Origin of the sequence: [Bacillus] caldolyticus (assembly GCF_003595605.1) — a bacterium.
GTDB lineage: Bacteria > Bacillota > Bacilli > Bacillales > Anoxybacillaceae > Geobacillus > Geobacillus thermoleovorans.
This window is the reverse complement of sequence record NZ_CP025074.1, coordinates 2,336,200-2,393,870: the sequence shown is the minus strand read 5'-3', so window position 1 is coordinate 2,393,870 and position 57,671 is coordinate 2,336,200. Positions and strand designations below refer to the sequence as shown.

53 protein-coding genes and 1 pseudogene (2 of these 54 only partly in view) are annotated in these 57,671 nt (G+C 51.2%); 7 read left to right on the top strand and 47 right to left on the bottom strand.

Annotation, left to right across the window (positions count from 1 at the left end):
* The 30 genes and pseudogenes from pseG to CWI35_RS12195 all read right to left on the bottom strand — a co-directional run.
* Nucleotides 1-485, bottom strand: the 5' portion of a protein-coding gene (gene pseG, locus CWI35_RS12345; protein WP_119878014.1) for a UDP-2,4-diacetamido-2,4,6-trideoxy-beta-L-altropyranose hydrolase. Its footprint begins 565 nt before the window's first position; only the first 485 of its 1,050 coding nucleotides appear in the window; the start codon lies at nt 483-485; its stop codon lies beyond the left edge, outside the window.
* 353 nt (nt 486-838) lie between these two features.
* Nucleotides 839-1,564: a cytidylyltransferase domain-containing protein gene (locus tag CWI35_RS12340; RefSeq protein WP_119877823.1), complete on the bottom strand. Its 726-nt coding sequence runs from the start codon at nt 1,562-1,564 to the stop codon at nt 839-841.
* A gap of 12 nt (nt 1,565-1,576) precedes the next feature.
* Nucleotides 1,577-2,524, bottom strand: a complete 948-nt coding sequence (locus CWI35_RS12335) for an ATP-grasp domain-containing protein (protein WP_205536318.1) — start codon at nt 2,522-2,524, stop codon at nt 1,577-1,579.
* A gap of 56 nt (nt 2,525-2,580) precedes the next feature.
* Nucleotides 2,581-3,252 carry an HAD family hydrolase gene (locus CWI35_RS12330; RefSeq protein ID WP_162924026.1) on the bottom strand — a complete coding sequence of 224 codons (672 nt, stop codon included), beginning with the start codon at nt 3,250-3,252 and terminating at the stop codon, nt 2,581-2,583.
* Nucleotides 3,253-3,349: 97 nt separating this feature from the next.
* A pseudogene (locus CWI35_RS12325) lies at nt 3,350-4,668 on the bottom strand (sugar phosphate nucleotidyltransferase).
* Nucleotides 4,668-5,843: a glycosyltransferase family 4 protein gene (locus tag CWI35_RS12320; protein WP_100664418.1), complete on the bottom strand. Its 1,176-nt coding sequence runs from the start codon at nt 5,841-5,843 to the stop codon at nt 4,668-4,670. Before CWI35_RS12320 ends, CWI35_RS12325 begins: the two are co-directional and overlap by 1 nt.
* 325 nt (nt 5,844-6,168) lie before the next feature.
* Entirely contained in the window at nt 6,169-7,284 is a 1,116-nt protein-coding gene (locus tag CWI35_RS12315) for a glycosyltransferase family 4 protein (RefSeq protein ID WP_119877821.1), read from the bottom strand.
* Nucleotides 7,285-7,289: 5 nt separating this feature from the next.
* On the bottom strand, nt 7,290-7,859 hold the full coding sequence (locus CWI35_RS12310; RefSeq protein ID WP_119877820.1) for a hypothetical protein: 570 nt from the start codon (nt 7,857-7,859) through the stop codon (nt 7,290-7,292).
* 110 nt (nt 7,860-7,969) lie between these two features.
* Nucleotides 7,970-11,131: an FkbM family methyltransferase gene (locus CWI35_RS12305; protein ID WP_162924025.1), complete on the bottom strand. Its 3,162-nt coding sequence runs from the start codon at nt 11,129-11,131 to the stop codon at nt 7,970-7,972.
* A gap of 8 nt (nt 11,132-11,139) precedes the next feature.
* Nucleotides 11,140-12,144 carry a UDP-N-acetylglucosamine 4,6-dehydratase family protein gene (locus CWI35_RS12300; protein ID WP_119877818.1) on the bottom strand — a complete coding sequence of 335 codons (1,005 nt, stop codon included), beginning with the start codon at nt 12,142-12,144 and terminating at the stop codon, nt 11,140-11,142.
* A gap of 28 nt (nt 12,145-12,172) precedes the next feature.
* Complete coding sequence (locus CWI35_RS12295) at nt 12,173-12,757, bottom strand: hypothetical protein (protein ID WP_119877817.1); 585 nt, start codon at nt 12,755-12,757, stop codon at nt 12,173-12,175.
* A gap of 173 nt (nt 12,758-12,930) precedes the next feature.
* Nucleotides 12,931-13,914, bottom strand: a complete 984-nt coding sequence (hag, locus tag CWI35_RS12290; protein WP_119877816.1) for a flagellin Hag — start codon at nt 13,912-13,914, stop codon at nt 12,931-12,933.
* Between the two features lie 187 nt (nt 13,915-14,101).
* Nucleotides 14,102-14,341: a carbon storage regulator CsrA gene (gene csrA / locus CWI35_RS12285; RefSeq protein ID WP_119877815.1), complete on the bottom strand. Its 240-nt coding sequence runs from the start codon at nt 14,339-14,341 to the stop codon at nt 14,102-14,104.
* A gap of 13 nt (nt 14,342-14,354) precedes the next feature.
* A complete protein-coding gene (gene fliW / locus CWI35_RS12280; protein WP_119877814.1) occupies nt 14,355-14,789 on the bottom strand; it encodes a flagellar assembly protein FliW in 435 nt (144 codons plus the stop codon).
* 22 nt (nt 14,790-14,811) lie between these two features.
* A complete protein-coding gene (locus CWI35_RS12275) occupies nt 14,812-15,366 on the bottom strand; it encodes a DUF6470 family protein (RefSeq protein WP_119877813.1) in 555 nt (184 codons plus the stop codon).
* A 34-nt stretch (nt 15,367-15,400) separates the two neighbouring features.
* Nucleotides 15,401-16,294 (bottom strand): flagellar hook-associated protein FlgL, encoded by an 894-nt coding sequence (flgL, locus tag CWI35_RS12270; protein WP_119877812.1) that lies wholly within the window; start codon nt 16,292-16,294, stop codon nt 15,401-15,403.
* 10 nt (nt 16,295-16,304) lie between these two features.
* Nucleotides 16,305-17,900 carry a flagellar hook-associated protein FlgK gene (gene flgK, locus CWI35_RS12265; protein WP_119877811.1) on the bottom strand — a complete coding sequence of 532 codons (1,596 nt, stop codon included), beginning with the start codon at nt 17,898-17,900 and terminating at the stop codon, nt 16,305-16,307.
* Between the two features lie 11 nt (nt 17,901-17,911).
* A complete protein-coding gene (locus tag CWI35_RS12260; RefSeq protein WP_014196773.1) occupies nt 17,912-18,379 on the bottom strand; it encodes a flagellar protein FlgN in 468 nt (155 codons plus the stop codon).
* A 15-nt stretch (nt 18,380-18,394) separates the two neighbouring features.
* On the bottom strand, nt 18,395-18,661 hold the full coding sequence (gene flgM, locus CWI35_RS12255) for a flagellar biosynthesis anti-sigma factor FlgM (protein WP_011232609.1): 267 nt from the start codon (nt 18,659-18,661) through the stop codon (nt 18,395-18,397).
* 72 nt (nt 18,662-18,733) lie between these two features.
* Nucleotides 18,734-19,144 carry a TIGR03826 family flagellar region protein gene (locus tag CWI35_RS12250; RefSeq protein ID WP_014196774.1) on the bottom strand — a complete coding sequence of 137 codons (411 nt, stop codon included), beginning with the start codon at nt 19,142-19,144 and terminating at the stop codon, nt 18,734-18,736.
* A 238-nt stretch (nt 19,145-19,382) separates the two neighbouring features.
* A complete protein-coding gene (locus tag CWI35_RS12245; RefSeq protein ID WP_011232611.1) occupies nt 19,383-19,820 on the bottom strand; it encodes a YaaR family protein in 438 nt (145 codons plus the stop codon).
* An 83-nt stretch (nt 19,821-19,903) separates the two neighbouring features.
* Nucleotides 19,904-20,731 carry a flagellin N-terminal helical domain-containing protein gene (locus CWI35_RS12240; protein ID WP_014196776.1) on the bottom strand — a complete coding sequence of 276 codons (828 nt, stop codon included), beginning with the start codon at nt 20,729-20,731 and terminating at the stop codon, nt 19,904-19,906.
* Between the two features lie 18 nt (nt 20,732-20,749).
* Nucleotides 20,750-21,175 (bottom strand): flagellar export chaperone FliS, encoded by a 426-nt coding sequence (gene fliS / locus CWI35_RS12235; protein ID WP_014196777.1) that lies wholly within the window; start codon nt 21,173-21,175, stop codon nt 20,750-20,752.
* A gap of 45 nt (nt 21,176-21,220) precedes the next feature.
* The gene (locus CWI35_RS12230) at nt 21,221-21,517 is read right to left on the bottom strand and encodes an EscU/YscU/HrcU family type III secretion system export apparatus switch protein (RefSeq protein ID WP_014196778.1); all 297 of its coding nucleotides are present in this window, start codon (nt 21,515-21,517) and stop codon (nt 21,221-21,223) included.
* Nucleotides 21,514-23,658: a hypothetical protein gene (locus tag CWI35_RS12225; RefSeq protein ID WP_014196779.1), complete on the bottom strand. Its 2,145-nt coding sequence runs from the start codon at nt 23,656-23,658 to the stop codon at nt 21,514-21,516. Before CWI35_RS12225 ends, CWI35_RS12230 begins: the two co-directional genes overlap by 4 nt.
* A 71-nt stretch (nt 23,659-23,729) precedes the next feature.
* Nucleotides 23,730-24,422: a ComF family protein gene (locus tag CWI35_RS12220; RefSeq protein WP_014196780.1), complete on the bottom strand. Its 693-nt coding sequence runs from the start codon at nt 24,420-24,422 to the stop codon at nt 23,730-23,732.
* Nucleotides 24,419-25,810 (bottom strand): ATP-dependent helicase ComFA, encoded by a 1,392-nt coding sequence (locus tag CWI35_RS12215; RefSeq protein ID WP_119877810.1) that lies wholly within the window; start codon nt 25,808-25,810, stop codon nt 24,419-24,421. The genes CWI35_RS12220 and CWI35_RS12215 overlap by 4 nt, the downstream gene beginning before the upstream one ends.
* A gap of 859 nt (nt 25,811-26,669) precedes the next feature.
* On the bottom strand, nt 26,670-27,515 hold the full coding sequence (locus CWI35_RS12205; RefSeq protein ID WP_011232619.1) for a DegV family protein: 846 nt from the start codon (nt 27,513-27,515) through the stop codon (nt 26,670-26,672).
* 255 nt (nt 27,516-27,770) lie between these two features.
* Nucleotides 27,771-28,445, bottom strand: coding sequence for a response regulator (locus CWI35_RS12200; RefSeq protein WP_020278885.1), 675 nt, complete (start codon nt 28,443-28,445; stop codon nt 27,771-27,773).
* A complete protein-coding gene (locus tag CWI35_RS12195) occupies nt 28,442-29,623 on the bottom strand; it encodes a sensor histidine kinase (protein ID WP_023633632.1) in 1,182 nt (393 codons plus the stop codon). The genes CWI35_RS12200 and CWI35_RS12195 overlap by 4 nt, the downstream gene beginning before the upstream one ends.
* A 219-nt stretch (nt 29,624-29,842) precedes the next feature.
* Between CWI35_RS12195 and CWI35_RS12190 the strand changes: the two genes are divergently transcribed.
* From CWI35_RS12190 to CWI35_RS12170, 5 genes are all read left to right on the top strand, one after another.
* Nucleotides 29,843-30,484 (top strand): YigZ family protein, encoded by a 642-nt coding sequence (locus CWI35_RS12190; protein WP_014196788.1) that lies wholly within the window; start codon nt 29,843-29,845, stop codon nt 30,482-30,484.
* Nucleotides 30,485-30,516: 32 nt separating this feature from the next.
* Nucleotides 30,517-31,524 carry an LCP family protein gene (locus CWI35_RS12185; protein WP_023633631.1) on the top strand — a complete coding sequence of 336 codons (1,008 nt, stop codon included), beginning with the start codon at nt 30,517-30,519 and terminating at the stop codon, nt 31,522-31,524.
* 241 nt (nt 31,525-31,765) lie between these two features.
* Nucleotides 31,766-34,213, top strand: coding sequence for an SH3 domain-containing protein (locus CWI35_RS12180; protein ID WP_119877809.1), 2,448 nt, complete (start codon nt 31,766-31,768; stop codon nt 34,211-34,213).
* A 217-nt stretch (nt 34,214-34,430) separates the two neighbouring features.
* Nucleotides 34,431-35,108: an SH3 domain-containing protein gene (locus CWI35_RS12175; protein ID WP_014196792.1), complete on the top strand. Its 678-nt coding sequence runs from the start codon at nt 34,431-34,433 to the stop codon at nt 35,106-35,108.
* Nucleotides 35,109-35,111: 3 nt separating this feature from the next.
* On the top strand, nt 35,112-36,446 hold the full coding sequence (locus CWI35_RS12170; RefSeq protein ID WP_042379194.1) for a SpoIID/LytB domain-containing protein: 1,335 nt from the start codon (nt 35,112-35,114) through the stop codon (nt 36,444-36,446).
* A gap of 144 nt (nt 36,447-36,590) precedes the next feature.
* Here CWI35_RS12170 and CWI35_RS12165 read toward each other — a convergent pair whose 3' ends face one another.
* From CWI35_RS12165 to CWI35_RS12105, 13 genes are all read right to left on the bottom strand, one after another.
* The gene (locus CWI35_RS12165; protein WP_119877808.1) at nt 36,591-37,847 is read right to left on the bottom strand and encodes a glycosyltransferase family 4 protein; all 1,257 of its coding nucleotides are present in this window, start codon (nt 37,845-37,847) and stop codon (nt 36,591-36,593) included.
* Complete coding sequence (locus CWI35_RS12160; protein WP_119877807.1) at nt 37,844-38,110, bottom strand: hypothetical protein; 267 nt, start codon at nt 38,108-38,110, stop codon at nt 37,844-37,846. The genes CWI35_RS12165 and CWI35_RS12160 overlap by 4 nt, the downstream gene beginning before the upstream one ends.
* A complete protein-coding gene (locus tag CWI35_RS12155) occupies nt 38,107-39,189 on the bottom strand; it encodes a glycosyltransferase (RefSeq protein WP_014196795.1) in 1,083 nt (360 codons plus the stop codon). Before CWI35_RS12155 ends, CWI35_RS12160 begins: the two co-directional genes overlap by 4 nt.
* Nucleotides 39,186-40,301: a glycosyltransferase gene (locus CWI35_RS12150; RefSeq protein WP_119877806.1), complete on the bottom strand. Its 1,116-nt coding sequence runs from the start codon at nt 40,299-40,301 to the stop codon at nt 39,186-39,188. Before CWI35_RS12150 ends, CWI35_RS12155 begins: the two co-directional genes overlap by 4 nt.
* Entirely contained in the window at nt 40,302-41,690 is a 1,389-nt protein-coding gene (locus CWI35_RS12145) for an O-antigen polymerase (protein WP_119877805.1), read from the bottom strand.
* 12 nt (nt 41,691-41,702) lie between these two features.
* Nucleotides 41,703-42,761: a non-hydrolyzing UDP-N-acetylglucosamine 2-epimerase gene (gene wecB, locus CWI35_RS12140; protein ID WP_011232632.1), complete on the bottom strand. Its 1,059-nt coding sequence runs from the start codon at nt 42,759-42,761 to the stop codon at nt 41,703-41,705.
* Between the two features lie 32 nt (nt 42,762-42,793).
* Entirely contained in the window at nt 42,794-44,242 is a 1,449-nt protein-coding gene (locus tag CWI35_RS12135; protein WP_044744258.1) for a lipopolysaccharide biosynthesis protein, read from the bottom strand.
* Nucleotide 44,243: 1 nt separating this feature from the next.
* Entirely contained in the window at nt 44,244-44,975 is a 732-nt protein-coding gene (locus CWI35_RS12130; RefSeq protein ID WP_119877804.1) for an N-acetyltransferase, read from the bottom strand.
* A gap of 17 nt (nt 44,976-44,992) precedes the next feature.
* On the bottom strand, nt 44,993-46,306 hold the full coding sequence (locus tag CWI35_RS12125) for a nucleotide sugar dehydrogenase (RefSeq protein ID WP_020278880.1): 1,314 nt from the start codon (nt 46,304-46,306) through the stop codon (nt 44,993-44,995).
* Between the two features lie 15 nt (nt 46,307-46,321).
* Nucleotides 46,322-47,335, bottom strand: coding sequence for a Gfo/Idh/MocA family protein (locus CWI35_RS12120; RefSeq protein ID WP_011232636.1), 1,014 nt, complete (start codon nt 47,333-47,335; stop codon nt 46,322-46,324).
* On the bottom strand, nt 47,332-48,069 hold the full coding sequence (locus CWI35_RS12115) for a GumC domain-containing protein (protein WP_031206184.1): 738 nt from the start codon (nt 48,067-48,069) through the stop codon (nt 47,332-47,334). The genes CWI35_RS12120 and CWI35_RS12115 overlap by 4 nt, the downstream gene beginning before the upstream one ends.
* Nucleotides 48,070-48,187: 118 nt before the next feature.
* A complete protein-coding gene (locus CWI35_RS12110; RefSeq protein ID WP_011232638.1) occupies nt 48,188-49,306 on the bottom strand; it encodes a DegT/DnrJ/EryC1/StrS family aminotransferase in 1,119 nt (372 codons plus the stop codon).
* 235 nt (nt 49,307-49,541) lie between these two features.
* Nucleotides 49,542-50,624 carry a glycosyltransferase family 4 protein gene (locus CWI35_RS12105; RefSeq protein ID WP_020278877.1) on the bottom strand — a complete coding sequence of 361 codons (1,083 nt, stop codon included), beginning with the start codon at nt 50,622-50,624 and terminating at the stop codon, nt 49,542-49,544.
* A gap of 267 nt (nt 50,625-50,891) precedes the next feature.
* Between CWI35_RS12105 and secA2 the strand changes: the two genes are divergently transcribed.
* Both secA2 and CWI35_RS12095 read left to right on the top strand, forming a co-directional pair.
* Nucleotides 50,892-53,285: an accessory Sec system translocase SecA2 gene (secA2, locus tag CWI35_RS12100; RefSeq protein ID WP_081130759.1), complete on the top strand. Its 2,394-nt coding sequence runs from the start codon at nt 50,892-50,894 to the stop codon at nt 53,283-53,285.
* Between the two features lie 38 nt (nt 53,286-53,323).
* Nucleotides 53,324-54,217: an accessory Sec system S-layer assembly protein gene (locus tag CWI35_RS12095; protein WP_062898970.1), complete on the top strand. Its 894-nt coding sequence runs from the start codon at nt 53,324-53,326 to the stop codon at nt 54,215-54,217.
* A gap of 173 nt (nt 54,218-54,390) precedes the next feature.
* Here CWI35_RS12095 and CWI35_RS12090 read toward each other — a convergent pair whose 3' ends face one another.
* The 4 genes from CWI35_RS12090 to CWI35_RS12075 all read right to left on the bottom strand — a co-directional run.
* Entirely contained in the window at nt 54,391-55,803 is a 1,413-nt protein-coding gene (locus CWI35_RS12090; protein WP_021321956.1) for a S41 family peptidase, read from the bottom strand.
* A 31-nt stretch (nt 55,804-55,834) separates the two neighbouring features.
* The gene (locus CWI35_RS12085) at nt 55,835-56,575 is read right to left on the bottom strand and encodes a hypothetical protein (RefSeq protein WP_021321955.1); all 741 of its coding nucleotides are present in this window, start codon (nt 56,573-56,575) and stop codon (nt 55,835-55,837) included.
* 163 nt (nt 56,576-56,738) lie between these two features.
* A complete protein-coding gene (locus CWI35_RS12080; protein ID WP_021321954.1) occupies nt 56,739-57,140 on the bottom strand; it encodes a hypothetical protein in 402 nt (133 codons plus the stop codon).
* 183 nt (nt 57,141-57,323) lie between these two features.
* On the bottom strand, nt 57,324-57,671 hold the end of the coding sequence (locus tag CWI35_RS12075) for a phosphodiester glycosidase family protein (protein WP_021321953.1). 1,611 nt of this gene lie beyond the right edge of the window; only the last 348 of its 1,959 coding nucleotides appear in the window; its start codon lies off the right edge, out of view — the gene reads right to left on this strand; it ends in the stop codon at nt 57,324-57,326.

Genomic DNA, 57,671 nt, shown 5'->3' with positions numbered 1-57,671 from the left:
TCCGGCCGCAACAACATATATTGAGGACCTAACAATAGACGGCAGCCTGGCGGCACAAGTCCATGATACCGCTGTTGAGAATGCTGGTAATAGTTTTGATCCAGCAAAATATCGCATTCATGAGAACGGTTCGCTAAATCATCTATCACCATCATACGGCCGACATAGGCTTTCACGTTTTCTTCCCAGCAGCGGTCAAGCTCATAATGGTCGACAATGCACCAATCGAGCGATGGAAGCTGCTGCCTAATCACCTCAATCGTCCGCTTCGCATCGATTTTTTGTACAACAGGTCCTTCGTACACAAGGCGAAGCACAGGAAACCCTTTATGTTCAACCTCATCGCACAAATCCCCTGGGCCTGCCCTCATCGCAAAATAAACGGCACAACCAGCTTCTTTCAGCATCTCCGCCAACGCCAAACAGCGCATCACATGGCCGGTGCCGATCGCAAACGATGAGTCGACACGGAATAAAATATTCATGATCCTATTCGCCTCTGCCCATTCAAGCCATAAAATGTTTGTGATACATAACCGTTTCAACGATTTTTTCCGCTCTTGCCAGCCAAGTATGCTTTTCCATGACTTTCTTCCATTCTCAGCAATCTTCTGCAACGTTACTTTATCGTCCAAAAATGACTGTATCCTAGCGTGAGGATATGGAGCAAAAGAGTACAAAAGAAGATCTTCTCCGTCCTTAAATTCACGTTCCAAAAATAAAACTTGCAGCGAGATCTTGAATAAAATATCGAAGCACACCATACTGACTTTGCCCATTATAAAGGACAATCGTTTTATTTTGATGACCCATCGCTTCTCCTCCCCGAGTACACATGTTACACCACCGGTTTTTGCTGAACGTGGGCGTTGAGTTTGGCCACATCGGGATGAGCCAGTAAAAACTGAACGACCTCGCTCGAACGAACGAGCCGATTCCCTTTGAAATGGTTCGCAACGGCCGCGCACAATTGATAGTCTTCTTCGGTATCCAACGTGATGCGCAACTGCGGTTGACAAATGTCTTTCGGCGCTTGAACATGGGTGCGGCGGAATTCACTCGGAAATTCATAGGCGTAGTACGTCACATGCTCACGATGACGCGGCTCTTTCCCATGATGATAAATGTATTCGAGCGCGGAAAACGACACCATTTCAACCACTAGGCCGCGCGGTAGCTCTCCTTCCACCATGACGATATCAGATGGCTCAGCCTTCATGGCCGCGACAATTTGATTGGCTAGTTCAAAATCAACAAAAGGGCAATCCGCCGTCACGCGAATGACATAATCGGGCTGATGAGGCTTAGCGCACTCGTAATAGCGGGCAAGCACGTCGCCCTCTGAGCCGCGGAAACAAGATACACGGCGTTTCTGGCACCAATTTTCAATCGCATCATCTTGCATCAGAGTGGACGTCGCAACCATCACTTCATCAATTTCTTCTACTTGTTGGCATCGTGAAACAACATAGTCCAACACAACCGTATCCCCCAGCGGCATGAGCACTTTTCCCGGCAGCCGGGACGATCCCATGCGCGCTTGAATGATGATGATCGTTTTCAAGTCGATCCTCCTTCACCAATCAATCACAAAATCGGCCGGATGTCGAATTTGCCTCTTCTCTTTCGGTGAACGATGAAATGGATAATCGTCCAAATTCCTCCCCTGCGCCTCAAGAAAGAACCAATAAAAACTGTCCAAACCCGCTTCGATGCTTAACGTCGAAGCCCCGCCAAAGCGGGGGTTGCACTCGATGAGATGAAACTGCCCCTCACGATCAATGATCACCTGCATCACTGCATGCCCGTATAACCCTAAATAGGAGGCGACAGCGGTACACATGCCCTCTAATTTTTCATTTCTGATCGTTGTAGTGATTTGCGACTCCCCATTGACCACGTAATCCCTTTTTCGCGCTACTGCTCCTTTCGTTCGCCCCATCCGCGTCATGTAGAGATCGATGCTGATCTCTGTCCCAGCGATAAAAGGTTGAAAAACAGGGGCCTCCAGCTTCTTGGCATGCCGATTTGCTTCCTCTTTCGTTAAACAAATCCCTATGTTTCTCGCCCCCGCTCCGTAACGCTCCTTCACAACATAATCACCATCGTTCAGCTCTTCCAGCGAAAGCGCTGTCGGGATGACAGGAAACCCTTGAGCAGAGAGCAGTTCATAAAACCGCAACTTGTCAAAACAAATCTCAATCGCGCTCCGTTCAGACACCATGACAAATATACCGTTCTCTTCGAATACTTGACGATAGGCAGAAAAGAACGGAAGCTCGCCATCTCTTGTCGGTATAATGAAGCGGATGCGCTTTTGGCGGCAAATCGAAATGAATTCTTCAACGGCTAGCTCATCTAACGAGGGCATCTCCCAAAATTCATCAATAAAATAGCGTCCAATGCAATTCCCGTTGCGATCAGCGCCAATGAGAGCCCCCGTCATCCCTGCTTTTCGCATCGCCCGCCGGACAGCACTGAGCAATGGGACTTTTTTCGAAATGCTTGTCACCAGGACGTTGATACGAACCACCTCTTTCACCGAATAGAGGGAAAAACCAGCAACACTCCTTTGCCGGCTTACAACAAGTTCATCAATTCCGTCAACGAGCCGATCTTCATGTCCGCTTCGTATTCGTCCCCCAACTTCGTTCGCATATGATCGCCGACATCTCGAATGACCCGCACCGTGCCCATCCCAAGCCTTTTCGCGGCAATAAAGTCTTTATTTGGGTTATCGCCGATGTATACGCAATCGCGAAAATCCAATCCCAAATCCTCCACCATCTTTCGATAGGGTGTCTCGCTCGGCTTCCAATGTTCCCTTCCCAAATCGCCGGTGACGATGATGGCATCTACGACATGCTCGAGTTCAAGCGCTTTGATTTTCGCCCATTGCATCGTCGAATCCCCATCCGTGATGATGCCGAGCTTTTTTCCTGTCTGTCTCAAATGAGCCAGGACTTCCTTCGCATCATCATATAGCGAAATATCGGGCCGATGACTGCGGTAAAGACGGACGAGGCGGACAATATCGGCGTCAATCCCTAGCTGCTTGCATACGTCATCAAACACCCGCCCGCGCCCATTTCGCCGCCATTCATCGATCAGCATTTGATGAATGCCGTCTATCCCTATGTCTGGACGCTGCTTCGCCAGCTCATTCGCCACCGTCCAAAATCCCGATCTGACGTAATCGTGTTCACAATACAGCGTGTCGTCGAGGTCGAAGATGTATCCACTATAATCCACAACTGACTTCAAATCCTTTCAATTTTGACTACAAAAAATTTCCTCTGTGTTGACTCTCGTTTTTTTTCACATGCCTTAGTATATCTCCCATGACATGCTAAAAGGGTGATGTCCCCTCTCTTAATTCCGTTCCTCTTTGGACAACGATAAACTCTAAATCCGTATTCGCCTTTATTGTATGCTCGGCTTTTGCAGAGATTTGTAAAACATCACCTTCTCGTACTCTGTGCAATTCGCCATTTAAAACAAACTCCCCCTCTCCTGAAATAATCGTCCATATTTCACTTCGCCTATAATGCACTTGATAGCTTAAATTCTTTCCAGCTAGGAGGAAACACGTTTCGTCAATACTTCCTGCCCATTTCCCAACATTGTATAATCAAGCACACGATACCAACCCCAGCAATGCTCTTCATACATTGGACGGTAGTTAAAATCATGAATTATATCCTTTAACCGTGGGCTAGCAGCTTTATCCGTCACTAAAATTCCATTCGGGCTTGCAGCAACCACAACATTAGATAAACCAAGCACCACAACAGGAATATGCAATTCATTGACTAAATGTGTATTTTCGCAATCACAACTAATAATTCCTTTTCCGAGAACTAAATCACCCATTTCTTCTGTCAATGTATTCCATGTACCAAGGTCTTTCCATTCCCCATTATACGAAAGTGCTATAATCTTTTTTGTTTTTTCCACTACTTCATAGTCAAAGCTTATTTTTCTAAGCATAGAATATTGTTTAAGAAATGTTTCATGTTCTGTAGGATATCCTTTAGTTTTTAATAGATCTAACAAAAACCCTAAACGAAATGCAAAAATTCCAGCATTCCACAATGCATTGCGCTCAATCAACTTCACCGCTTCATGTTCGGAAGGTTTCTCTACAAAACTTTTCACCCAGAAATAATTCCCATCCCCTTCATGCGGCACAATATAGCCATATTTGGTCGATGGATATGTCGGTTTGATTCCAATAAGCGCTAATTGCGCATCTGATTGATTAACGATCTTTTCCAGCTCTTTTACTTTTTCAAAAAACTTATCATCCACATATGAGTCAACAGGCAAAACAGTAACTACCTCTTCCTCACCTAGTCCAACAACACCTGAAAGATAAATAGAAGCTAACGAAATTGCAGGAAACGTATCCCTCCCTTCTGGTTCAATAATAATTGGCACGTCATATCCTAATTGACTTTGTAGTATATCGATTTGTGCTTTTCCAGTTACAATAAAGGATTCTTTAGACAAACCAACGGAAGATAGTTGGCGCCAAACACGCTGCACCATTGATTCTAGCTGACCATCTTCCGTTTTTAAAACTTTTAAAAACTGTTTTGCGCGCGTATCATTCGAAAGCGGCCAAAGCCGTTTTCCGGAACCTCCAGACAGAAGGATTACCTTCATTAACAATCACCCACTTGATGTTTGGAGACTAAACGATTAAACATTTTTTCATATTCAATCACTGTATGTTCAAAATCAAATATTCCCAAAATTTTGTTTGCTGCATTCTTCACCTTTGTTTCTACTGTTTTTTCATTCATTTCCATTACTTGTTTGATCCGATCTACAATTGCCTTAACATCCCCCGGAACAAATCCTCCTAAACCATCACTGCCGATAATTCTTTTAATATCTAGTGTACCTTCGATTTCCGAAAAAATAGTCGGAATCTCTAACACCATTGCTTCCAAAATAGCTAGACCAAGTCCCTCATTATACGATGGAAAAACAAATAAATCTGCTGCTGTAACAATTTCATACGGGTCTTCTACCCATCCAGTGAGAATAACCCTATCTTCGAGAGATAATTTTTGAATTTCTTCTTGAAGCAATCGTACATAGTTAGGATAGTCTATCATATTGCCAACAAAAACAAGATAAATATTGTGATCATAATCAACTATTTGTTGCATGGCACGAATTAAATCTAATTGACCTTTTCGTTCACACACTTCCGCCAGCTGTGTAATAATTTTTGCATTTTGGGGTAGCCCATACTTTTCACGTATCTTTTTCCTAATGACTTGTTTTTTATTTATGTACGGTTGAGGGTTGAGCCAAAGTCCCGGATAAATCACAGTTGTTGGCACATGAATCCCTTTGCTTTGTCCATACTTTCGGTAGGCATGCGATACATAGCAAACTATGTCGCACTCGTTAAATGCCCATGCATCTGCAATATTCATCCATTCTGGTCTGGTTGGTGACCAACTATGGAAAGTGGCTACGATAGGGATATGTATGTCTGCCATCCTACTAGCCACACGAGCTGCAAAAGCAGGTACACCAGCATGAACATGAATAATATCATAATGTTTCTCACTCAATAATCTGGCGAGCTTTTGTGTTTCCGGCCAAAACAGCTCGTGCTCTCTTTTAAAAAAATTCATCTGAAAATGACCAATTCCACTTTTTCGTAACTCATCAATTAATTCATCCCAATCAGACAAACCTTCAATTTTCCCTGCAGAAATAACATCTACCTCATGCCCACGCTTCTTAAGTCCTTCAGAAATACGAGTTGTAACTAAACCTGAACCACTTTTAAGAATAGTTGTTATCTCTAGCACCTTCATACATAAAACTCCCCTATTTTTCCTAATACTTATCGGAGCATAATAGCTAAAGTTTGTACCCCAAAAATTAAAAAGGGTTCATCACCAAAAGATGTACTTGACTTTTAAAGGTAAACATTATGGAAATGTTAACCAAAAATATTAATAATAAGGGATGAACTCCATTTGAGTTTTCATCATCTATAATCCTCTTTCATTGTCAAGTACACTTTATGGTGAAGATCCCGGAAATCATCACTTTTATCAACCTTCTTTAAGGAAGAAGATCGATTTTGACATACCTTTATGAAATATTAGCCATTTTTGCAACAACCTCTTTAAGCTTTTATGATTTATTTAAACACTTCAAAAATACATCCCTGGTTTGCAGGGCTGTCTTTTCCCACGAGAATAGTTTTGACCGCTCTAAACTTTTTTCGCGCAATTGTCGTTGTAAAGTAGGAGATAATAAGACTTTCTCTATTGTATACGCAATTGATTCAACATCATAGGGATTACAATAAAGTGCTGCATCTCCCCCCACCTCAGGTAGAGATGATACATTTGAAGTTACTACTGGCACACCATATCCCATGGCTTCTAACACTGGCAGTCCAAATCCCTCATATAAGGAAGGATATACAAACACCTCAGCGTTACTGTATAAAACCCCCAAATCTTCATCTGGCACATATCCTGTCATGATAATATTATCCTTGAATGGACTTTTCTCAATCTCCCTTATAAGCTCTTCAGACCGCATCCCAAATCCACCTACAAAAACCAAATGAAATTCTTCTTTTAGTTTAGTTCTAATAATTTCGTAAGCCTTTAATAATCTAGTTAAGTTTTTTCTCGGTTCCAAAGTGCATAAAGACAATATATAGCCTTTATTTATTCTATACTTTTCAAATACTTTTTGTTGCGCTAACCCAACATCTTCTCTATTGAAACATTTAGAGTGACCAGCTAAATAAATAACTGAAATTTTCTCTTCTTCAATTCCATAAAGCTCCATAATGTCTTGTTTAGTTGAATTTGACACCGTTATTATATGGTCAATATGCTCCGCGCACTCACGCATATATGTATCATAAAAATTGTAAATGCCTGTATTCCGAAATATCTCGGGGAGTCTAAGTGGTATAAGGTCATGTATAGTGACAATCCCCTTAAAAGTCCTTCTTTCAGGGAGTGGATAAAAAGGCGAGAACATCATGTCCAAATCTTCTACATAGCCTATTAGAGATAACAATTTATTTGCAAATTCTATATCCCCATACGGCAATTCTATGGGGATCGTCATGTTCTTTGTATATTCCAACTCACTTCTATCTACATTACCGATAAAATAATATTCTTCTTTAAATTTAATTAACTCTTTAGTCAAATTTAAAGCATATCTTCCCAAACCGGTAATATTAAGACTATCTAAGACTCTCAAATCTATCCCTATTTTCAATTAGATCACTTCCTTTCTACCATTGAATATTCCCAGTACCAATTACAAATTTGTCTATATAATTGGATACTTTCCTTCTTTAATGCTAAGTTATTGATTCTATATAATTCCATATAACTATTAAACACATAGTGCACATCAGGCGATATTCTCTCTATAATTTCTTCCACGTTTTCATACCCTGCTCCAAAGCGATTGTTGTATAGAACAACCACTTTATCAAAGAACTTCTCGCTTAAATAATTAAAAATTTCATCAAACCTACTAATATCATAATTTCCATTATGGCGATATTCTATAATTTCAACACTATCCCCGTATAGTTCTTCCAATTCATGTTTATTTGCGTAACTGGTGATAATATATTTTCTTGTATTATCATTTACATTATCTAACTTTGAAATAAATTCCCTTAAAATTCCGATACTAGCTGATCTAACAATAAGTATGTTTTTACAATCCTTTAATTCGGAGAAAGGTACATTATTGAAACTTGAATGTATAATTTTTTGCAATTGTCTACAAAGATGTTGTAACGCACTTTTCATCTCTACATTGCGATAACTACATTCCACAATTCATCACCCCTCAAAATTTACAAATTGCCTCTTCAATATAGAAAACGTTTAACACATAAATGTGATATAGGCAAAACATAGGCCTGACTATACCATCCTAAGGAAAATTATCCTACAATTTTTCTAACAATTTTAATATCTAAATAGCTGTCTTGGTCTTTTAAAGAAACCAATGTTTCCACTTCAACAGGAATAATATTACCATCATGGTTAATCACAAAAAAATGGAATCCCTTCTCTACAAATCGATTCAAAATCGGCTCAGGGTCATGTCCTTGTAGAACCCATCTTTTAGGAGCATATTCCATAAATATCTCCATATCATTTGAGTTATCAATAATTCTGAACAATCCTTCCATAACGAGTGGCTCTGCTCCCTCAATATCCAACTTTACAACATCTACATTTGATAAACCGGGTAAATAACTACTGAGTTCCACGGTCGGCACTCTTATTGTTTCAATTTTAAAATCATTTAGCTCTTCCAACTTAAAAAGACTGGCTGAGCCTGTATATAATTGTCCCGGAATATTTTCAGGGACAGGAACGTAAAGGTCAATCTCCCCAATTTGATTACTTAATGCCACTTTATGAAGGTAAGTATTATTAAAACCATTTATGGCCAAACTCTTTAAAATATTCTTGTGATGGAAAGGATTTGGTTCGAAAGAATGTACAGTACCTTTAGAACCAACTTTCATAGCAGCCAAAAGTGTATAATATCCGCAATTGGCTCCAATGTCCAACACTGTCATACCTGGTTGGATGCTATTCAAAAATGCGTTAGACACCCAACGTTCCCAATAACCATCGAGAATTAGGTGTGGAGAAATGCTTATATCTCTAGTATCTATATAAATCTTTGGACCTTCTATTAATTTTGTTAACACAGTGAAGTCTCCAACATAAGCAATAGGCCTATTCATTCCAGCAACCTCCCCTTGTCCTTCTTCATTCACATGCAAGAACACACTTTCATCTGCTTGCAATTCAATAGCTTCAAAAAGCAGTTTTCCCGCATTCTGCAATTCAATTTCAACCTCATGTACACCATCATTTAAACCGCTTTTCTCAAACAATACTTCCCGAAAAGCTGGAGGAAATGGAGGTGAAAAGCGTTTATCTTTTGCTGAGAGCCTTTCTTTATACCCATCAATCACAATTTGAATCTCATCCGAACACTCCGCATGCCTCGCCCCAATCATCCGAAGCGCTGTTCCTTTAAACTTGAATTGAATCGCCGCATTCGGTTCGTTCGTTTCGTAATATGCACTGATTACATCCGCTTCCCCGGACGATTGTTTTTCAATTTTGATCTCCTTTTTTCGCCATTGGCCGATGTATTGAAATTCACTAGATGTGCATTCGCGTCTCTTCCAGCCATCGTCCTTCTGTTTCAGGGCGGGGTGCAGATATGTTTGCACCAACGGCGCCATTTCGTTATAGACTTGCTGGCATAGGTGCAAATAGTGGCGGAACGCCCGAACCACTTTGTCCGCCTTCACAACGGGGTCTTGCTCTTTGCGGATGTTGTGCGCTTCTTTTTGCAGCATTTCCGTATAAACGCGAACGACAGGCCGAACGTATACGTCAAAAAAGTCGTTTTGGGTCAAGCGGCGAAACCGTTCATCGAAGCGGGCGAATAATTTGTGCAATTTGTCTTCTTTTTTTCGAATAGCAGCCTGCTCCAACTCGTGAAACATTGCTTCGAGCTCATGGTATCTCTTGATGAAATCGGTCATCGCACGCTTCATGTTCCCGATTTTGTCTTCCACCCCTTGCATCCGGTTGCTTTCTTGGCCGGCATGCCAGTTTTCATTCACGACTTTCTTCGTCAACCGGGTTTGGATGACGGCCTCCAGCGGAAGAAATGGGGCACCAGCAATATCCGCACCGCCTTTTGTTGTGTTGATGACTTCGATCTGAGCATACTTCTGGATATAGTGCTCCATCAACAGCCGCATTTGGTTGAGCGATTCATTCGTCGTGACAAGGCGGCCGTATACGTCCTTCACTTGCATGAGGCCGCGCCGCTCATGTTCGAGCACTTCAGCGGTCTGCTTTTCTCCCCGTTTGATTTCTTTCGCATAATAGTAATTGTCGCGAAAGGCGAAATTTTGCCCGACAAGAATGACCGGATTCGCCTCCAGCTTCGCCAAGATTTGCAATGTAATAATGGCGATCGAAAACGCATCATCAATGACTTCGCTGCGATCAAGGCTGTCCAGATAGTACGGCGTTACCGTGTCTTGGGATGTGACGGCGTAAAACTTTGGCCCCTTGTATTTTTGAATCGTTTCGTATCCGACGCTCGTCCCGTAAATCATCGGCACGTGGACGTCAATTCCTTTATCAATCATGTCCCAAAACACAGCGAAATTATGAGCTTGTGGATCATATGTGCAAACAGCGTCGGGAAGGATGCCGTTCGCCACTAACGCTCGATTCGCTGATCCGACGGCAAATATATAGGCCAGCCCTTTTTCCTTTATATAGCGAAGATTGTCATATTCCTCTTGCAGCGACGGCCCAGCCGCCACAAGCAAAACCGGTTTGGAACGAAAATGTTCTTTTCGGCTGAAAATGCTCGACGATCTCAACGTTGTCGGCAAGTTCATCAAGCTGTTCAACGTCCAGCGCTTGCCAAAGGCAAATTCGGTCGCCAAGTTGATGCGCTTCGACTGGAGAATATCTCGAAACTGTCGGACAAATTGTCGATATTGATCCACGAAAATGCGCTCATAACTCGGCAGCGCCACAAGCCCCACATTCGTCTCAAGCGCGTTGGCAAACTCGGCAAAAAACTGCCTGCGCGAAGCCTCGTCCGTTTCCACATAAAGATAGCGAAGCCGCTGAAGCGGCCATTCGGTCACCCGTTTGCACGACAGAAAGCGGAAAAAGATCCATGGATTCGGTTCATAAATGGTGAACGACTTATCAGGAAACATGGATAACAGTTTTTCGACATGATAGCCGATCCCGATACCGTAAAAGAACAAATGGTCGCATTGCTCCACTTGGTCCTTGAGCTGCTGGGCGAGACGCTCCGCTTCTTGCTCCGGGTTGTATTTGCTGTGCAAATACAGAGGGCGTCCATCCACATGAACTTGAATCGTCGGCAGGCCAGCATGGGACGGGACGATTTCATATTGTTTCCAAATCGATTCATGCTCAATTTGCTTCCATAGCTGCCAAATGGATGGGTAGCGGTTTTGCAAAAATTGTTCATTCTCTGTCAACAACATGATGCTCATTGCTCCATCACTCACCGTTTCTCCTATATTAAGCCTTCTGCCAAAATCCAACGGCGCAATGTTTCTTTATCAATCATCTCGCCTTGAAACGGGTTTTGGCACGGGCGGATGTTCCATTCCTTCGGATAGGCATGCGGCTTCCAGCCAAAGGGAGGCCCAATCACATACATATCTTCCGTCTCCCACGCCGTATGCGCTTCGTCTTCTGTCATCAGCTCTTCGTACATTTTTTCCCCTGGACGCAAGCCAATTTCTTTGATTTTAATCGTTTCGGTAATGTGGTATTTTTTTGAGACTTCCTCAATCATCACCTCAACTAAATCCTTTAGCGCCACCACCGGCATTTTCAGCACGAACACTTCTCCGCCCACGGCCAGTTCGTTCGCTTTTAGAATGAGAGAAATAGCCTGCGACGGCGTCATCATGTAACGAAGCATGTCCATATGGGTGACGGTCACTTCCCGATCCTCTAAAATCTGCTTTTTAAACAACGGAATGACCGAACCGCGCGAACCCATGACATTGCCGAACCGCACCGCCGAGAAAATCGTTTGCTTCGGCCCTTTTTGATATTCGGTCGCGGCGATTAATCGTTCCGCCGCCAGCTTTGTGGCGCCGTACGTGTTCGTTGGCGAAATGGCCTTATCTGTGCTTGTAAATAACACTTTTTTCACTCCGGCTTTCAAAGCGGCTTGAATGACATTTTGCGTGCCAATAATGTTCGTTTTCACCGCTTCAAACGGATTGTATTCACAAGCTGGAACATGTTTCATTGCGGCAAGATGAAAGACGTAGTCAATGTCTTCCATCGCCCGCAGCACACGCGCTTCGTCGCGGACATCGCCAATTAAATAACGAAGCACCTTTGAATGTTTAAATTGCTGCGCCAGTTCAAACTGTTTATGCTCATCGCGGCTAAAAATGCGAATGACGTTCGGTTCATGCTGCAACAGTGTTTTGGTGAGATGCTGCCCGATCGTTCCCGTACCGCCAATAATCAAGATTTTTTTTCCTCTGTAGATGCTCAATTCTGTTCACTGCCTTTGCTGTCTGCGTTTAGTTCACGACATGGACTTTTACGTGCTCCATAATGTCTTTCCATAACGGCTTGACTTCATATTGGATCAAGTCGGCGATCAAAATCGTGTCTCCTGCTTCTACAGCTTGAAGCAATTGCCGCAATTGTTCCGCCAACGTTTCCCGGATGCGAGCGAGCGCTTGACGATCAAGCGAATGTTTTGGGTGTTCAGTCAGCCAATAAAGAGCTTGGTCGATCCATTGGATTCCTTCCAGCATTTGCTCGAATCGGATCCATGTATGTTCGGAAGGGGTTTGATAAAATTCATCGATGATACGCTCAATCTCTGGCAGGGCACGTGTCAAATACAAATGCATTGTCTGGAAAACATCCCGTATATATTCTTCGATCGTCACTGCTACAACGTCAATCGTACGGATGGAATCGATTCTTTCCTCCACATAGGTTTCAAAATCGTCATATACTTCGACGCCATCGATGACGAGATGGCTCAATTGCCGATCCACCTCGTCAATCATGGAGAAGATTTTTTGGAACATCGCTTCAAGCTCTGATCGATCATTGCGATATTCAAACGTCTGTCCGAAAATGTTGAGTTGCATGTCCTGCACTCTCCTACACGAGATTTGTCGACTACTCTCTGACACCTTCTATCATTATTATCGGATCATTTTTGTCAGTGTGAAGCGAATGAGATTCGGAAAATTATTCCGAACAAAATAAAAGAGAACGGCCTCTCCCCGAGGTCGAGAAGAGGCCTGATTGCTCTTTTCGATTATCGCAGCAGCTGAAGCACGCTCTGCGGTTGTTGGTTCGCTTGCGCCAACATCGATTGGGCCGCTTGGGTGAGAATGTTTTGTTTCGTAAATTCCATCATTTCCTTCGCCATATCGACGTCGCGGATGCGCGATTCCGCCGCCGTCAAGTTTTCCGCCGACGTATCCAAGTTGTTGATCGTATGCTCTAAGCGGTTTTGATAAGAACCGAGACGGGCGCGCTCTGTCGAAACGGTGTTGATCGCGATGTCGATTTTCGAAATCGCCGCCGTTGCGCCGCTGAAAGACATGATATCTAAAGCATATTCATCCGTGCCGACGTTGCTAACGTCTGTTAACTTATTAGCCGTTCCTCCAGCAAATTTTGCATTCGCGATGCCGCCGGACAATACGGAGGATACCGATGTACCATTTGCCACAGTAGCTGCACCGATAGTGTTGGCGCTCCCACCAGACGCTGTCCCTGCCAAGCCAAGCGCTTGGGCGCGCATATCGAAAATTTTAATTTCAAACGACTGATTGGTGTTCGCCCCGATTTGCAGTTTAATCGGGCTCGCGCCGCTCACATTGCCGTTCAACAATTTTTGCGTGTTGAATTCCGTCGTATTACCGATCCGGTTGATTTCGGACGTCAATTGGTTGAACTCTTTTTGCAGCTGCTCGCGGTCTGCTTGCGTATTCGTGCTGTTGGCCGCCTGCGTTGCCAGCTCGCGCATCCGCTGCAGGATGGAGTGCACTTCATTCAGCGCACCTTCCGCCGTTTGAATGAGCGAGATACCGTCTTGAGCATTGCGGCTCGCTTGCTCCAACCCGCGAATTTGGCCGCGCATTTTTTCCGAGATCGCAAGACCTGCTGCATCGTCGCCCGCGCGGTTGATGCGGAGGCCAGACGAAAGTTTTTCAATGGATTTCGAAGCGTTGGTCGTATTGGTCGTCAACTGCCGATACGTATTCAACGCCGCGATGTTGTGGTTGATTCTCATGTTCTCTTCCTCCTTGAAATGATGTTTTCCACGTCCTTGTGGAACGGCGGGGCTAGGGCGAAAGTCGGCCGCCTTTCGCCATATGCCGCGCTCACTTTTTATATCGGCGCGTTTTTTGGAAGTTTAATAGGGAAATTTAAATTTTTTGTCGATGGGGCGAAAAAAGCGCCGCTTGGGCGCTTCGACGTTATGGTTGTTTCCATTGTTTCAGCTTGGCGGTCAGTTCGGCGAGCGAGGCTTCGGACGCTTCGGCGGCGGCGTTGTTTTCCGCTTGGATGGCAAGATACACTTCTTTGCGGTGGATGTCGATCTGTTTTGGCGCGTTGATGCCGAGTTTCACTTGGTCGCCTTGGATGGCGAGGACGGTGATTTCGATGTCATCGCCGATTTGGATCGCTTCTTTGATTTTGCGTGTTAGAACAAGCATCGGGCCGCCTCCTTTACGTCGCCGCTTTTTCCGGGAAGAGGCGATGTTTCGTTTTGTACGCGGTGTTCGTTAAGATCACTTGCTTGCCGATTCGTTTTCGGGCGTTGATGACCACGGGCGCCTGCAAGTTCGCCGTCGTGTTGTCGAACGGGTCAGCAACCGTCAAGATGACGTACACCGCGACGTCGCGTTCGCTTTCGATGTCAAGCTGTTCGACCATCGCTTCATCCAGTTCAAATTCGTACGCCGGAAAGTACGAAAACGGCTCAATCAAGATAAACCCGAGCGCAGGAGTCTTGACCGACTGCAAGATGACAAACGGCGTGTCGGCAAGCGGCAAAAGGACGAACCGCTTCTCGTCCGCAAATCCAGGGAGGCCGTGGGGGAAGCGGATGATGTCTTCTTCCTTCACCGCCACTGTTCCGTGGTATTTCGTGTCGATGTTCAATGCTTGCTCCTCCTCATGTTCCTCAAATGATGACGTCAATGTGAAGCGACGGGCGCTGGGCGAGATCGATCTTGACCGCCCCTTGCTGGCAGCGGATGATCGGCGCATGCGCCTTCACATTAATGCGCGGCGTGTAGGTGTTCCAGTCGATCGTGAGTCTGCCCGGTTCATAGTCGACCTTGACGCTAAACGGCGGCGGGACGAGGGCGATCTCCAACTCAAGCGGCGGGCCTTCGCTGTTGGCCTCCGCCTGTTCAACGAGAGGATCCCCCTCATGTTCGATGCGCATCAGTTCATCCCCTTGAACCGCGGCGCGCTCGATGAAGTCGAGCACCGCTTGCCGTCCGTCAGCGGCTGCGTCTTGAATCAGTCGAAATACGTGCTTGTTGTTCACCGCCGCCCACGCCTCGGTCTGGTCGATCGTCAGACGGGCGGGAATGGAGGCGATGCGCATGTCAGCGGGCGGTTGCTCGATCGTCATCTCCGCGGGCGGCTGGGTGATGTCAAGCCGCGCCCGTTCTCTTGAGATCGCCAGCTTGGCGTACGTCGCTTCCATCTTAAGCTGCGGAATGCGCATGGCCATCGCTCCTTTCGGCGGGCATTACGCTAGTTTAACGCAAAAAGTCAACCAACGTCGGCTGAATGACGCGCGCGCCGACGGCCAACGCCGCGCGGTGGACGCTTTCTTGCGTTTTCAAATCGGTGATGACTTTTTCCAGATCAACGTCTTCGTTGTCCGACAACATTTTTTCCGCGATCACCTGCTGGCTGTCGATGCGGTCTTCCATCAGCTCGATCCGGTTCATGCGCGCGCCGAGTTCGGCGCGGACGCCGAGCAAATTCGTCAAGTGGCTGTCGAGTTTGTCTAAATAGCCCGTTACATCATTACCGGTCGTGCTCGGATTTTCGAGGGCAGCGGCCAAGTTTTGCAAATCCGAAAACAATCCGCTGCCCGCCCCGAACGCTGTGCTCGGCGGAATGTTGACCGGAATGTAAATGCCTTTGGCAAGCTCTATGTTCAGCTGTTGGCTGTTTGCCGACACGGAAATCGTGCCGTCCGGGTTCACCGTCACAGGCGGCTCCGTCGTTTTCGCGCCGTTGAAGATGTATTTGTCGCCGACTTTCGTATTGGCGATCGTGACCAAATGTTCGGTCAACTGGCGCACTTCTTTGGCGATCGCTTGGCGCTGCGTTTCTTCGTATGTGTCGTTGCTCGCCTGCACGGTGAGCTCGCGGATGCGCTGCAGCGCCTGCGTCGCCTTGTCAAGCGCCGAATCGGAGTTTTCCACCCAGTTGTACGCTTCCGAGAAGTTGCGTTTGAACTGCTCGACTTCCGCCAAATTCGAGCGATAGGCGATTCCTTTCATGGCGACGACAGGGTCATCGGATGGGCGGGTGATTTTTTTCCCTGTCGAGAGCTGGGTTTGGTATTTGTCCAAATTGGCGTAGCTTCGGGCAATCTGCTTAAGCGTATTGTTCGCCAACATGCTTTGCGTAATGCGCATCACCGTTCACCTACCTTCCGACGACGCCCATGCCGTTGATGAGTTTATCGAGCATTTCGTCAATCACCGTGATTTGCCTTGCCGCGGCGTTGTAGGCGTGCTGGAATTTGATCATGTTCATCATCTCTTCATCGAGCGACACGGAGCTGACGGACTGCCGTTTTTCCTCCACCGACTGGCGCAGCGTTTCGCTGTTCGTTTTCATCCGGTTCGCCTGCTCACCGTCGACGCCAAGCTGGCCGATCCAACCTTGGTAGTTCGTTTCAACCGTGCCTGAGGAAAGCGGCAAATTCAGGGACGCCAAGTTGACGGCGATGTTGTCTTGCAGCGAAACGGTCGCATTGGACAGAAGCAGGCTGCGGACGTTGGCGAGGTTGATGGCGTTGTTGCCGTTCCCTGTTTCCCCGCTTTTTGTGGACGCCGCGATGTTCGCCAAATCGTCGATGTCGGCGGCGAGCTTGATCGTTTTCGCCGCGCCGCTTACGGCACTGATCCCATCAAAAAACGGGTGATTCGTGCTCCCGTTTAGCCCGTAGCCTTGTTGATGAACGGCGTTGAACACCGTGCCGAACGTATAGGCGAGTTTGTCCAAGTTCGACAGCATATCTGGGTACAGCCCTTTGACGATCGGCTGGCCGCTGGCGTCGGTTCCGCTTTGATAGCCGTATCCTTCGATCAACCCGCGCAATTTGCCGTTCGGAAGAGAGGAAAAGGAAACGGTCGTCCCGCTGACATCGAGCGCATTGACGCCTAAAGCGGGGGGCATTTCCTTCACCCCGTCGCCGTCGACATCGCTGCCGTCGGGAAACGATACGGCAGACGCCGTGCGCCCTTGAACGAGATACACTTTCGCACTCCCGTTCATGACGTAAACGTCGTACGTTCCTTCCGCCATGGGCAAGGCGTTTCCGCCAGTTGGATGCTTTTCCACACCGATCTCCATATATTGCGACAGTTGGTCGACCAACCGATCGCGCTCGTCGTACAAGTCGTTCGGCAAATAGCCGTTCGGTTCAATTTCGGCGATCCGTTCATTCAATGCGCTGATTTGGTTGAGAAGGGAATTGATTTCCGTCACCGTCGTGCCGATTTGCGTGCCGATGTCCGTGCGGATTTGCGCCAAGGAATTGGACAAGTAATGGAACGTCTCGACGACCGCCAGCCCGCGCTGACGGACGACGGAGCGCGCCCCTTCGTTCTCCGGGTGGGTGCTCAAATCTTGCAGCGCCTGCCAAAACTGGTCCATCGTTTTCGCCAACCCGCTGTCGGACGGCTCGTTCATAATGTCTTCCATCTTCGACACCGCATCCGCGCGCGCTTCCCAGTACCCGAGCTTGCTGTTTTCGCCGCGGTATTGGATGTCGAGGAAATATTCGCGCACCCGTTCGACCGACGACGCTTCCACCCCTGTCCCCATTTGCCCTGGGATGTTCGGGCGGTTGAGGCCGGGCGTCGGGAACGGCGGCGTCGCCTTGAGTTGGACGCGTTGCCGTGTATACCCTTCCGTATTGGCGTTGGCGATGTTATGTCCTGTCGTATACAACGCCGCTTGCTGGGCCATCATGGCGCGCCGAGCGGCTTCTAATCCGTGGAATGTCGAGAGCATCGTTCTCCCCCTTACGCTTTCGATTCAAACAGCGGGCGGTCTGGCGATGGCGCGTACCCTTGCGTGCGGCTGTAAGTGGACGGCGTTGGGGTGAACGTCTCGATCATGGCGGTGACAAACTGGAGCGACTGCTCAATGAGCTGGCGGTTCAACTCATTCGCTTCCGCCACCGCGTTCACCGCCTGTTTCAGCCGCTCACGGCATTCACGCAATTCCTCGCGCTCCTTGCCTTTCGCCATCGCCTCGCATTGGGCGATTGTCACCGTTTCATCGCCGAGCACCTCTTTCAGCCAGCGCCGCCGCCGTTCTTCGAGTTGACGGATGGCCAAAATATGCTTTTGTTCATCCGTAAGCAAAGCCGACAGCGCCTCGATATCGTTTTTTTTCAACGCTTCCGTTTTCCGCCGCGAAAGCGCCAGCAAGCTTTCATGCAGCTCGATATGCGCCCGCAAAAGATGGATGAGTGCCGCAAACGTCATCACGATCCGCTTCCTTTATCGATGGTTTCGATAATACTCGATCATCCGCTTGGCGACCGCCCGCGGGTCGACTTGGTATGTGCCGTTTTCAATTTGTTGGCGCAGCTCATCCAATTTCGCCTGCCGCGCCTGTTCCCAGCTCGCCGCTTCTTGCAGCTCTTTTGCTTCTTTCGAAATTTCCACTTGATCTCTAGACGCCTTCTCCGTCGCCAGCCGCTCCGTTTTGGCGAGCTGACGCTGGTACGGGTTGACGCCCATCGGTCCAATATGGTGGATTTTCATCACATTCACCTCGCTTGACCGGCGCTTGTTTGCATTTGGCTATTGTTTATATCGGAACGTTGACGGAAATGTTTAGCGTTCTTGATAGTCTTGGGTGTAATAAGTGGCGCGGCGGGAACGAGCTTCTTTTTCCTTTTCCCCCTCCGCCCGTCGCAAGTCGGCTTGCAGCTGGCCAAGGCACTTGGCGCACAGCCGCCCTTCACGGATCATCGCTCCGCACGAGTCGCAAGGGTAGCCGAGATTTGGAAAATGGACGAGCTGCAGCCGCCCCGCGCGAATCCATTTGATGATCAGCTTCTCCTCCACCCCTGTCGCCTCAACAACTTGCGCCATCGTCGCCGTGCGGTTTTCCCGTTTGCGCAAAAACGCGTAGACACGCTCAAACTGCCGCTCTTCCTCTTGGTGGCACGATTCGCATACATCACGCGTCGATAATTTGACAAACAACCGCCCGCACTTCGAGCAATTGGATAGTTCCGCCATCGTGGATCCCTCCCGATCATTGCCTATGAAGCCGCCGTATAAAAACTTATTAGGTTGAATAATGGCGCCCGCCTGGTGGTCACCAACTCGTCGCCAACACCGCCCCTCCTGTCAGTGACGCGTCCCTGCATGCGGCGCCGTTGAACATATTCCACAGCCGCAAGCAGATCGATAATCTGTCAATATTGATGACCAACGCAACATTGCGGAATCGATCTTGTACTCTTAAACGATTCCGTCATGTGTAAATATTAATGATCAGCCCTTGAATCTCGCCGACAAGCCGCAAAATCTCGAGTCCACGCTGTTCTTTTTGCAGCACTTCATTCGTCAGTTCAACGAGCTTTTGATCGACTTCCTTCACGAGCTTATAAATGCGCGCCCGCCCGCCGCGGCTGAAGCCGCGCTGTTCTTCCAGCTGCAGGCCGTTTTTCACCGCATCGTCCAAAAACGACTTGACGAGCTGCTTATATTTGCGCAAATCCTCAACCGTCCGCGACTCGGCAAGCTTTTTCCCTTGCTCCTCGATTTGCCGGACTTGTTCGTTGATCCGCTCCCATACGACGTTGTGGCGCGTTTTCGCCATGACTTCGGTGAAGGACACCGATTCCATCGGGACGTCATCCTTGCGGCTCACGTTCGCCAGCCCAGCGCGCGTTACTTTTTGCACTTCCATCGTCATCACCTCTCGCTACCCCCATTATCGCACAATCATAGCAAAAGGGCGAGGCGTTTATGCCCCGCCCAACGCGGATTCAATTAACTTTTCAACAGCTGCAAAATCCCTTGCGGCAGCTGATTCGACTGCGCGAGCATCGCCTGCGCCGCCTGCGTCAAAATGTTGTTTTTCGTAAACTCGGCCATCTCCATCGCCATATCCGTATCGCGGATGCGGGATTCGGCGGCGGTCAAGTTTTCGTTCGCGGTTGTCAAGTTGTTAATGGTATGCTCGAGGCGGTTTTGGTAAGCCCCCATCTTAGAACGGGATTTGGATACGGAGATGATGGCATTATCCAATGTTGTGATCGCATTCTGGGCATCAGTAATCGTTTTAATATTTAAATTGCTAATGTCTGTAGCATCCTCGCCAAGAGAGTTTTTCAATTGCTGTTTCCAAGATAATGTCAACGTTTGCCCATTGTTGGCTCCAAGTTGGATATCGATATTTTGATCAGTAGCAAGAATATTCATTTTGTTAAATTGCGTATCTTGCCCAATACGGTCAATTTCTTCAATCAACTGCTGAAACTCGCTGTCAAGCGCTTCGCGATCCGTATCTTGGTTCGTCCCATTCGCCGCCTGCACAGCCAGCTCGCGCATCCGTTGCAGGATGCTGTGGACTTCGTTTAACGCCCCTTCCGCCGTTTGAATGAGCGAAATCGCATCGAGCGCGTTCCGTTCCGCCATCTGCAGGCCGCGAATTTGCGAGCGCATTTTTTCCGAAATGGCAAGCCCCGCCGCGTCGTCAGCCGCACGGTTAATGCGCAAGCCGGAGGAGAGGCGCTCCAAGTTTTTCGAAATGCTCGATTGATTGGCCGCCAAATTGCGGTAGGCGTTGAGCGCCTGAATGTTATGGTTGATTCGCATCGAAACCGACTCCTTTGCTTAAGATTGCTCATAGGCGATGAACTGCTCATACTCTGCTGTTTTGGGCTTTCGCACCGTTTGCGCGGGGGAGGCGCCGCTCTTCAGCGCCTCGTTCCACGCGGTGGCGATCGTAGTCGTTAATTGCCACACTTCCTGAACAATCTTCACGTCTTTTTTCATATTCGCCTCGATGAGGCGCTCAGCCATATAGTTGTAGAGCGCATCCAACTGATGGGCGATGATGCCCGCGTCATAGCGCAATCCAACGCCGAGGCGGCGAAGGATGTCGTTTCCTTTTTGCAGCTGTTTGTTCGCTTTCCAATAGTCTTTTTGTTCAAGGGCCGTGATGGCCTCTTCCAAACATTCCATCAATCCTTCATATAACAATGCCGTCAGCTGTTGCGAGTTTTTTTGGTAAATCCATTCTTCTGTAAAAAAATCCACTATGTATTACCCCCATTTTTATATCGGTCGTTATTTCAGGCATGTTTAGTGATTTTTTTCAAATTCCTGAATTAAAATGAGTATTTCAGCGATGACCGCATACAATTGCGGCGGGATGCGGTCGCCAAGATCAAGCTGAAGCAAGTTTTGCACGAGCAATGGATCCTCTTGAATCGGGATGTGATGCTGTTTCGCCAGTTCAATGATTTTCTGCGCCACATGTCCGCTTCCTTGGGCGACGACAGTCGGCGACTGGCCCGACGATTCGTCATACCGGATGACGGCCGCCGTCGGACCAGTCATTTGCTTTCGTTTTTTTTGATTGAAATATTGCGCCATCATATCGTGAAATCGTACCCTCTTTCCGTAAACGGTCCGTACAGGCGAACGGATGGCACCCGTTTTTCTTCTTCCTGCCGCTTCGTTTCATTCGTCAGCTTTGTGATGTTGACCATTTTGACGTGGTAGCCGATCTCCTCCAATCGCTTTTTCGCCATATCGATGAACGGCGCGGCTTTTTGGGCAAAGTCATCGCGGTCGTTGCGAAGGGTGACGGACAAGCTTCGCTCATTGGCTTGAAGCAAAATGCCGAGGTCTCCCAGTTTTTTCGTCTCCAGCAAGAAATACAGCTGACAGTTTTCCCAATCGATTCGCTCGCCATCTTGGCGGGCGTTGACATAGACGTTGACGTTCCGCACTTCATTTTGCCATCGCAACGGCAAGGAGAAGAACAGGCTTTGCATGCCCACTCCTGCGTCCCAGCGGTTCAACAGCTGTTGGCCAGTCAAATTGGCCAGCGCTTGCACCGACTGGCGCGCGATGGGTTCATTTTCGCTTTGCACAAGCTGCAAGAGCGCCGCCTTCATATTTTGCAGTGTTCCTTCCTCGTCCGCACCTTTTTGCACGAACGATTCAGCCGCCTCATACTCGTGGGTAAAACCAAACCGTCGGAATGCTTCAAACAGTTGCCGTGCTGATGGGCCGTCAACGAACGGCTGCGTCGCTTCGTTTATGTGCCGGAGAAATGCTTTGGACGCATCTTCCTGCGGTTCGCCCAACCCAACCACAAAATGCTTCACTTTTGCTTCGGAAAGTTTCAGTTCCATATTCGCAAGGGTCTCTTTTACCCCATTGACCAATTTTCGAGCGCCTTGCTCATCCCCTTGACGAAGCCGCTTTTTCGCTTCAGCCAGCTGGGAGCTCGCCTTCATCAGCTGCTTTTCCGTCGCCATGTCCGTAAACAGCATCAAATCACTTTTTAAAATGACGTTGTCCAACTGCTTAATTGCGCTTTCCAAGTACTGTTTTGCCTGCAAGCGGGCGGCTTGTCCTCTTTGTTCCGCCCAGTGCAGCACCGTCTCCAAATGGCGCATCACATTGCGCTTCACAATCTGAAAGTCACGGGACGCCTGTGCCATTTTGGCTGTGACCGTTTGCACGAGAAAGTCTTTCGTTTGCATCGGCACACTCACTTGCATCCATGTTCCATTAAGCGGAACATGGTCCAATGATCCCGAAGAAAGGGTTTGTTCCATGTCACTCAACATATCGAATAACGATTTCCGGGCAGCAAGCTCTCTTCCGTTTTCCATCAACTGGCGCACTTCTGTCAATGCTTCGTTGAACGCCTGCCTCCAGGCAGGATGAATCTGAACTCCTTCTCCAATCTCCTTTTGAATCAAGTCAAGCACTTGTTCAAGATGCGGCTCTTTTTTCAGTTGCTCGATGGCATGAAGAACCTTGTCGCGCAATAAATTGATCGCTTGCATCATCTCTGTGCCGTTTGCCTTTTGATGCGGTTCGGACAAAAGAGCTGTTAATCGTTGCAGCAATTGTTGAACGAATTCTTGTGGAGAACCAACAAGGGACATAGAAGTTGACGCACTGTCGTCCAATTTTCCTTCCATGGAAACGCGGACTTTCTTTTGTTCATTCACCTTAAGCTCCTCTACCATATCTACGAGCCTCTCTCCGAGCGGCTTCCCATGCAGCGCCTCATGGACGGCCGCAAGATGAACGTTCGTCAGTTCTAAATGCTTATTGATGACCGCGCGGACGGTATCGAGTTTTTGCTCTACGGTGCCTGGAGCTTCGGCGAAAAACGTTCGCAAGGTGGAAACGATCTCTTTCGTGAGCGGCTGCCCGTGTTTTTGCAGCCAAGCGTCGACCTGCCTTAGCTCGGTCGATAACGGTTCAGAGGCAGAAAAACGAACCGCTTGTTCATTCGCCTCTTGTGGCGGGCGGGGAACGATTCGCGCCACAGGGACTCCCGCTTGTTCACCGACGACCTTGATCGTCACACGCCCTTCCTGTGGCCACTCTCCTTCTGTCCGAACCCGTACATCCGTTCCTTTGAGATGGACGACCGCTTCGTCACCTTTTTTCTCCTTGACCACCGCGTCATACGTTTCACCTTTTTGCAACACAACTGGCTGGTCAGGCGCGATCATCGCTTGCTTCACAAAAATGTTACGAACTTCCATCTCTGTTCACTCTCCGCTCGATCGGTTACCACTGTTTATATCGGCATCCCTCAGGCAAATGTTTAGCCCACTCACGCCCTCACTAGCGTCAACGCCCCCACCTCTGCCGCCCCCGCTTCAAGCAAAACAAGGGCCGCGTGGCGGACGGTGATGCCCGTCGTGTAAATGTCATCGATGAGAACGATTCGTTTTCCGTCAATCGGCGGATGTCCGGAGAGAAAAAACGGGTTGTCGGTCTCGAGCCGCTCACGGCGCGATTTTTTCGATTGTTTTTCGGAATGCTTGCGAGAAAGCCAAGGGAAACACGGAAACGGAAGCAGGCGGGCGAGCGCTTCCGCTTGGTTGAAGCCGCGCTCATACAGCCGTTCGGGGCTCAGCGGGATTGGGACGATGTGCCAATCGCGGCCGAAATGTCGGCGAAACGCTTGGGAAAACGGACGGCGGAATGCCTCGACGATGACATAGTCGCCGCGGAATTTCCATAAGGCGACGACGTCTTTCATCCAGTCGTTGTATATATACACAGATCGGTTTTTCACGAGCACCCTCCCCCATTGTTCATCTTCCTGCCACCGGAGACAGTCGGCGCACAGCGATGGCTTGGCTTCCTCGAGCGGGCGGCCGCACATCTCGCAAAGGCGGCCGTCAATGAGTTTGAACGACCCGCGGCAGCGTGGGCAAAGGACGTCAAGGTCTTCGAGGAAAAGAAGCTGGCGCCAGCTCGCGATCGGGTTGTACGGAGAATGGCAAAGGAGGCAGTTCATCGATGCAGCAACCCCCTTTTCTTTGCTGTCTCATTCATGCGGACAATGTGGCGGCGCGCCCGCACCATCTCATTCGTTTTTCCGTGATGGAAAAAGCGGACATCGCCATCCGGAAACGCGGCGTGGCGGCCCACGCGGCCGGCGATTTGCACGAGAGCGCTTTCCGTGAAGATGCGGTCTTCGGCGCCGAGAACGGCGACATCGATGTTCGGCACCGTCACTCCCCGTTCAAGGATCGTCGTTGTGACGAGCAGCGGCACGCGCCCATCGCGAAATGCCTGAACGTGCTCGGCTCTGTCTGGGGCTTCGGCATGAACGCCGACGATGCGGGGATCGACGCGCTGCAAGAGGCGGGTGACAGCTTCAAGCTCATCGATATGGGGAACGAACAAAAACGCTTGTTTTCCCTGCGCCAAACGATGGAGAACCCACGCAAGGACGTTTTCGGGCAAGCGGCCGCGCTCTAACCGTTTGCGCCAATTGCCGCACCATTCGAACACGGGGACGGGAAGCGGACGGCCGTGGTAGCGGGCGGGGATGACGACAGCTTTCCGTTTGCCTCTTGTGATGTCAAGCTGCCAAGCGCGGGACGGGGTGGCGGTTAAATAAATGAGGCTCGACTGTTCTTTCCGCGCTTGACTGACGGCGTATTGGAGCATCGGCTCAGCAGAATATGGAAAGGCATCGACTTCATCCACGATCATAACGTCAAAGACGCGGTAAGCCCGCAGCAACTGGTGGGTGGTTGAGAGGACCAAGGAAGCGATCCGCCCGCGCTCTTCGCTTCCGCCGTGCCAAACAGCGAGCGGAACGCGCGGGAACGCTTGGCGAAAGCGGGGAGCAAGCTCGCGGACGACATCGGTCCGTGGCGTGGCGAGGCCAACGCGCCAGCCCTTCTCGAGCGCGGCGGCGATGGCGGGAAACAAAATCTCGGTTTTCCCTGCGCCGCATACGGCCCAAACGAGCAGTTCGCTTCGATCGAGCACGGCCTGTTTGACAGCCATAGCGGCATCCTCCTGAGCGGCGGACAGCGTCCCATCCCAAACAAGCGGCGCCTCGTGCCGCTCGGACGGAAGCGGCATCGTCACGTGCACAAGGTGAGTGCAGGAGCTGATGCGCCCCATCACAAGACACTTGCGGCAATACGCGCAATCCGATCCGCAGCGGGCGCATGGAAACGATGCAAAAAGACGCGCGTCTTCATTCCCGCAGCGCACACAGCGCCAGCCGCTTGATGTTTTGATGAGGCCGGGCTGTTCGTGAACCCAACCGGCTTGCACCGCGGCTTTGATTTCTTCATCAGAAAACGGCAGTTGTTCGCGTGGGAGGCGCTGGCCGTTCAACCATGAAACGAGGTGTGGAACACAAGATGGTTGTTGGATGCACAAGAAGCATCACTCCTTTTGAACGTATGAAAAGCACGTTCCCCAGCTGAGAGGCAAGAAGAGCAGATGACGCGGCAAAAACCCTCTCTCCCCAAGTTGAGAGGCTTGAAGCGCATAAAGGTACAGGAAGAGCGATCGACGGCGTTCTTTTTCGTAAAAAGTTAGAAAGATGGTGAAAAATGGGCGTCATGCGCAAAACAGCAACATTCCGCTAGAAAAGAAAGTGGAGATGAAAAGGCCTTTCCAAATGGAATAAGGATATGGTTTGACCGTCTTTTTCACGACATATCGGCCTTCGAAAGAAATGGATGCGGCGAAACATGACGCCAGCGAAGATTCACAGGAGAGTCATGGAGCCGATCAATAACGTGTTTCGACAACATTCCCAGGGAAATAGCGACAAATTTTTCAGGAAAGGAAAACGGTTCGACAAGTTTGGCCAGCCCCACATCTCCGCCCGTTTCATAAAGTGGAGAGAGGAGAGGAAGACGATGCAGCTGACGAATTTGACATTCCCCACACCTAAAGGGAATAGGTTTTCTCGCTCTTATGTTTGTCACAGATGAATTCGTCAACTGCGGGCAGTTATGGAGAATACCGCCGAAGGAGAATGGCAAGCGCATTGAAGTTGGATGAGGAAATCGATAAAAACATTATATGAAATAGCATCCACTATGAATAGCATCAACATGGCCCAAAACTCATTCGGATCATTTCGTCCCATGAACGCCAAACGGGAAGACGGAAACATCTTGATCGACCATACAGCGGAAACGAGAATCCGCCGCCGTGCAAGGCGGAGCGCACCGTTCCGCCTTGCGCTTGGCTGTAGAGCCTCGAGACGGCGCTTTGCGGCCTCGGCTTAAGGCTGATACCACGTCAACCCGAGCGCGCCTTCGCCGACGTGCGTGGCGATGACGGGGCCAAAATAGCTGATCGAAAATTCGACGTGCGGATAGCGGGCGGACAGCTCATCGCGCCAGCGGTGCGCTTCATCGGGCTGGTTGGCGTGGATGATGGCGGCTTTGAGCGGCACACCCTTTTCCGCATCTTCGGCGAACAGCTCTTCGATGCGGTGGATCGCTTTTTTGCGCGTGCGGATTTTTTCAAACGGCACGATCACTTTGTTTTCAAAGCGAAGAAGCGGCTTGATTTGCAAGAGGCCGCCGATGAACGCCTGCGCCCCGGTCAGCCGTCCGCCCCGCTGCAGATGGGCCAAGTCATCGACCATAAAGTAGGCGCGCAGCGTTTGTTTCATTTCATCCAAGCGAGCGATGATATCCTCAGGAGACCTCCCCGCCTGCGCCATTTCCGCCGCTTCGATCGCATAAAACCCTTGTGCCATGCAGCTGATTTCCGAGTCGTATGCGTAAACACGCAATCCGTCCACCATCGTCCCTGCCGTGACCGCCCCTTGGTACGTGCCGCTGATGCCGCTTGAGAGGTGGATGCTGACGACCGCCTCGTATCCTTCCTCGCGAATGGCGGTGAACAAGTCAACAAACTCACCAACCGACGGTTGGGACGTCGTCGGCAACGTCGGATGCTGCTTGATTTTGGCAAAAAATTCATCGGCCGTCATATCAATCTCTTCGCGGTACGTCTCATTCCCGAAAATGACGCTGAGCGGAATCAGGCGAATGCCCAACCTCTCGCGCACCTCTTTCGGCAAGTAGGCCGTGCTGTCGGTGACAATTGCCGTTTTCACGAACGCCATTCCTTCCTGATTTCAAATTTTCTTCCATTATACCAAAAAGACAAACCGCCCACCACTACGAATCCAAATGGAGGATAGCGCACCGCAAGGACCTAAACAAAGCCGCTTGCCGCCAACTACAAAACAGCTTGTCCTCACCACGGACACACCAACAACGAAGCATCGCTGCCTCGATCCCCTCAACACCAGCCGCCAGACGCCCATCCAATCCGCTGACAATAGGCGGAAACGAAGGGGGCATTGCCATTAGCGCACTTCCACCCAGCCGTTTTTGATCGCAACCACAACGGCTTGCGTCCGGTCGTTGACGTTTAACTTTTGCAGGATGCTGCTGACATGGTTTTTCACCGTTTTTTCGCTAATGTAAAGCGCCTCGCCGATGGCGCGGTTGCTTTTGCCGTCAGCCAACAGCTGCAGCACTTCGCACTCGCGCCGCGTCAGCAAATGAAGCGGGCGGCGCACCTCCTGCTTAACCACTGCGCCGCCTTTTTCCGTCGTCAATCGGCGGTATTCGCGAATCAAGTTGTGCGTCACTTTCGGATGCAAGTACGAACCGCCTTCCGCGACGATTCTCACCGCCTCAATGAGTGTATCGGCGTCCATCTCCTTCAACAAATACCCGGTCGCTCCCGTCTGCAAGGCGCGCATGACATAGTTTTCATCGTCATGAATCGACAGCACGACGACTTTCGTATCAGGGTAAGCTTCAATCAGCTGTTTCGTCGCCTCAACGCCGTTGATGTCCGGCATGTTAATGTCCATCAGCACCAAATCGGGTCGGTATGTTTCGACGATTGAAAGCGCTTCGCTTCCGTCGCTTCCTTCCGCCACGACTTCAAAATCGCCCTCAAATTCCAAAATGCGCTTGATGCCCTCGCGAAACAGCTGGTGATCGTCGATAATCGCGATGCGTGTTTTCATCGTTTCCTTTCCTCCTTGTTCGTTTTGTCAGTCGAACGGTCGAGCGGAACGCGAATGAACACGGTCGTTCCGCTGCCAATCTTTGAGCGGATGTCGAGCGTGCCGCCGAGCAGCTCCACCCGCTCCCGCATTCCAATCAAGCCGAACGCATTTTCTTTTTTGACCGATGGATCAAATCCTTTGCCATCGTCTTTGACACTGACAAGCAGATGGTGGCACGTCACTTCCATTTTGACGTCGATATGGCGCGCTTCGGCATGCTTCAAGGCGTTTTGCACCGATTCTTGGACAAGCCGAAACACGGCCGCCTCCATCCGCGACGGCAGCCGAATTTCTTCGCCGATATGTACAAAGGAAATGTGGACTCCCTTGTTATATTCTTCGGTCGTTTGCAAGTATTTTTTTAGCGTCGGAACCAATCCTAAATCATCAAGCGCCATCGGCCGCAAATCGTAAATGATGCGGCGCACTTCGGACAAAGCCGAACGCACCATTTTGCGAAAATCACGAATCTCGGCGATCGCCGCCTCTGTCCCTCGCTCTTTGATCACCTTTTCGACCAAATCAGACCGAAGAAGGACGTGAGCGAGCAGCTGCGCCGGGCCGTCATGGATTTCCCGCGACAGCCGCCGCCGCTCTTCTTCCTGGGCTTCGATGATTTTCAGCCCAAATTCCTGCTTTTGCTTCGCTCCTTCAATAAGCTCGCCGACCTGGCGGAAATCGCTGTTTAAGTAGTGGAGCACGACCGTAATTTGTCCAACTAAATAATCGGCGCGTTCGATAATTTGCGCAAGGCTCGCCAATCTCCGCTCGAGCTCGTCGCGGCGCAGCCGCAGCTGTTTCTCCCGCTCGCGCACCATCGTCAGCTTCATATGCAACTCATGCGCCGCTTCATACGCCTCGCGAATATCTTGCTCCGAGTGGGTGGAAAAGTTTTGACTCACTTCCGACAGGCGGCGGCGCGCCTGACGCGCCTTCATTTCCAGCTGATCCGCTTCTTCGATCGCCTGCACGGTCAGCTGCTTCACCTCCTCGAGTTCGCGAAGCAAATGGTCGTGCTCTTGACGCGACTGCTCCCCGATGCGGAAAATTTCGTCTTTGCTGTGTTGAACGGTGTCGATCATTTTTTCGACAATCCGATCTAATTGCTTCACGTCCCACTGTTTTGCCTCAGCCATTTGCCAACCTCCAACAGCGCTGCCAAGCGGTGCGCATGGGCGCCAGCAAAATTTGTTTGAAGGAAAAAAGTTGTCGATTTATAATAATAAAAGCATGCCCTATCTATTGCTCTTTTATTTTCAGTTTACCATAATTAGAGTAGAGCGCTAGCCATTCATGCAAAAAAATGAACAAAATTAAACCGTTTTCGCGTTTTTTGTATGTTGAGGTGTTTTGCTTTGTTGCAAACATATTACACGGTCAAAGGATACGGCGAACGCGAGATCGTGATCGAAAAATCACGGTTCATCTGCTATATCAATCGCGCTGAAACCGAGGAAGAGGCCGTCGCCTTTATTCAACAAATCAAGAAGAAGCATTGGGATGCCACCCACAACTGCTCCGCCTATTTGATCGGCGAGCATGACCAAATCCAAAAAGCGAACGATGACGGCGAGCCGAGCGGCACCGCAGGGGTGCCCATGCTTGAGGTGCTGAAGAAAAAAGGGGTGAAAGACACCGTCGCCGTTGTCACCCGCTACTTTGGCGGCATCAAGCTCGGCGCGGGCGGGTTGGTGCGCGCTTACAGCCGCGCCGTCTCCGAGGGGCTGAACGCCGCCGGCATCGTCGAGCGTCGGCTCATGCGCGTCATGCATGTTACGATCGACTACCCGTGGCTTGGGAAGGTGGAAAATGAGCTGCGCTCTTCCGTATATACTATTAAAAATATCCAATATGCCGACCGCGTCACGTTTGATGTTCTCGTTCCCGAGGACGGCCAGTCTTCGTTCGGCGAGTGGATGACCGAACTGACAAACGGAAGGGCGGACATTCAGGCGGGAGCGATGGAGTATGCCGAACGGTTGCTTCCGTCTTCCTAAAACGACACCGTAAAGGAAAGAAGGGTTAAACGATGAATCATACAAGAAAAACAGTGAAAAAGCGAAAGAAAAAAAAGCGGCTCCGCCGATTATTTTTGCTCGTGTTTCTTCTTTTGCTCGGGGGTGTCGGCGCCTTTGGCTACAATATTTACTCCGAGACGAAACAGGCGTCAAGCAAAATTTATCAAGCGCTTGATCCATCAAGCAAGCCTGCAAGAAATATTGAAATGCGCAAAGATCCGTTTACCGTGCTGTTGGTTGGAGTGGAAAACCAGTACCACGACGAGGAGGGGCGGTCTGATGTCGTCATGCTTTTGACCGTCAATCCGAAGACGAACAAAGTGTATTTGTTGAGCATTCCGCGCGACACGCGCGTTTACATCCCGAGCGAAGGGCGGAAAGACAAAATCACCCACTCCTACAGTCATGGAGGCATTCAATCGACGATTGCAGCCGTCAATGAGCTGATCGATGTTCCGATCGACTATTACGTGACGACTGATTTTGAAGGGTTCGAAAAAATTGTCGATTCCCTCGGCGGCGTCACGGTAGATGTTCCGTTTACATTCAAAGCTCAGCTGACAGGTTCGCTCAAATGGCATACGTTCCATAAAGGCAAACAAGAGTTGAACGGCAATGAAGCGCTCGCCTATGTGCGCATGAGAAAATCGGACCCCCGCGGCGATTTTGGCCGAAACGAGCGGCAAAAACAAGTCATTCGCGCCATTATTGACAAAAGCACGTCCATCACCTCGCTGCCGAAGCTGGATGACGTCATCGCCGATTTAGGGGATCACGTGCGGACGAACATCCCTCCGTCCGATTTGTTGTCGTTCATCTATGTCTATCAAAAAATGAAAAACGCGGATGTAGAAAATTTGCATTTGAAAGGATACGACGAAACGATCAACGGCGTGTACTACTACATCCCCGACGAGCAATCGGTCAGCTCAATCAATGAAACGCTGCGGCAAGCGCTCGAGACGTCCAACGCCTCCCTCACGCGCAGCGATTCACCATCCACACAAAGCCAAAATTAACGATCACAAAGAAGGTGCTCCCAAAAGCAATGGGGCGCCTTTTTCCATTTACAGCGTATATCATGCCGCAATGATGATGAAAGAACACAACTTTTCATGTCCTCTGCTTTTTTTCTCTCTTTTTCAACAAAACTTTTCATTTTTTCTCATAATAGGACTGAATTCGGGTTGGATAAAACGGAAAAATTCGCTATGATAGTATAGAAAACGCAAACTTGAGAAAAAAGGGGGGATCGAATCCTTGAAAAAAACGCTTCTTTCCGTCTTGTTGGCGACTTGCCCGCTGTGGCCGTCGGCCGCCTTGGCCGCCGATGGAAGTCCGTCCTCATCCTCACCGACACTCATGGTCGCGGAGCATAACGCTTTGCTGAGGAGAGGAGCGACGGATTCCTATCAAATCGTCGAATCCATTTCCGCTGGCCAACAAGTAAAGGTCATCGACAAGTTCCAAAACGCTGCTGGCGAAACGTGGTATCGCATCGAATATAAGGGCATCACGGGCTGGGCGCGGGCAGACGACTTTTCTGAAGCGCATGTCTCTTCCGCCTTCCCTAACGTGATGTTCGCCAAGCAAGACTCGTTGCTGAGAAGAGGGGCAACCGATTCATATCGGTCCGTTGGTTCGATTCCCGCTGGCCAACAAGTGAAAGTCATAGACGAGTTTCAAAATGCCTATGGTGAAACGTGGTACCGCATCGAGTACGGAGGCGTCACCGGCTGGACGCGTGCGGACAGCTTTTCCAACCAACCGCCTTCCATGCTCGTCGGAAAGCGTGCGGTGATCGCCGCCAACGACATCGCGATGCGCAAGGGGGCATCCCCTTACTATCCGGTCGTCAAAACACTGTCTAACGGCGATGTCGTCTCCATCATTGCCGAGTTCACCAATTCGCTCGGGGAACAGTATGTGCGTGTGGAGTGGGCGGGAGTCAAAGGATGGGTGAAAACGGAACAGATCTACATACCCAAACAGCTTCCGACACTTTTGCCGACATTCATGAACGTTGTGCAGTCCTCCCCGGTTCGCCGCGGGGCGAGCGTCCATTACCGCGCCGTCGCCACAGTGTCACGCGGTCAATCTGTCAAAGTGATCGATTTGTTCGTCACAAATGGTCAGGAACTTTGGTGCCGCGTTGATCTCGGACATGTCCGGGGATGGGTGTCGGAAAAAGTGTTGACGATGTCATCAACCATGTCGGTTCCAAGCGGTGTCTCGGATACGTCCAGCGTCTCAGGCCAGCCGCTGACGGTCAGCGTTTCGGTCGCCAATGTGCGGCAAGCTCCATCTTTAAAAGCAAAAGTCGTCACCCAACTGAAAAAAGGAACCAAACTGAACAGCCTGTCAAGCGCCAAAGATGCGTCGGGAGCGCTTTGGTACAAAGTGTCCCTCAATGGAAAAACGCTCGGCTGGGTGCACGAGACGGTCGTAACCAAATCCTACCTTTCCCCACCAGCCAGCCAGGGGATGCAAAAGCAGGTGACAACCGCTAATGCGGCGCTGTTTGCCGAACCTTCGTTGAGCGCCGCCGTCATCGAGCGGATTGCGAAAAACCGAACGGTCACGGTTTTGAAGACGACAGAAGCATCTCCGTTCGACTGGGTGCAAGTCACCTCTGCATCGGGGAAAACGGGATGGATGCCGGTGTTTGAAGTAAAAGCCCCATCCTACGTATACGTCAAACAGGCGGGCACTCCGCTGCGCCGAGGTGCATCTTCGAACTATCAATCGTTGAAGGCGTTGGCAGCGAATGAGCGGCTTGCTGTCCTTTACGAATATCATGGATGGCTGAATGTCGAAACATCCAATGGCGTCCGCGGATGGGTGGAGGAATCAAGCACCTCTACCGTCGCCTTAAATAGTCTCGTTGAACCGACGTTTTCGACCATCAACGAAGATGCCTATTTGACGTGGAAAAAAACTTCTAATTTCCGCGTCTCCTATTCGTTGTTGCCGGGCAATCGTCTGAAAATCACCGGCTCGTTTTCCTACGCTGAAGTCCCGTCGACCGACATTCCAGGCATACAAACGGTGGAGTGGAACGGCAGCAGCCTGCCCATCACCTTTGAACCGGGGTACACGTTCACCCTTCGCCATTACAGCGACCGATTGGCGCTGAAAATTCTCGAGACCGGACTCAAGGGCAAAAAAATCATCATTGACGCAGGGCATGGGGCGCACGACACCGGGGCGATCGGCCCTGGCGGCACGCGGGAAAAAGATATTACTCTCGACACCGCCTTATTGCTAAAAGAAGAATTGGAGCGGGCCGGAGCGATCGTGAAATTGACGCGAAGCACCGACATCTTTTTGGAGCTGTCTGAACGGACATGGATCGCCAACAGTTCCGACTACGACGCCTTTATCAGCATTCACGCCGACTCGTACTCGCGGACATCTCGCGGAACGACAACGTACTACAACGTATCGAGCAACTTCAATGGGCCAAAAAGCGAGCAGTTGGCCGCCATCGTGCAAAAACATCTTGTCCAACAGCTCGGAACATATGACCGCGGCCATAAAACGCAAGACTTTTACGTCAACCGGAAAAACGAGCTGCCGAGCATTCTCGTTGAGCTCGCCTTCATCTCCAATCCAAATGAAGAGGCGCTGCTCAAAACGAAAGCGTTCCGCCAAAAAGCGGCCGTCGGCATTCGCGAAGGACTGGAAGAGTATTTCAGCCAATTCTAGTTTGTTCGCGTTCGGAGAATAATAGCATGAGAAGGCCGGTAATGCAACGGATTGCAAAGCTTTACGACGGAGTTCGTCAAACTGAGAAACATGGCAGCATCGCGTTTTCATTCCTTGCGATTCCTCATGAACCGAGCGAATCCGTTGTTTTTCACCGGCCTTTTAGGAAAGCTATTATTCTCCTTTCTTTCCATATCCAAAAACGGGGGAGATGAACATGATGAAACGAAAAGCCAAATGGGCCGTTGCTGCCAGCCTGGCGGTCGGAATGACGGCAGGCGCCCTCTTGTTTACGCCATCGGCGATGAAAGCATCGGAAGAAGTCGTGTTAGCGAGCGTCGACTGGGTGACTTCCCAGCTCAACCCGATGAAAAACGACATTGCCAACCTGAAAGCACAACTGGCCGCCCAGCAACAACAAATTCAACAACTTCAACAACAACTTGCCAGCAAACCCGCTTCGCCTTCTTTGCCTTCTGTCGTCTATGTAGTGAAAAACAATGCGGCCGTCCGCAGCGGAGCGTCAACGAGCTACCGCGTCATCACTTATAAACAGGCAGGGGCTTCACTGCAAGTGGTCGGGGCGCACCTTACTTCCCAAGGATTGTGGTACAACATCATCCTCTCCTCATCGTTGAAAGGTTGGATTTATTCCGGCGATGTCTCGACATCCGCCGTCAGCAGCGACAGCACCAAGCACGTCATCGCCACGGCCGCGGTCAATATTCGAAAAGGAGCGACGACTTCTTATCCGATTATTGCGACCGTTCCAAAAGGGACAGAGATGGTCTATATTCAGCCGTTTACCAACAGCAAAGGGGAGAAATGGTACAACGTGCAACTGTCTGATGGGCGTCGGGGTTGGATGGCCGCTGAATTTGGTGAGGTGAAGTAGACGGTGAAAAAATTGGCGTGGTTGGCCGTCGGCCTGTTTTTGCTCATCGTCTCTCCTTCCGCGTCGAACGCCGCTGGGGTGAAAACGTACAACAATCCCGTGCAAGTCCTTTTATATAAAGGGACATCGGTGACAGTCGCCGTCGAAGGAAACTATCAAATCGTCAATAAAGAGACGTTGACGATCACCCCGCTGCCAAGCGGGACAAATCTGACATTTCAGTCTTCCTCTTCGACCGTGTTTGTCACGTACAATGGAAAGACGGATTTTTCAAGCACCGGATTTACCATTCAAGAAACGATCGGCGCTGCGCCGTTGTCGCTTGTGAAAGTGAATCAAACCCGTTATCGCGGCAGCGTCGACATTCGCCGGCAAAGCAACGTCTTGTATGCTGTCAATATTTTAGATATGGAAGATTATTTAAAAGGAGTCGTGCCGAGCGAGATGCCCGCCTCTTGGCCGCTCGAAGCGCTGAAGGCGCAAGCCATTGCGGCCCGAAACTATGCCTATAAACATAAAACAAGTTTGACGACCAATCCAAACACACAGACGTATAAAGGATATGATGGAGAATCTCCACGATCGAACGCGGCAGTGGATGCAACAAGAGGATTGTATCTGAAATATAATGGCAGTATCATTGAAACGTATTACCACTCGACAAGCGGCGGCAGAACCGCCAATGTAAGCGACGTCTGGAACTCGTCGCAAACCGCCTACCCATATTTGGCGAGCGTCGATGACCCGTATGAATCATCGCCGTACAGCCGATGGTCATTCATCTTCTCCCCAGCTGTGCTGCTGCGTTCGTTCGGGTTCACCGATCCATCGGTTGTTTTATACGACGTCTCGATCGCCAAAACCGGCGCGAACGGAGAAGTGGGTGCCGTCACGATTGAAACCTCGGCAGGCGAAAAAACGGTGAAAGGCAATGAAACGACCATCCGCAAACTGTTCCCGCTAGACGGCAATCAATTTTACGGCATCTTGCCGTCCAACTGGTTTGACATTCAAGTGCAAAAAAGCGGTCCATCCGTGTCGATTCAAACGGCCAGCGGCAACATCGCCGCCTCTTCCTTGTCATCTTACTCCGTCCAAACAGGGAGCGGAACCGTTTCGCTCGCCGGCGTCGAAGGAATCAAGGTGCAAACAACGGATGGCATCGTGCCGCTTTCCGCCTCGCCGTCAGGGGTTAGCTCGATCACTGTCACTGGAAAAGGATGGGGGCACCGGATCGGCATGAGCCAATACGGAGCAAAAGCATTTGCCGAGCGTGGATGGACGGCGGAGCAAATTTTAGAGCATTACTTCCGCGGGGCGGAAGTCTCGTTCGAGTGAAAGCATGACGATTGTGAAGGAAAACATCACTCGCATTCCAACACTCCCGACGCGGTCGGAAAATATCTTTCCAAATGGAAACATAGCCGCTTTTCACATAAAGGAAAGGGCATCCTGCTTATGAGCGGGACACCCTTTTCTTTTTTATTGTTCCGTCGGCCAAACGGATTCGCGTTTTGTTTCATCGCCAAGGGCGTGAAGCAAATCGTCGACAATGCGAATCCATGAGTATTGCTCCACCGCCAACTTGCGCCCATTTTCCGCCATCTTTTCGTATTCCTCGCTCGGAAGGCAAAGCAACTCGAGAACCGCTGCAGCGATCTGTTCAGGATTTTCTGGAGGAGCGATTTTTCCGCAATGATATGTTTCTAAAATCTCAGCGCTCTCCCCTTCGCCGCAATACAGCACCGGGGTTCCGGTGGCGATCGCCGGGAAAATTTTCGACGGCCTTGCTCCTTTAAACAAGTCGATGTTGCGCAGCGAAACGATGCTGTAATCGGTGATGGAGAAAATCGCTGGCATCTTCTCAACCGGAACGGATCCGTAAAACGTCACATTGTCAAGGCCGAGCTCTTCTTTTAACGCCATCAGCTTTTCTCGCTCTTGGCCGTCGCCGACAAACAGGAAATGCGCCCGTTCATCTTTTGCTTTGACGATGGCCGCCGCCCGCAGCACCGAATCGAGCCCTTGGGCGTATCCCATCGTTCCGGCGTACGTAAACACCACTTTTCCTTCGAGCCCTAATTCCGCAAGCAGCTTCTTGTTTTTCGGCAGCGGGCGAAACACATCCGTGTTGACGCCGTTCGGCAATAAAAAGACATCCTCGGGCGCCTTCCCTTGCTCAATCATATAATCGCGAATGCCTTCCGTCGCGGCGGCGATTTTCCACGCCTTCCGGTATAAAAACAGCTCGAGCCATCTCGCCATTCGGATGAACAGCCGATTTTTCAAAATGCCGAGCTCAACGGCCGATTCCGGCCAAATGTCGGCGACGTTGAAAACAAACTTCGCCCGTTTCAACTTCGCGCCCACGTACCCGGTGATCCCTAAAAACAACGGCGGGGAATTGCAAATGATCACATCCGTCGGCTTCGCTTTCACAAGCAGCGAATAAAACGAGCTGAACGTAAACGAAAAATACGAAGCGAGCCGTTTCCAAAAGCTCCCCTTTGGCGACGGATAAATCCATGTCCGATGAACGGGAATGCCGTCCCATTGTTCGAACAAATAAAACAGGCCGCGGTATGGCTTGGGGATGACGCCGTGCGGGTGATGCGGGAACGCCGTGAGCACTTCCACTTGATGCCCCCGTTTGATCAGCTCCTTGCTCACCTCATACACACGAATTTGCGGTGCGCCTGTTTCCGGCGGGAAGTGTTGGCATAGGTACATGATCCTCATCGTCCGCTCCACACCACTTTCCCAAAAAATCGCAAACGAACGTTCCATTTCGAGCGCCAAGAGGCGAGCGCAAACGAGGCGTGGAAAAGGGGAAACGCCCCCCTGGCATCGTCCCGCTGTCCTTGGATGTATAATCGTTGCCGCGAACCGACGGTCATCATGAGCTTGCCAACGGAAAGCCGCCGGCTTCGCGACTTAGCCTCCGCTTTCGGCAACAAACGAGCACCAACCGCGGCGGCTGATATGACGGCTTTGTTCCTCATCGACTCCCTCCACCGCCTTTCAACGTTTGCTCATACAATCGGATCATGCGCATCGCATTTTCCGTCCAATCGTAATGTTCATGGACATGGTTGACGCCGTTTTCCCCCATTCGTTGCCGCAGCCTCTCATCAAGCAGCAGCCGTTCGAACGCCTCCGCCAGCTTTTCCGGACTGTTTTTCGGCACGATCAACCCCGTTGTTCCCTCACGGACGACTTCCGGCAGCCCGCCGACGTTGGAGACGACAACGGGAACGCCGCACGCCATCGCCTCGACGGCGGCAACGCCAAAACTTTCGCTGTCTTCAGTCGAAGGCACGGCGAAAATATCCATTTGATTGATATACAGCGGCACTTGTTCGTTCGGAACTTTGCCGGCAAACGTCGTCACGGATTGGATGCCGAGGCGGGCGCACAGCTCCTCGTATTCACTCCGCTGCGGCCCGTCGCCGACGATCAACAGCTCCGTTTGCGGATGCCGCTCGTGCACAATGGCAAACGCCCGAATCAAATCGGCGATCCCGTACTTGTCGGAAAGAGCTTTCACCGTGCCGATCGTCACGGTCCGTTTCGGCTGTTTCGGCAACGGTTTGAAGCGGGCGACATCAACACCAAACGGCGTCACTTCGATCGGTTTGTCCGTATACTTTCCGGTTTCTTTCGCCATCACACGGCTTGTCGAACAAATGACATCCGCACGCTGGAATGTATATTCAAGCATCCGTCGGTTCCAACGATTGGCATTCGGAAACTGATACACGTCGCGCCCCCAGACGGAGACGTAAAACGGATGATACCCCGCAAGCGCCCCGATCAACCCGTAGCTGGAGGCATAATGGGCGTGCAAAATATCTGGTCGAAACGAAGCGAGCAGCCGCTTTAATGAAAAGACAGTGGAAAAATACGACAACTTCCCCGGCAGCCATTTCGGCAGCACGACTGTCTCGACTTCTTTCGCTTGCTCCGGCCCGTAATGGTCTTTAAACGTCACGACTTTCACATCGATGCCTTGCGTTTGGTAAAAGCGGGCCCACTTATGCGTATGGATCGATTTGCTTGGAGCCAATAAGGCGACTTTCATCGGAGGCCCCCCACCAACGTTTCTTTCACCTTTTCCACTCTCGCTTCCCACGAATGTTTCGCCATAAACGTCTGCTCAATGCGCAAGCGGCACTCCTCGAGCATGTCCGCCATCTTGGCGATCGCTTCTGCCATCGACGACGGGTTGTCGTCGCAAATGACGCCGTACCCATCCGCTTCAATCAACCGCTTTTGCGCTGAGCAAGCGGTGGCGACAATCGGCAGGCCGCTCGACAGATAGTCAACCAGCTTGACGGGAACGGAAAAATCATTGTACTCGCTCCGCCGCCGCGGGATGAAGGCGAAATCCATCTCCGCATACAAACGGTCGAGCGCTTCGCCGCTGACGTGCTCGACGCGCACTTGCAAGGCGGCAAGCTCTTCTTTCACCGCAAGCGGCTGCCGCTCGTACTCGTCTTTTCGGCAGACGACGGTGAGCGAAACAAGCGGCTTGCGGCGGTTTGCCAAGCGAATCGCCTCAAGCAGGAGCAAAAGCCCATAGTCGGCATTGTTGATGCCGCCAACATAAATGGCATTCAGCGGCTGTTTCGCCGTCCCGAACCGCTGAAACGGCTTTTGCTTCCCACCCGGCGGCAAATCGACCATCGGGCGGCGGATCGCGACGTATGTTCCCATTTCGAGGCTCGGCAAAAAGATGACATCGCAGTACCGCTCATAAAACCGTTCTTCCCAACGGTATATCATTTGCATGGCCGCTCTTTTCCAACCGCGGAGCGGATACAAATCAGGAAACTTCCAATAGACGTCGCGGTAAAAGACGCCGATCGGAACGTTGCGGGCTTTCAAGTAGCGGAGCACATCCCGATCGACGAACGGACGCTGCGGCCGGTGTCCTGGGTCAGTGAGCCAAAGCGGAATCGTCTGGTTTTCCATATAGCAAAACCAGACATCATCGAGCTTGCCTTGACTGCGGAGCTCTTGAAATTGCTTTTCCCGCTCGGCGGACGTGCCAGCGATCAGAAGAACGTCCACTCCCTCCTTCGCTCCCCAACGCAAAAACGCCTGATGCATTTCATACGGCCGCAACTTGGACCCGCTGTTTCGTTCCGCGGCGAGTGAAAACGGGTAATAAATCAATACGGTTTTCATCATTCATCCCTCATCCGTGATTCGCCTTTTCGCTGCAAACCATGCCCGTAAGTCCCCCTGCACCCGCAGCCATAACGCCATGCCGCCAAACAACGCCACGATCAGCACCCAGGTCGGATTGAACAAAAAATCGGTGAACCCACCGACAAGGGTACGGGGGATGTTAATGGAAAAATAAACGAACAAACTTAAAAACAAAGGATTTTTCGGAAGACGTAGAAACCCAATGTACAACAGCTGCGTCACAACGCCGACATAGAGCGTGCCGATGACGATTCCAACGTAGCCGAAGTTCGCATACGCCTCAGCGACAAAAAGCGTGTTGAGCACTCCTCCTGTCCCGTCTTCGATCCGCTCCGGGAATACGTGCGCCATCACGAGGCGGGCGGAGCGGACGTTCTCGACGTCAAACAACCCTGTTAAAATCGAGGGCAAGCTTTTTCCATAAAGAAATGGCAGCGCTTCGCCGAACAAATTCAAATGAAGAAACGTCGGCGCGATTTGCGCCAAAATCATGCGGCCGATCGGGCCCTTGTTGTAAGACAAAAAGGTCGTGGCATCTTGCACCCCTTGAATGACGATGTACATGCCGACGAGCACCGCCGCCCCCACTCCCCCATACAGCGCCAGTTTCACCGCCGACAGCCTTGTTTTTCCAATGTAAATGCGAATGAGGAAAAACATCATCACATAAAAGAAAATCGGCGATTTGGCCAAATCATACACATTGACGAACACCGCCCCGACAAACAGACAGATAAACAGCAGCTTCCACCGCCACTCGTGCGTCAGCTCGGCAAACAAATAAGCGATAAACGACAAAAGCGGCGTGAGCGTAATGGCAAAAATATTGCGAACGAGCACGTTTCCGGCAAAATGGCGCGACGCCTCAATGCGCAACGCAGCCAAGCTCTCATCCGTCCCTGTCAAGAGCGCAAACACCGGAATCGTCGGCGTTTTCCAAATCATATACGCAATGGCGGCAAAACTGAGCAGCGACAGCGCCAAAAACGCATAAAACACTTGGCTGCCCGTCGCTCCGGCCAACGGGGAAAGCGGCTTTTGCAAATAGGCGCGAAACTCCTGCCTGGCTTCAAATCCGCACAGCCTTGAAACGACCACCATCGACAGCGGGAACACGATCATAACGAAGCTGACGACGAAAAACCCGATCTGCCGGTATTCCTCGGGCCGAAACAACTTGCGAATCATGTAGTAATCATCCATTCCCAATGCGATCAGCAGCGCGCCGATGAAGCTCGACAGAAGGAACGAGTAATAGTACACAATCGACACGAGATTCGGCGCCGTCCATGAAAGCGTCCCCGCTGCATAGCGAAACATCAAGGTGGAGGCGACAAGAACAATCAACCCAATCAACACGTCCAACATGCCGACGCACCCTTATCGCTGTCCGATCGCCGCCACGATTTTCTCCGCCGCATGCCCATCGCCAAAGACGTCCGCATAAACAGGGGCGACTTCCTTGTGGACCGCCGCGACGATCTTCTCGCGGTCCGTGCCGGTTAAGATGTTCGCCCCGCCTTTGAGCGTTTCCACCCATTCGGTTTGTTCGCGCACCGTCACGCAAGGCACGCGCAAGAAATACGCCTCCTTTTGCACGCCGCCTGAATCGGTGATGATTTTTTTCGCGCCGCTCTCTAGCCGAAGCATGTCCAAATAACCGACCGGATCGATCAGCCGAAGCCCTGGAATCGCCGAAGCGTCCAAGCCGTACTCTTCAAGCTTATGCCGCGTCCGGGGATGAATCGGCCACACTTTCGTCCCGTCGATGTCCGCAAAAGCAGCCAAAATGGCTTTCAATTTGTCGGGGTCATCGGTATTTTCCGCTCGGTGAATGGTAATCAAGTAGTAGGATTGTTCCGCCAGCGACAAATCAGCCAAAATCGTCGATTGGCGCTGTGCGAGCTCCTTGTTGTACAAAATGGCGTCATACATGACGTCGCCGACATTCCAGACGTTTCGCGTAATATTTTCTTTTCGTAAATTTTCCACGGCTGTCTCCGTTGGGCAAAATAAGAGCTCGGAGACATGATCCGTCATGATGCGGTTGATTTCTTCCGGCATCTGCTTGTTGAAGCTGCGCAGCCCGGCTTCGACGTGGATGACCGGAATGTGCAACTTCGAAGCGACCAACGCGCCGGCAAGCGTCGAGTTCGTATCGCCATAGACGAGCACATAATCCGGTTTTTCTTGCATGACAATTTCTTCAATTTTCATCAGCATTTCGCCCGTTTGCTTTCCATGGCTGCCTGAACCCACCCCAAGATAGTAGTCAGGCGTCGGAATATTCAACTCCTCAAAAAAAATGGCCGACATATTCGGGTCATAGTGCTGCCCGGTATGGATCAGCACTTCGGTATATTGTTTCCGCAAGACGCGCGAGACGGGAGCAGCCTTGATAAACTGCGGTCTGGCGCCTAACACGGTGGCGATTTTCATCCGAAACACCTCCTAGATCAGATGAGCGGTTATCAAGTATTTTGCGCATTTTCATCCTCGATCGTGCGCACCGGACGGCGCAAATCACGATCAACCCGGCTGGCAAAGAGCGTGGCGGCAAACAAGCCCCAACCAGCGAGCACCCAGCCGTCAGCAAGCGGCGCCTGCTGAACGTAGACGATGACGATGAGGGCGAGCAATGTGCCGACCAAAACCAAAGCCATCTTTTTCCATGACACTGGCACAGGATACACTTGCTGGCTTTTGCGAAAAATGAAAGCCACAGCGACCATATACGTCATGAGGCTGGCCGCGACCGCCCCCCAGCTGAGCCAAAGCGGCACCAAAACGGCGTTCAACGCAAGATGAAGAAGCGCCGCTAGCGTGAACACCCGTGAAATATAGCCGGTTTCCTTTGTCAAAAACAAGCCGGTGGAAACAATCAGATAATAAAAGTTCAAAAACGTGACGGCCGATAAAAACGGGATATAGGACGCTGCATCGCGATATTCCGGTTTGAAAAAGGTTTCCACAAGCCACGGGCTCGCCGTGGCGATCAAAAGCAGCCCAAACGCTCCAATGAGCAAAAGCGCCATATACACTTTCGCAAACAGCGCACGGCTTTCCGGCCGGTCTTTCATCGACATCGAATACGGACGCCACGCCATCTGCACGCCGCTCGTGATGAGCGTGATCACGGTCGCGAGACGCAAGGCAACCCCAAACACCCCGACTTCCTCCAACGACGCAAACCGTTGGATGAAAAACGTGCTGACGTTGGCGATCACCCAAAAGGCGAGCGAAGTCGGCACGAGCGGGGCGGCGTAGGCAAGCAGCTCCTTTAACACGTCAAAGCGCACGCGCCACACCATATACTTTACGGTCAAATGCAGCATCAACAAAAACACGAGCGCGCTGCTCACGAGCCGGCCGATGAGCAGCCCTTCCGGCGTCGCCGCGAACCACCGGAGCGCCGCATACGACAGCACAGAGACAAGCAGCATTTTCACGAGCGTCCAAATCACGACTTTTTTCGTCTGAAATTCAAACCGCAGCACCGTCGTCGCCATGACGAAAATCGTATCGAGCAGCAACGTCGCGATACTGATGTACAGCAAATCGACATAGCGAGGTTCTTGAAACAGCGCGCCTGCGATCCACGGACCGGCCAAAACGACAGCCAAAAATAAGATGGCGACGACAAACAGCCGGAAGTACATGACGTTGCGCACATACAAAAGGCGCTTCTCTTTGTCGTCCGTGTCGTAATAGTAAAAAGAGAGCGCCGAATCCGTACCGAAAATGACGAGAAATGTCAGCATCGACGTCCATTGGTCGATCAAGTAGACCGCCCCGTACTGCGCCTTTGACAAATAGCTTGTATAAATCGGCAGCATCAAAAAGGCAATCAGCTTCGTGCCGACGTTCATAAACGCGTAAAGGAGCGAATCCGCTCCTAAACGCTTGAATGCCGAGAACAATTTATAACAACTCCCGCTCGTCGACCATTTTGCTGAAGCGCGCCGGGAATCCTTTCACGACCGTCCTCGGTTCCGTATCTTTTGTGACGAGCGCCCCAGCGGCGACAAACGTCTCTTCCGCCACCGTCACGCCCGGCAGCAAAATCGCTCCGCCTCCAACGCGCGCCCCGCGCTTGACGGTCGCCCCTTTGATTTTGGCGAACCGTTCTTCCGTCCGCCCCATGTAGTTGTCATTGGTCGTCGTGACGCACGGAGCAATGAACACATGGTCTTCGAGCGTTGTGTAGGCCGTGATGTAGGAGTTCGACTGGATTTTCGTCCGATCGCCGATTTGGACGTGGTTTTCGACGCACACCCCGCGCCCGACGATCACATATTGGCCGATGTGCACGTTTTCGCGCACGCTCGCCAAATCAGCGATCAATGTGTAGGCGCCGATCACTGCTCCTCGATAGATGACAGCGTTGGCGCCGATCGTGCAATGGTCGCCGATGACAAGCGGCGGCAGCTCGCCCGACAGCTTGACGGTGCTCGTTTTCGCCGGCTTCGGCGGTTTGCCGAGCACCGCTCCGTCGGCGATCGTCACGCCGTCGCCGATGACGGTTCCTTCGTGAATCGTGACGCGATGTCCGATTTTAACGTCGTTTCCGATTTTTACATTCGCCTCGATGACAGTGAAATGGCCCATTTCGACACGTTCACCGCAAACAACAGAGGGATCGACAACGTTCATGGTTTCGTCTCCTTCGCTTACAATTTGACGTATTTTGCCGGTTTCGACACATCTTTCATAGCATTGCGTGTGTCAAACACGACCCGGCTGTGACGAGCGACCATTTCATAGTCGATGTTGGAATGATCCGTCGTAATCAAGACAAGATCTGACTGTGCAAGCAGTTCCGGCGTCAGCTCGACCGTCTCAATCACCCGGTTGCACGCCCGGAACGACGGAACATACGGGTCGACGACCGCAAATTCCGCTCCGTATTGCTCGAGCAGCTCGACGATTTTCAACACTGGCGATTCGCGCACATCATCAATGTCTTTTTTGTAGGCGACGCCGAGCACCGTCACTTTCGAACCGCGCAGCGCCTTCCCTTCTTCGTTCAAAATGAGCATCGCGCGGTTGACGACATATTCCGGCATTGCGTTGTTGATTTCTCCGGCCAGCTCGATCAAGCGCGTATGGTAGTTGTATTCGCGCGCCTTCCATGTCAAATAAAACGGGTCGATTGGAATGCAATGGCCGCCAAGCCCCGGCCCCGGATAAAACGCCATAAATCCGTACGGCTTCGTTTTCGCTGCATCGATGACTTCCCAGACATCAATGCCCATCCGTTCGCACAAAATGGCCATTTCGTTCGCTAACGCAATGTTGATATGGCGAAACGTGTTTTCAAAAATTTTCTCCATTTCCGCCACCGCCGGACTCGACACTTCGTGCACATCGCCTTCAAGCACGGCTCGATACATGGCCGCTGCCACTTTCGTGCACGTCTTTGTCACGCCGCCGACGACTTTCGGCGTATTTTTCGTCTTAAACTGCTTGTTGCCCGGGTCAACCCGCTCCGGCGAATAGGCAACGAACACCGTTTCCCCGACGACGAGCCCCTTTTTCTCCAGCGCCGGTTTCACGATTTCTTCCGTCGTGCCTGGATAGGTGGTCGATTCCAAAACGACAAGCATCCCTTCATGGGCGTATTTGGCGACTTCGTTTGCCGAGTTTTCAACGTAGGACGTATCCGGCTGGTGATGCGCATCGAGCGGGGTCGGCACCGCGATCGCCACGGCATCGACTTCCGCGATCCGGGCGTAATCGGTCGTCGCCACAAGCCGCCCTTGTTTGACCATCTCATGCAAATCTTCATCGACGACATCGCCGATGTAGTTGATCCCATTGTTCACTTGATCGACGCGGCTTTGTTGGATGTCAAAGCCAATGACATGAAACCCTGCTTTTGCTTTTTCGACTGCCAGCGGCAGCCCGACGTAGCCAAGCCCGACCACGCCGATGACCGCGTCGCGTTTCTCAAACTTTTGCAACAGCCGTTCCGCGTAGTTCATTCCTCTCATTCCTTTCTACTCAGATAGTTGCACTCTTGTCCCCGTTTCCGCCGAACGCAAAATCGCTTCGATCAGCCGAACAGGAGCCAATCCGTCCCAACCAGTGACGATCGGCTCGCGGTTTTCGCGAATCGCTTGCACCATATCTTCAATGATCCATTGGTGCCCCGGCTTGCCAAACGGGTCGGCGTTGATCTCATCGATGAGCTTTGCCCGTTCTTCCTCGCTGACGCCTTCCGCTTCCCACGTTTCGATAAAGTTGGCCGTCCGGCCGCCGATTTTCACTGATGCCGTTTCGCCGAAAATGGCGATCGATTCCTCCAAGTTTTGCGGATAAATCGTCGTCGCTGCCTCAATGACGCCAAGCGCCCCGCTTTCAAACTCGACGACCGCCGCCGCGACATCTTCCGTCTCAATCTTGCGCAGACGGGTCGCCGCCATCGCTTGCACCGCCTTGACCGGCCCCATCAGCCAAAGCAGCAAATCCAAATTGTGAATGGCTTGATTCATCAGGACGCCGCCGTCAAACTCTTTCGTCCCCCGCCACGCCGCCTGGTCATAATAGGCTTGATTTCGATTCCAGCGCACCGTGGCGTTCGCATGGCTCAGTTTTCCGAACATCCCGCGCTCCATCGCCTCTTTCAGCTTCCGAATAGCCGGACGAAAGCGGTTCGGATGAACGACCGCGAGCTTCACGTCGTATTCTTTCGCCGCGCGGATCATCTCTTCGGCGTCGCTCACACGGAGCGCCATCGGCTTTTCCACAATGATATGACGGCGATAGCGGGCCGCCAGCTTGGCCAGCCGCGCGTGCAATCCAGACGGAACACAAATGTTGACGACATCGATCTGTTCGTTCTCCTTCAACATCGTCTCCATATCAGTGTAAACAGGAACGTCCGACACGTCGCGCAAACGTTCCGGATTCGTGTCGCACACTGCCGCCAGCTCGGCGCCGTCCGCCTTTTCAATGGCATCGATATGTTTTTTGGCGATATGCCCCATGCCGACAATGGCAAAACGGATCATGAAGAATAGTACCTCCTCGCGTCCAATATATACTTCCAAAGCACGAGCCAAACGACCGTCAAAAACAGGCCGAGGACAAGGCCGACGGCCATCAGCTGCCCCGTATACGTTTTCGATTTCGCCACCGTTTCCGACAACACGGCCGGTTTTTCGTAAAAGACAAGATTGCCGCGGATGCGATTGACGCGCTCCATCACTTCGGTCAAGTTGTTTTCCGACTCGACCAACAAGTCGCTGATGTCATTGAGCTGTTCTGGATTCAAGCGGCCCGACTGTATTTGTTCGCTATAATAATCGACTTTTTGCTGCAATGCGCGCTCCCGTTCTTCCAGCGCATGCAAGTATTTCGTGGTGACATCAATCCGCTCTTGCGAATGGCGCTTGAGCTCCTGACTGTATTCCGACACAACAAGCTTCAATTCTCGACTCACGTCTTGTTCATCGTCGCCTTTGACAGTGATTTGCACGTACTGTTCCTCAGGAACGACGACATCCAAGTTTTTCACCTCAGGAAACTTCGCTTCTATATTTTTCGGATCCGTCAACTCTTTTACGTCAATCGATCCGGTAAACACGACAGCTTTCCCCGTATACTTCTCCCCCTGCAGCAAAAACCGCCCTGCGATGACGGTCAAAACGATCGTTGCAAGCGGAACGAGAAGAAACCACCATTTTCGCTGCCAAAAAAAGCGCAAATATTCGTATAGCACAAACGGTCGTTTTTCCGCCGTCAATCCGGCCACCATCCCTTATCATAAAATAACAAAGTGTTGTGAACAAAACAAATGATCCAACGCCAAAGAAAACGCCATTGCTGTGCGCAAGTGACGTCTCCTTTGGCCGGTTGGACGATCAAGCGGAATGACGGTAAAATTCCGCAATTTTCTCCACGACGTACTGTTGCTGCTCCTCTTTCAGCTCTGGGAACATCGGCAGCGACAGCGCTTCTTTCGCCGCTTTTTCCGCCTCCGGCAACTGCCCTTCCTTATACCCGAGCGAAGCAAACACCGGCTGCAAATGCAGCGGCAGCGGATAGTACACCATCGTCGCGATCCCTTGTTCTTTCAAAAACGCTTGCAGCTCGTCTCGCTTCGGCGCTCGAATCGTGTATTGATGGAACACATGATAGCGCCCATCGACTTCTTTCGGCGTCACAACAAGGTCGCCGACCGCCTCCTCGAGCAGGCGCGTATACGTCGCCGCATGCTTGCGCCGCTGTTCCGTCCACCGATCCAGATGCGGGAATTTGACGCTTAAAATCGCCGCTTGCATCTCATCGAGGCGGCTGTTGTAGCCAAGTACATGATGGTAATATTTCGGCTTGCTGCCATGAACGCGGATGACCCGGCATTTTTCGGCCAGTTCGTCATCATTCGTAATGATCATGCCGCCATCCCCGTAGGCGCCCAAGTTTTTCGTCGGGAAGAAGCTGTACGTCGCCGCCGTCCCCAGCTCGCCAACGCATTTCCCGTTGTATTTCGCGCCGATCGCCTGGGCGGCGTCCTCGATGACAACCAATCCATGCCGCTTGGCAATCGCGGCAATCGCCTCCATATCCGCCATTTGCCCGTACAAATGCACCGGGATGATGGCTTTCGTCTTCTCCGTCACCGCCGCTTCAATTTTCGCTGGATCGATGTTGAACGTCACCGGATCGATATCGACAAACACCGGTTTGGCGCCGGCCCGCGCAATCGATCCTGCCGTCGCGAAAAAGGTGAACGCCGTCGTGATGACTTCATCGCCCGGCCCGACGCCGGCCGCTTGCAAAGCAATATGTATCGCATCGCTTCCGTTGCCGCAGCCGATCCCATGTCTAGCCCGGCTGTAGGCGGCAATATCTGCTTCTAGCTTTTTGACATAATCTCCTAAAATAAAGCGAGAGGAGCGCATCACTTCATCCAATACGCGCATGATCTCCGGCTTCAATTGTTCATACTGTTCGCTTAAATCCAACATTGGCACGTTCATCGCAAGTTCCTCCAAATCCAAAAAATATGTAGAATAAACATGTTTAGTTTATCACATTTGCGTCAATATATAATGACAGTTTTGTGGCAATCTTGGCCTTGCCGCAAAAAAAATCAGCGAAGGAACGGCAGAAGCTGCATAAACAACGAAAAAGAAGGGTATAATTTTCCAAAGAAGGGCAATTCCTGAAAAAAGCCGTTTGTCCCTTTCATGACACAAACGGCCCATTTGCTATTTATCGGTCATTTCCGTATACTTTTCGGCTTCCCCGAAGCAGCTTGCGAATAAAGGTCATAAACGGCTTGTACTGATCATTGACCAAGCCGATCAGTTCAGCAAGCAGTTCCCCGAAGACGATCAAGGCAAAGACGATGAGAATGGACTGCCATAACGTCGAGGCGGAGAACAAAATCGCGCTGATGGCAAACATCAGGCCAAACGCATAAATGAGCAAGACCGTGTTGCGATGCGAAAAGCCGAGAGCCAGCAGTCGATGATGAAGATGCGACTTATCCGGCGCCGAGATCGGCCTTTTATTCACAATGCGGCGAATAATGGCAAATGTCGTATCGAAAATCGGCACGCCCAAAATGATCACCGGAACGACGAAGCTGAAGAGCGTCACGCTTTTGTAAAGCCCTAGCACCGACAGGACGGAAATGGCATAACCTAAAAACAACGCGCCGGTATCCCCCATGAAAATTTTCGCCGGGTGGAAGTTGTAAAACAAGAAAGCGATGACGCTGCCCAAGATGATCAAGCAGAGCGTGAAAATGAGCATTTTGCCCGCCATGCCCGCCATGACGGCAATGGCCGCAATTCCAATGGCGGAAATGCCTGCGGACAATCCGTCCAACCCGTCGATCAAGTTGATGGCGTTCGTAATCGCGATAATCCAAAATATGGTGATCGGGTAGCTCCACAGCCCCAACTCAAACGTGCCGACAAACGGGACAGTCAAAAGATCGACCTTCAGCCCGGAAGCGACAACGACGAACGCCGCCAGCAGCTGGCCGGCCAGCTTCACTTTTGGCGACAGCTCGTACAAATCGTCGAGCATCCCGACGAGCACGATGATGATGGCGCCGACCGTCATCCCCGTCACTTGCTCTTTATACACCCCGCCGACAAAATAGCCGACGGCGACACCGATAAAAATGGCCAATCCGCCAAGCCTTGGCATGACTTTTGTATGCACTTTTCTCCCGTTCGGCCGATCGACCGCCCCAATTTTGATGGCGAGCTTGATCACGAACGGGGTGATGACCAATACTGTAATAAACGAAGCCAAACATGCGGCAAATGCTTCCATATTCATGTGCAATCACCTTGGCCTTATAAAATCGCGGAAACACACATCATCTTTATGTTACCATATACGATGAGTAAATCAATCTTTTTTTACACCCCTTTTTTGTCCCCAAGGATGGAAAATTTCTTTTTCCCTTGCCGCGAGAAGCTCGAGCGCCAATCCGGCGAACGATTCCACATTTTACATCCTCCCTCCACAGGAAACATCTTGTGCTATAATTAGGTTTTAGAGCACTTGATGTGAATCACGCCTGTCTAGGAGAGGAATGGACATATGTTTGCAAAAGTAAAGCAACTATTTGACGAAAGCGCGCGAGAAGTGCAGCGTCTTGCCAAGCTGGCGGCGCAAATCAATGAATGGGAACCAACCATTTCTTCGCTGAGCGATGAACAACTGCGCCAAAAAACGGTTGCCTTCAAAGAACGGCTCGAACGCGGTGAGACGCTCGATGACATAAAAACCGAGGCGTTTGCCGTCGTCCGGGAGGCAGCGCGGCGCGTGCTCGGTCTGCGCCATTACGACGTGCAACTGATGGGCGGATTGGCGATGCATGAAGGAAACATCGCTGAAATGCAGACCGGGGAAGGAAAGACGTTGGCGGCCACTTTGCCAAGCTACTTGCACGCCCTCCTTGGAAAAGGCGTCCACATTATTACGGCCAACGAATATTTGGCGCGCCGGGACTGCGAACAAATGGGCCGTGTGTTCCGCTTTCTCGGCTTAACCGTCGGCCTGAATGTGTCGCAAATGACGGCCAGCGAGAAAAAAGAAGCGTACGCGGCCGACATCACGTACGGCACCGGCACCGAGTTCGGCTTTGATTATTTGCGCGACAACATGGTGTACCGCCTCGAAGATAAAGTGCAGCGCCCGCTGTATTACGCCATCATCGATGAAATCGACAGCATTTTAATCGACGAAGCGCGCACCCCGCTCATCATCGCCAATAAATCGGGAATCGGAGCCGAATTGTTCCCGATTATGGCACGCATCGTCCGCACCTTCGAAGAAGGAAAAGAGTATGAACGGTCTCCGGAGACGAAACAAATTTTCCTCACCGAAGAAGGGGCGCAAAAAATCGAGCGGGCGTTTGGCATCGATAACCTATACGACTGGGAGCATCACGTGCTGCTCCATCATGCGATGCAGTCGCTGCGCGCTTGGTTTATCATGCGGCGGGATGTCGATTACATCGTCAAAAACGGCAAAGTGATGATCGTTGACCCGTTCACCGGCCGGGTGATGGAAGGACGCTCGTTCAGCGACGGCCTGCATCAAGCGATTGAAGCGAAAGAAGGTGTGGAAATCACCGAAGAAAACGACATCCAAGCAACGATTACGATCCAAAACTATTTTCGCATGTATGAGAAGCTGGCCGGGATGACCGGCAGCGCTACGCCGTCGAAAGAAGAATTTTGGCAAACGTACCGGCTGCGCGTTATTACGATTCCGACAAACCGGCCATCCCGACGCACCGACTGGGACGACCTCGTCTACCAGACGTACGAGGCGAAAGTACGGAAAATTATTGACGAAGTGAAAAAAATGAATGCCATCGGCCGCCCTGTTCTCATCGGCACGACATCGGTCGCTCAGTCGGAACGGTTGTCAGCAGCGTTTTCGAAAGCAGGCATCCCTCACCACCTGCTCAATGCCAAAACGGAGGAAGAAGAGGCGCGCATCATCGCGACCGCCGGGCAAAAAGGGCAAGTGATGATCGCCACCAATATGGCCGGGCGCGGGACCGATATTTTGCTTGGGGAAGGCGTCAAGGAACTGGGCGGGCTGCACATCATTGGCACAGAGCGCCATGAAAGCCATCGCATTGATATGCAGCTGCGCGGCCGGGCAGGACGCCAAGGGGATCCGGGGTCTTCCCAGTTTATCATTTCGCTCGACGACGATTTATTCCGCTTGTATGATCAAGATGAATTGAAAAAATGGAAAAGCAAAGTCGAGACGGATGAAACCGGGCGCATCGTGTCGCCCGACCCGATCAAGTTCGTCCAAAAAGTGCAAACAACGATCGAAAACGCCCATTATTCGGCGCGATTGCATTTATTGAAATTGGACACCGTGATCGACCAACAAAGCAAAGTCATCTACCATATGCGCGATCGCGTCTTGGCGCTGAAGCAAGCAGAGGTGCTGTCCGAGCTCCTTCGGCACATCCATCGCCATATCACGCAAACAATCGACCGTTATTGTCCGGAAAACGTCTTTTTTGAAGAGTGGAACATCGAAGGACTGCACAACGAGCTGCGCCGTGCCTTTTTCCGGTTTGCCTATCCGATTGATGATCTTCGCCATAAGCAAAAAGAAGAAATCGCCCAGCTTGTTTGGGACGAATACAAATCGCTTGAAGCGGCGCTCGCCGATCTTCCGTGCGACGAAGAACAAACCACGCGGCTTAAGCATTTGATGGTTGAAACAATCGACGCCCACTGGATTCGCCACTTAAATCAACTGAATTTATTAAAAGAGGGGATTCATTTGCGCAGCTACGGCCAAGAGGATCCGTACCGCGCCTTTGAAATGGACGCCTACCGCGAATTCGTCGCGCTGCAGCAAGCGATCGACGCCGGCATTTGCACGACAGCCATGAACTATTTGAAAAGCCAGTTTGTCATCGATGACGAAGCGGCCGCCGCCGCGAACAAACCATAACCGCGGCGCAGCACGCCGCCTCGTAAAGGAGGTTCCCTATGATTTTCCGACGAAAACAACGCACGCAACCGGAAGCCGAGCTGCCGGCGCAACATGTCAAACAGCCGGAGGTCGGAACGAAAACGACGCTGTCGTTTCATCCGGACTGGCAGCTGTCTCCGGAAGAAACGTACGTCTATCGCTTTTACCACGAACAGCTGCCGCCGCTTCAGCCAAACCAAATTTCCATTTCCGGCGTCAAGCTGGTCGAATACAACGATGGGTTTGTCGCTGTCGCCATTTTGCGCAACACGCTGCCGAAGCCGGTTCGCTTTGAACGAATCCGCCTGTTGCTGCTTGACGAGGATGGCACGGCGATCGCCCGCAAAGAGTTTGATATGAGCCCTTTCGGCGAACTGCCGCCGATGACGGCCCGCCCGTGGCGGTTTTTGTTCGCCGCCGAGGACAAGCTCGTCGATCAGTTGCCCGCAGATGGATGGAAGATCGCCTTTGAACTGACACCGCGGCATCGGCTCGACCTAGAGGAAAGCTGGGAGCAGGCGCTGTCGGCCAAGCAGCGCCAACATCTGCAAGCCCTCGTTGACTCGGTTCCGCCTCCCGCTCCCGGAGAGGTGAACTTCATGGGCATTGAAGCGAAACAGCTGCCTTCCGGTGAACTAGGCGTCACGTTGCTCATTCGCAACGGCAGCGACAAACATATCCATTTTGAACAAATCCCGCTTGAAGTGCGGGATCATGCTGGCGACATCGTCGCCCGCGGATTATTTCCCTGCCATCTGGAAGTGAAAGCCCACACCAGCAAACCATGGACGTTCCTCTTCCCACCGGAATTGCTGCACAAAGCAGAACCGGATTGGACGTCCTGGAAGGTGACAATCCCATCCTCCCCGGCACAGAGCGAAAAGCAAGAAACGCCGTCAAGCGACGAGTAACCTGCAAAAAGCTGGCCCCCATGGTCGCCAAACGACCGATGGAGGCCAGCTTTCTTTGCATCGTTCCGTTCAAAACGACCGCGCTCCCGCTGTCGGCCGCGCCTTAGTCGAAGCAGCCGAACTTTGCACCATCAAGAGCAGACGGCTATCCAACGCATCTCGATGGGAGAGCCTTATTTCGTAGAAGCAGCGGTTTGAATCTCCATGTAAGCGCCTTTTTTCATCGCTACGCCGTCTTTGCTTTTTAACACCGGCGGAATGACCAACAAATAGCTCTGCCCTTTGGCCAGCTTCGCTGCCGGTTTGATCAAAAGCTCCGTCCCCCGGCGGATTTGCGCCGTCACCGCTACTTCCTGTCCACCTAATTGATACAATTTTACTCCGCTTACCGCGGTATTGGCGAGCGGACGAGAGAAACGGACGACAAACGTCTTATCGACCGGCGCATTGCGCAGCTTGCCGAGCGACTGATACCCTTTCAGCTGCCCAATCAGCAAATCGCGGTGAGCGGCATACAGCTCTTTCCCAACGACCGTCGGCACATCCGGCTTCACCCCAACGTTATGAATCGGCGTCCCTTTTGGCGAGAAAAAGTGGGCGACGGTCAACTTCAACATGCTGCCGTCCGACAGCTCAAACATTTCCTGCATCGATCCTTTGCCAAACGTCCGTTGCCCATACAAAACGGCCGCCTTTTGCTCCTTCACCGCCGCCGCCAACATTTCCGACGCACTCGCGCTCGACGCGTTGACAAGCAGCCGGATCGGTCCCGTCATTTGCACCGGCTGTTTGACAGCGGCATACACTTCTGGGTGATTCGAACGGTCGCGCAACTGAAACGCCTGTTTCACATTCGGGAAAAAGCCAGCGATTTTCTGCGCCGTTTCCACATATCCCCCCGGATTGTCGCGGAGGTCAAAAATCCACCCTTTCACCCCGCTTAACGAGCGGATGGCGCGTTCGATCTCACCGGGCGCTGTCTCATCAAAACTATATAGCTGAATATAGCCGATATTCCCTGCCAGCCGTTTGAACTCAACGTTCGGCCAGTCGATTTTTTCCCGCTTGATGGTGACGCTGACGGTTTCCTCGGTCGACGGCCGCCAAACGGTTACGGCCACCGTCGTTCCTTCTTCTCCTGCGATCAAGCTCAATACTTTTTCCATTGTCTCATTCGTTACCGGCTGCCCGTCAACAGCCTGAATCACATCGCCCGGCTGCAGTCCGGCGCGGGCGGCTGGCCCATTGTCCAAGACAGACATGATGTGGACGCCGTCCTCATCTTCCTCAACCATCACGCCGATGCCGACAGACTCCATATCAATCCACTTCAAAAATTCCTCGTATTCTTCCTTTGTCATATAGGCAGAATACGGGTCAAGCTGTTTGACAATATCTTGCGGGGTGCTCGCCTTCAGCACTTGATCGCTCACCGGTTCCACATAATACTGGCGGACAATTTCCCGCACTTCTTCGAGCACCTTCGTTGACGCCGAAGCCGCCGCCGCCTCCGCCGGCGGACTCCAAACCGAAAATGAAGCCGCAAGCAACATAAGAGCCGCCGCCCATCGCTGAATCACATTCATATCCGTCTCTCCTCTCCCGACATGCGCCGATTTATTCGATATCGACATCTAAGACAACCGGCGCTTTAAAATCATCGATATACACCGCCAGCTGCTTGCGCGTCGCCGCATCCACCACGTTTGGCAGCCACCGGTCGCAAAGCGACAGCAACCGCTCCGCCCGCGCGATATCCCCTTCATCATACGCATCAAGCAGCTTGTCCATGGCTTGCATAATATTGATGGCATAATACGCGCGCTGCTTGACAGCCAAAGCCGGGCGTTGAAACCATCCTTCCATCTTTTCGCGAAGCGACACTCCCGGAACGCGGCCAATGAGAATCGCCGTTTTGCGAATTTGGTATTGCAACGGGGCATAGGAATCATACACGACATCCACATCCCCCATCCGCAGCGCCCGGTCGACGTTGGCCGTCAAGGCGCGCAATCGCTCCCCGCTTTCGACAGCGCTGATGTAGGCGGAAGCCTTTTTCATCGTCTGTTCTCCGGCCGCGATCCGTTTTTCCAACTGCGCCCTTGCCGTTTGCGGACGCACGCGCGCCACTTCTTTTTTCGCCGCCTCATAATCGCGTTTGACTTGGTTCAAGAGACGGTACGGCTTGGACCATTGATCCGCTTTCATCGCCCGCTCAAGCTGGGCGGCATGCTGTTCAAGCCTCTCCACATTCGGGAACGAGGCCGCTTCCGCCTGAACAGTCAACAGCGAAAACGACAACCAAAACACCGCCAGCCATCCGATGATGGAAAATGCTTTTCTCCGTTTTCTCCTCACACTTTCACCTGCTATCTATGAAAATAGTAAACATGTATTTCAATTTTACTGGAAAAGACACAAAATGAAAATATGTTCTGAAAAAAATCGAACTTAAGCCCTTCAAAGCATAAAATAAGGCCGACTCTTCAGCCACCTTTTTGACTGTCAGAGCCAGCCTTGATCAACTAAAGTCCGGCCAATGGGTTTGCTGCTTGTCGCCGTCGATTTTGCTCAGCGTCCGGTAGCGAAACGGAACGATTTCCTGCTCTGGCTTGCCAAGAAACTCTTTCGCCCATTCGAACGGAATCAAATCGAACTGCTCCTTGTTTTCAGCGATAAAATAGACGCCGACGACTCTTCCTTGTTGATTGAGGTCAATTGTCAAAAAAGCCGGGTAATACGTGCCGTCTTGCGCCCGCAGCACCGCTTTGGCCGTCACCCGGCCGTCCCCTTCGTCTTCCACATCCGGATTGGCGATTCGCTCCAACACTTTGATCGCCCATCCTTGTTTTTTATATCCTCCGACCAGCTTCGGCGGATTTTTCCGCAACTGCTCCAACAACGTTTGCTCGTCCATCGTCAAACTTTTGCCTCCCTTGTGGTTTGCCTATCCGCCCATTTTATAATATATACAATACTTTTCAGAGAAATGCAAATGCCTAGAAGAGCAGCATGCAAGGACTTTCTCGATTTCGGAACCCCTATCGATGAGCAACATCCCTTGTTCATTCACCATCCTTCTAGGCAAGCAGGGGAGGCGAGCGCATCAGCGGAAGATGGCGCGAAGGCCGTCGATATAAATCGCTCCGGCGTTTTTCCGTCCCGCTTCCGTTTCCATATAACGCACCGGCATCTCCAGCATGAGCGGAAGCGCGACATCGCTAGGCACAGCGGCCTGCACATATTTCCAACCGATCCAATCGACATGGCGGGCAAAATCGATCCAGATGCGGCGCCCGCTTCCATCCCGCAGCTGGGCGCGCAGCCAATGGCCGCTTCCGTCTCCATACACCCACATGCCAATCGCTTGCGGCCGTTTCGAAATCCAAATCGCTTCCTCCCGACTAGCATAGACGCCGGATGTCCCTGGCATCCCGCGGAAATCGTATGAAAT

Coding starts and splice junctions, on each gene's coding strand:
- CWI35_RS12320 (WP_100664418.1), bottom strand. CDS start 5,843: ATGAAGGTGCTAGAGATAACAACTATTCTTAAAAGTGGTTCAGGTTTA.
- CWI35_RS12295 (WP_119877817.1), bottom strand. CDS start 12,757: ATGCAACTCAACATTTTCGGACAGACGTTTGAATATCGCAATGATCGA.
- hag (WP_119877816.1), bottom strand. CDS start 13,914: ATGAGAATCAACCACAACATCGCGGCGTTGAATACGTATCGGCAGTTG.
- csrA (WP_119877815.1), bottom strand. CDS start 14,341: ATGCTTGTTCTAACACGCAAAATCAAAGAAGCGATCCAAATCGGCGAT.
- CWI35_RS12275 (WP_119877813.1), bottom strand. CDS start 15,366: ATGCGCATTCCGCAGCTTAAGATGGAAGCGACGTACGCCAAGCTGGCG.
- flgL (WP_119877812.1), bottom strand. CDS start 16,294: ATGCGCATTACGCAAAGCATGTTGGCGAACAATACGCTTAAGCAGATT.
- flgK (WP_119877811.1), bottom strand. CDS start 17,900: ATGCTCTCGACATTCCACGGATTAGAAGCCGCTCGGCGCGCCATGATG.
- CWI35_RS12260 (WP_014196773.1), bottom strand. CDS start 18,379: ATGACGTTTGCGGCACTCATCCATCTTTTGCGGGCGCATATCGAGCTG.
- flgM (WP_011232609.1), bottom strand. CDS start 18,661: ATGAAAATCCACCATATTGGACCGATGGGCGTCAACCCGTACCAGCGT.
- CWI35_RS12250 (WP_014196774.1), bottom strand. CDS start 19,144: ATGGCGGAACTATCCAATTGCTCGAAGTGCGGGCGGTTGTTTGTCAAA.
- CWI35_RS12245 (WP_011232611.1), bottom strand. CDS start 19,820: ATGGAAGTGCAAAAAGTAACGCGCGCTGGGCTGGCGAACGTGAGCCGC.
- CWI35_RS12240 (WP_014196776.1), bottom strand. CDS start 20,731: ATGCGAATCAACCATAACATTCAGGCGCTCAACGCCTACCGCAATTTG.
- CWI35_RS12230 (WP_014196778.1), bottom strand. CDS start 21,517: ATGATGGCGCAATATTTCAATCAAAAAAAACGAAAGCAAATGACTGGT.
- CWI35_RS12225 (WP_014196779.1), bottom strand. CDS start 23,658: ATGGAAGTTCGTAACATTTTTGTGAAGCAAGCGATGATCGCGCCTGAC.
- CWI35_RS12220 (WP_014196780.1), bottom strand. CDS start 24,422: ATGAACTGCCTCCTTTGCCATTCTCCGTACAACCCGATCGCGAGCTGG.
- CWI35_RS12200 (WP_020278885.1), bottom strand. CDS start 28,445: ATGAAAACACGCATCGCGATTATCGACGATCACCAGCTGTTTCGCGAG.
- CWI35_RS12195 (WP_023633632.1), bottom strand. CDS start 29,623: ATGGCTGAGGCAAAACAGTGGGACGTGAAGCAATTAGATCGGATTGTC.
- CWI35_RS12185 (WP_023633631.1), top strand. CDS start 30,517: ATGAATCATACAAGAAAAACAGTGAAAAAGCGAAAGAAAAAAAAGCGG.
- CWI35_RS12175 (WP_014196792.1), top strand. CDS start 34,431: ATGATGAAACGAAAAGCCAAATGGGCCGTTGCTGCCAGCCTGGCGGTC.
- CWI35_RS12165 (WP_119877808.1), bottom strand. CDS start 37,847: ATGAGGATCATGTACCTATGCCAACACTTCCCGCCGGAAACAGGCGCA.
- CWI35_RS12160 (WP_119877807.1), bottom strand. CDS start 38,110: ATGAGGAACAAAGCCGTCATATCAGCCGCCGCGGTTGGTGCTCGTTTG.
- CWI35_RS12155 (WP_014196795.1), bottom strand. CDS start 39,189: ATGAAAGTCGCCTTATTGGCTCCAAGCAAATCGATCCATACGCATAAG.
- CWI35_RS12150 (WP_119877806.1), bottom strand. CDS start 40,301: ATGATGAAAACCGTATTGATTTATTACCCGTTTTCACTCGCCGCGGAA.
- CWI35_RS12145 (WP_119877805.1), bottom strand. CDS start 41,690: ATGTTGGACGTGTTGATTGGGTTGATTGTTCTTGTCGCCTCCACCTTG.
- wecB (WP_011232632.1), bottom strand. CDS start 42,761: ATGAAAATCGCCACCGTGTTAGGCGCCAGACCGCAGTTTATCAAGGCT.
- CWI35_RS12130 (WP_119877804.1), bottom strand. CDS start 44,975: ATGAACGTTGTCGATCCCTCTGTTGTTTGCGGTGAACGTGTCGAAATG.
- CWI35_RS12125 (WP_020278880.1), bottom strand. CDS start 46,306: ATGAACTACGCGGAACGGCTGTTGCAAAAGTTTGAGAAACGCGACGCG.
- CWI35_RS12120 (WP_011232636.1), bottom strand. CDS start 47,335: ATGATCCGTTTTGCCATTGTCGGCATGGGGCATATCGCCAAAAAACAT.
- CWI35_RS12110 (WP_011232638.1), bottom strand. CDS start 49,306: ATGAACGTGCCAATGTTGGATTTAAGCGAACAGTATGAACAATTGAAG.
- CWI35_RS12105 (WP_020278877.1), bottom strand. CDS start 50,624: ATGAATATGGAAGCATTTGCCGCATGTTTGGCTTCGTTTATTACAGTA.
- secA2 (WP_081130759.1), top strand. CDS start 50,892: ATGTTTGCAAAAGTAAAGCAACTATTTGACGAAAGCGCGCGAGAAGTG.
- CWI35_RS12095 (WP_062898970.1), top strand. CDS start 53,324: ATGATTTTCCGACGAAAACAACGCACGCAACCGGAAGCCGAGCTGCCG.
- CWI35_RS12090 (WP_021321956.1), bottom strand. CDS start 55,803: ATGAATGTGATTCAGCGATGGGCGGCGGCTCTTATGTTGCTTGCGGCT.